51 protein-coding genes and 1 pseudogene (1 of these 52 running past the window's edge) are annotated in these 57671 nt (G+C 60.6%); 30 read left to right on the plus strand and 22 right to left on the minus strand.

The window, feature by feature from the left end:
- Positions 1–77: 77 nt before the first annotated feature.
- Positions 78–1229 carry an acyl-CoA dehydrogenase family protein gene (locus tag KGA81_RS20580; RefSeq protein WP_223547925.1) on the plus strand — a complete coding sequence of 384 codons (1152 nt, stop codon included), beginning with the start codon at positions 78–80 and terminating at the stop codon, positions 1227–1229.
- Positions 1230–1352: 123 nt separating this feature from the next.
- Here the strand turns inward: KGA81_RS20580 and KGA81_RS20585 are convergent, their stop codons facing one another.
- From KGA81_RS20585 to KGA81_RS20610, 6 genes are all read right to left on the minus strand, one after another.
- Complete coding sequence (locus KGA81_RS20585; RefSeq protein WP_223547926.1) at positions 1353–2126, minus strand: enoyl-CoA hydratase; 774 nt, start codon at positions 2124–2126, stop codon at positions 1353–1355.
- Positions 2127–2251: 125 nt separating this feature from the next.
- Positions 2252–3379 carry an acyl-CoA dehydrogenase gene (locus KGA81_RS20590; RefSeq protein ID WP_223547927.1) on the minus strand — a complete coding sequence of 376 codons (1128 nt, stop codon included), beginning with the start codon at positions 3377–3379 and terminating at the stop codon, positions 2252–2254.
- A gap of 144 nt (positions 3380–3523) precedes the next feature.
- Positions 3524–4717 (minus strand): acetyl-CoA C-acyltransferase, encoded by a 1194-nt coding sequence (locus KGA81_RS20595; protein ID WP_223547928.1) that lies wholly within the window; start codon positions 4715–4717, stop codon positions 3524–3526.
- A 12-nt stretch (positions 4718–4729) separates the two neighbouring features.
- On the minus strand, positions 4730–5491 hold the full coding sequence (locus KGA81_RS20600) for an SDR family NAD(P)-dependent oxidoreductase (RefSeq protein ID WP_223547929.1): 762 nt from the start codon (positions 5489–5491) through the stop codon (positions 4730–4732).
- A gap of 16 nt (positions 5492–5507) precedes the next feature.
- A complete protein-coding gene (locus tag KGA81_RS20605) occupies positions 5508–7172 on the minus strand; it encodes an AMP-binding protein (RefSeq protein ID WP_223547930.1) in 1665 nt (554 codons plus the stop codon).
- A gap of 137 nt (positions 7173–7309) precedes the next feature.
- Positions 7310–8233: a carbon-nitrogen hydrolase family protein gene (locus KGA81_RS20610; protein WP_223547931.1), complete on the minus strand. Its 924-nt coding sequence runs from the start codon at positions 8231–8233 to the stop codon at positions 7310–7312.
- Between the two features lie 84 nt (positions 8234–8317).
- On the opposite strand from KGA81_RS20610, the gene KGA81_RS20615 reads away from it, so the two are divergent.
- A complete protein-coding gene (locus KGA81_RS20615; protein ID WP_223547932.1) occupies positions 8318–9226 on the plus strand; it encodes a LysR family transcriptional regulator in 909 nt (302 codons plus the stop codon).
- A 69-nt stretch (positions 9227–9295) separates the two neighbouring features.
- Here the strand turns inward: KGA81_RS20615 and KGA81_RS20620 are convergent, their stop codons facing one another.
- Positions 9296–9547 (minus strand): hypothetical protein, encoded by a 252-nt coding sequence (locus KGA81_RS20620; RefSeq protein WP_007983592.1) that lies wholly within the window; start codon positions 9545–9547, stop codon positions 9296–9298.
- Between the two features lie 112 nt (positions 9548–9659).
- Here KGA81_RS20620 and KGA81_RS20625 point away from each other — a divergent pair.
- Positions 9660–9782: pseudogene (locus tag KGA81_RS20625) on the plus strand (DUF883 domain-containing protein); the annotation flags it as partial.
- A gap of 118 nt (positions 9783–9900) precedes the next feature.
- On the opposite strand, the gene KGA81_RS20630 reads toward KGA81_RS20625, so the two are convergent.
- The gene (locus KGA81_RS20630) at positions 9901–10941 is read right to left on the minus strand and encodes an Ldh family oxidoreductase (protein WP_223547933.1); all 1041 of its coding nucleotides are present in this window, start codon (positions 10939–10941) and stop codon (positions 9901–9903) included.
- Between the two features lie 234 nt (positions 10942–11175).
- Here KGA81_RS20630 and KGA81_RS20635 point away from each other — a divergent pair, with 234 nt between their 5' ends.
- From KGA81_RS20635 to KGA81_RS20645, 3 genes are all read left to right on the plus strand, one after another.
- The gene (locus tag KGA81_RS20635; RefSeq protein ID WP_223547934.1) at positions 11176–15993 is read left to right on the plus strand and encodes a dermonecrotic toxin domain-containing protein; all 4818 of its coding nucleotides are present in this window, start codon (positions 11176–11178) and stop codon (positions 15991–15993) included.
- 216 nt (positions 15994–16209) lie between these two features.
- On the plus strand, positions 16210–17211 hold the full coding sequence (locus KGA81_RS20640) for a FecR family protein (protein ID WP_223547935.1): 1002 nt from the start codon (positions 16210–16212) through the stop codon (positions 17209–17211).
- Positions 17212–17593: 382 nt separating this feature from the next.
- Complete coding sequence (locus KGA81_RS20645) at positions 17594–17962, plus strand: fe2+ zn2+ uptake regulation protein (protein ID WP_223547936.1); 369 nt, start codon at positions 17594–17596, stop codon at positions 17960–17962.
- A gap of 8 nt (positions 17963–17970) precedes the next feature.
- Here the strand turns inward: KGA81_RS20645 and KGA81_RS20650 are convergent, their stop codons facing one another.
- A complete protein-coding gene (locus KGA81_RS20650; protein ID WP_223547937.1) occupies positions 17971–18159 on the minus strand; it encodes a hypothetical protein in 189 nt (62 codons plus the stop codon).
- A 302-nt stretch (positions 18160–18461) separates the two neighbouring features.
- Positions 18462–19385 carry a LysR family transcriptional regulator gene (locus KGA81_RS20655; RefSeq protein ID WP_223547938.1) on the minus strand — a complete coding sequence of 308 codons (924 nt, stop codon included), beginning with the start codon at positions 19383–19385 and terminating at the stop codon, positions 18462–18464.
- A gap of 117 nt (positions 19386–19502) precedes the next feature.
- Here KGA81_RS20655 and KGA81_RS20660 point away from each other — a divergent pair, with 117 nt between their 5' ends.
- The 8 genes from KGA81_RS20660 (at position 19503) to KGA81_RS20695 (ending at position 25649) form a co-directional block, all read left to right on the plus strand.
- Positions 19503–20498: an aldo/keto reductase gene (locus KGA81_RS20660; RefSeq protein ID WP_223547939.1), complete on the plus strand. Its 996-nt coding sequence runs from the start codon at positions 19503–19505 to the stop codon at positions 20496–20498.
- A 198-nt stretch (positions 20499–20696) separates the two neighbouring features.
- Positions 20697–21143 (plus strand): DUF411 domain-containing protein, encoded by a 447-nt coding sequence (locus KGA81_RS20665; RefSeq protein WP_223547940.1) that lies wholly within the window; start codon positions 20697–20699, stop codon positions 21141–21143.
- The gene (locus KGA81_RS20670; protein ID WP_223547941.1) at positions 21143–21577 is read left to right on the plus strand and encodes a YqaA family protein; all 435 of its coding nucleotides are present in this window, start codon (positions 21143–21145) and stop codon (positions 21575–21577) included. The genes KGA81_RS20665 and KGA81_RS20670 overlap by 1 nt, the downstream gene beginning before the upstream one ends.
- 85 nt (positions 21578–21662) lie before the next feature.
- Entirely contained in the window at positions 21663–22688 is a 1026-nt protein-coding gene (locus KGA81_RS20675; RefSeq protein WP_223547942.1) for an alpha/beta fold hydrolase, read from the plus strand.
- A 13-nt stretch (positions 22689–22701) separates the two neighbouring features.
- Positions 22702–23655 (plus strand): D-2-hydroxyacid dehydrogenase family protein, encoded by a 954-nt coding sequence (locus KGA81_RS20680; RefSeq protein ID WP_223547943.1) that lies wholly within the window; start codon positions 22702–22704, stop codon positions 23653–23655.
- Between the two features lie 149 nt (positions 23656–23804).
- Positions 23805–24347: a tetratricopeptide repeat protein gene (locus tag KGA81_RS20685; protein ID WP_223547944.1), complete on the plus strand. Its 543-nt coding sequence runs from the start codon at positions 23805–23807 to the stop codon at positions 24345–24347.
- Positions 24348–24405: 58 nt separating this feature from the next.
- Complete coding sequence (locus KGA81_RS20690) at positions 24406–24888, plus strand: sigma-70 family RNA polymerase sigma factor (RefSeq protein WP_411736568.1); 483 nt, start codon at positions 24406–24408, stop codon at positions 24886–24888.
- Positions 24888–25649: an anti-sigma factor family protein gene (locus tag KGA81_RS20695; RefSeq protein WP_223547945.1), complete on the plus strand. Its 762-nt coding sequence runs from the start codon at positions 24888–24890 to the stop codon at positions 25647–25649. The genes KGA81_RS20690 and KGA81_RS20695 overlap by 1 nt, the downstream gene beginning before the upstream one ends.
- Before the next feature lie 44 nt (positions 25650–25693).
- On the opposite strand, the gene KGA81_RS20700 is transcribed toward KGA81_RS20695, so the two are convergent.
- From KGA81_RS20700 to KGA81_RS20710, 3 genes are all read right to left on the minus strand, one after another.
- Complete coding sequence (locus KGA81_RS20700) at positions 25694–25969, minus strand: hypothetical protein (RefSeq protein WP_223547946.1); 276 nt, start codon at positions 25967–25969, stop codon at positions 25694–25696.
- A 110-nt stretch (positions 25970–26079) separates the two neighbouring features.
- Entirely contained in the window at positions 26080–27381 is a 1302-nt protein-coding gene (locus KGA81_RS20705) for an ATP-binding protein (protein WP_223547947.1), read from the minus strand.
- 4 nt (positions 27382–27385) lie between these two features.
- Positions 27386–28087, minus strand: a complete 702-nt coding sequence (locus KGA81_RS20710; RefSeq protein WP_223547948.1) for a response regulator transcription factor — start codon at positions 28085–28087, stop codon at positions 27386–27388.
- Positions 28088–28353: 266 nt separating this feature from the next.
- Here KGA81_RS20710 and KGA81_RS20715 point away from each other — a divergent pair, with 266 nt between their 5' ends.
- The 8 genes from KGA81_RS20715 to KGA81_RS20750 all read left to right on the plus strand — a co-directional run bounded on the left by KGA81_RS20715 (position 28354) and on the right by KGA81_RS20750 (position 38929).
- Entirely contained in the window at positions 28354–29511 is a 1158-nt protein-coding gene (locus tag KGA81_RS20715; protein WP_223547949.1) for an efflux RND transporter periplasmic adaptor subunit, read from the plus strand.
- Positions 29512–29526: 15 nt separating this feature from the next.
- The gene (locus KGA81_RS20720; RefSeq protein ID WP_223547950.1) at positions 29527–32613 is read left to right on the plus strand and encodes an efflux RND transporter permease subunit; all 3087 of its coding nucleotides are present in this window, start codon (positions 29527–29529) and stop codon (positions 32611–32613) included.
- Between the two features lie 179 nt (positions 32614–32792).
- Positions 32793–33434, plus strand: coding sequence for a DUF1345 domain-containing protein (locus tag KGA81_RS20725; protein ID WP_223547951.1), 642 nt, complete (start codon positions 32793–32795; stop codon positions 33432–33434).
- Positions 33435–33631: 197 nt separating this feature from the next.
- Positions 33632–34657: a LacI family DNA-binding transcriptional regulator gene (locus KGA81_RS20730; protein WP_317850809.1), complete on the plus strand. Its 1026-nt coding sequence runs from the start codon at positions 33632–33634 to the stop codon at positions 34655–34657.
- 109 nt (positions 34658–34766) lie between these two features.
- Complete coding sequence (locus tag KGA81_RS20735) at positions 34767–35549, plus strand: sugar phosphate isomerase/epimerase family protein (RefSeq protein WP_223547952.1); 783 nt, start codon at positions 34767–34769, stop codon at positions 35547–35549.
- On the plus strand, positions 35542–36471 hold the full coding sequence (locus tag KGA81_RS20740; protein WP_223547953.1) for a sugar kinase: 930 nt from the start codon (positions 35542–35544) through the stop codon (positions 36469–36471). Before KGA81_RS20735 ends, KGA81_RS20740 begins: the two co-directional genes overlap by 8 nt.
- Before the next feature lie 160 nt (positions 36472–36631).
- Positions 36632–37930, plus strand: a complete 1299-nt coding sequence (locus KGA81_RS20745) for an MFS transporter (RefSeq protein ID WP_223547954.1) — start codon at positions 36632–36634, stop codon at positions 37928–37930.
- Positions 37931–37951: 21 nt separating this feature from the next.
- Positions 37952–38929 carry a 2-hydroxyacid dehydrogenase gene (locus KGA81_RS20750; protein ID WP_223547955.1) on the plus strand — a complete coding sequence of 326 codons (978 nt, stop codon included), beginning with the start codon at positions 37952–37954 and terminating at the stop codon, positions 38927–38929.
- Between the two features lie 116 nt (positions 38930–39045).
- Here the strand turns inward: KGA81_RS20750 and KGA81_RS20755 are convergent, their stop codons facing one another.
- The 3 genes from KGA81_RS20755 to KGA81_RS20765 all read right to left on the minus strand — a co-directional run bounded on the left by KGA81_RS20755 (position 39046) and on the right by KGA81_RS20765 (position 42825).
- Positions 39046–40233, minus strand: a complete 1188-nt coding sequence (locus KGA81_RS20755) for a pyridoxal phosphate-dependent aminotransferase (RefSeq protein WP_223547956.1) — start codon at positions 40231–40233, stop codon at positions 39046–39048.
- Positions 40234–40352: 119 nt separating this feature from the next.
- Positions 40353–41495, minus strand: coding sequence for a glycerate kinase (locus tag KGA81_RS20760; RefSeq protein ID WP_223547957.1), 1143 nt, complete (start codon positions 41493–41495; stop codon positions 40353–40355).
- A gap of 205 nt (positions 41496–41700) precedes the next feature.
- Positions 41701–42825: a sugar diacid recognition domain-containing protein gene (locus KGA81_RS20765; protein WP_223547958.1), complete on the minus strand. Its 1125-nt coding sequence runs from the start codon at positions 42823–42825 to the stop codon at positions 41701–41703.
- Between the two features lie 170 nt (positions 42826–42995).
- On the opposite strand from KGA81_RS20765, the gene KGA81_RS20770 reads away from it, so the two are divergent.
- From KGA81_RS20770 to rarD, 3 genes are all read left to right on the plus strand, one after another.
- A complete protein-coding gene (locus tag KGA81_RS20770; protein ID WP_223547959.1) occupies positions 42996–44306 on the plus strand; it encodes an MFS transporter in 1311 nt (436 codons plus the stop codon).
- 224 nt (positions 44307–44530) lie between these two features.
- A complete protein-coding gene (locus KGA81_RS20775; protein ID WP_223547961.1) occupies positions 44531–45544 on the plus strand; it encodes an aldo/keto reductase in 1014 nt (337 codons plus the stop codon).
- Between the two features lie 185 nt (positions 45545–45729).
- Complete coding sequence (gene rarD, locus KGA81_RS20780) at positions 45730–46611, plus strand: EamA family transporter RarD (protein WP_223547963.1); 882 nt, start codon at positions 45730–45732, stop codon at positions 46609–46611.
- A gap of 59 nt (positions 46612–46670) precedes the next feature.
- On the opposite strand, the gene hppD is transcribed toward rarD, so the two are convergent.
- On the minus strand, positions 46671–47747 hold the full coding sequence (gene hppD, locus KGA81_RS20785; protein ID WP_223547965.1) for a 4-hydroxyphenylpyruvate dioxygenase: 1077 nt from the start codon (positions 47745–47747) through the stop codon (positions 46671–46673).
- 250 nt (positions 47748–47997) lie between these two features.
- Positions 47998–48954, minus strand: coding sequence for a DMT family transporter (locus KGA81_RS20790; RefSeq protein WP_223547967.1), 957 nt, complete (start codon positions 48952–48954; stop codon positions 47998–48000).
- A 77-nt stretch (positions 48955–49031) separates the two neighbouring features.
- Between KGA81_RS20790 and KGA81_RS20795 the strand changes: the two genes are divergently transcribed.
- From KGA81_RS20795 to KGA81_RS20805, 3 genes are all read left to right on the plus strand, one after another.
- Positions 49032–49904, plus strand: coding sequence for a LysR family transcriptional regulator (locus KGA81_RS20795; protein WP_223547969.1), 873 nt, complete (start codon positions 49032–49034; stop codon positions 49902–49904).
- 112 nt (positions 49905–50016) lie between these two features.
- A complete protein-coding gene (locus KGA81_RS20800; RefSeq protein WP_223547971.1) occupies positions 50017–51549 on the plus strand; it encodes an EAL domain-containing protein in 1533 nt (510 codons plus the stop codon).
- 233 nt (positions 51550–51782) lie between these two features.
- On the plus strand, positions 51783–52148 hold the full coding sequence (locus KGA81_RS20805) for a histone-like nucleoid-structuring protein, MvaT/MvaU family (protein WP_218430717.1): 366 nt from the start codon (positions 51783–51785) through the stop codon (positions 52146–52148).
- A gap of 163 nt (positions 52149–52311) precedes the next feature.
- Here KGA81_RS20805 and KGA81_RS20810 read toward each other — a convergent pair whose 3' ends face one another.
- The gene (locus KGA81_RS20810; protein ID WP_223547973.1) at positions 52312–52830 is read right to left on the minus strand and encodes a DUF4946 domain-containing protein; all 519 of its coding nucleotides are present in this window, start codon (positions 52828–52830) and stop codon (positions 52312–52314) included.
- A 144-nt stretch (positions 52831–52974) separates the two neighbouring features.
- Here KGA81_RS20810 and gloA point away from each other — a divergent pair, with 144 nt between their 5' ends.
- Positions 52975–53496, plus strand: coding sequence for a lactoylglutathione lyase (gloA, locus tag KGA81_RS20815; protein WP_223547975.1), 522 nt, complete (start codon positions 52975–52977; stop codon positions 53494–53496).
- Between the two features lie 168 nt (positions 53497–53664).
- Here the strand turns inward: gloA and ahpF are convergent, their stop codons facing one another.
- From ahpF to KGA81_RS20830, 3 genes are all read right to left on the minus strand, one after another.
- Positions 53665–55227: an alkyl hydroperoxide reductase subunit F gene (gene ahpF / locus KGA81_RS20820; RefSeq protein ID WP_223547977.1), complete on the minus strand. Its 1563-nt coding sequence runs from the start codon at positions 55225–55227 to the stop codon at positions 53665–53667.
- 127 nt (positions 55228–55354) lie between these two features.
- Positions 55355–55918 (minus strand): alkyl hydroperoxide reductase subunit C, encoded by a 564-nt coding sequence (gene ahpC, locus KGA81_RS20825; RefSeq protein WP_007975937.1) that lies wholly within the window; start codon positions 55916–55918, stop codon positions 55355–55357.
- A 198-nt stretch (positions 55919–56116) separates the two neighbouring features.
- Positions 56117–57055 carry a site-specific integrase gene (locus KGA81_RS20830; RefSeq protein ID WP_223547979.1) on the minus strand — a complete coding sequence of 313 codons (939 nt, stop codon included), beginning with the start codon at positions 57053–57055 and terminating at the stop codon, positions 56117–56119.
- A 178-nt stretch (positions 57056–57233) separates the two neighbouring features.
- Here KGA81_RS20830 and KGA81_RS20835 point away from each other — a divergent pair, with 178 nt between their 5' ends.
- Positions 57234–57671, plus strand: partial view of a DNA-binding protein gene (locus KGA81_RS20835; RefSeq protein WP_223547981.1) — the 5' portion only. Its footprint extends 573 nt past the window's final position; only the first 438 of its 1011 coding nucleotides appear in the window; the start codon lies at positions 57234–57236; the stop codon falls past the right edge of the window.

Below are 57671 nucleotides of genomic sequence, written 5' to 3' on the forward strand. Positions count from 1 at the left end.
CGCCCACCCTAGAGGCGCTGGACGCCGAACACGTGGCGAGCTTCTTCAGCGGGTTTGACCGGAGCGAGAGCTGAGCCATGCACGATATCGAATTGAGCGAAGAGCAAGTCATGATCCGCGATATGGCCCGGGATTTTGCTCGTGGCGAAATCGCGCCCCATGCCCAGGCCTGGGAAAAGGCCGGCTGGATCGATGACGGTCTGGTGGCCAAGATGGGCGAACTGGGTTTGCTGGGCATGGTGGTCCCCGAAGAATGGGGCGGTACCTATGTCGACTACGTGGCCTACGCGTTGGCGGTAGAAGAGATTTCCGCCGGCGACGGTGCTACCGGCGCCTTCATGAGCATCCACAACTCCGTCGGTTGCGGACCTGTGATGAACTACGGCAGCGAAGAGCAGAAACAGACCTGGCTGGCGGACCTGGCCAGTGGAAAAGTCATCGGCTGCTTCTGTCTGACCGAGCCCCAGGCCGGTTCCGAGGCACACAACCTGCGCACCCGTGCCGAACTGCGCGACGGCCAGTGGGTGATCAACGGCGCCAAGCAATTCGTCAGCAACGGCAAGCGGGCCAAGCTGGCGATTGTGTTTGCCGTGACCGATCCGGACCTGGGCAAGCGTGGCATCTCGGCGTTCCTGGTACCGACCGATACCGCCGGTTTTATCGTTGACCGCACCGAACACAAGATGGGCATCCGCGCTTCCGACACCTGCGCGGTCACTCTGAACGACTGCACCATCCCCGAGGCCAATTTGCTGGGTGAACGCGGCAAAGGCCTGGCCATCGCCTTGTCCAACCTCGAAGGCGGACGCATCGGCATCGCAGCTCAAGCACTCGGCATCGCTCGCGCGGCGTTCGAAGCGGCGCTGGCCTACTCCCGTGATCGGGTGCAGTTTGGCAAGACGATCAATGAACACCAGAGCATCGCCAATTTGCTGGCCGACATGCACATGCAACTCAACGCGGCGCGACTGATGATCCTGCACGCCGCGCGCCTGCGCACGGCCGGCAAACCCTGCCTGTCAGAGGCCTCACAAGCCAAGCTGTTTGCGTCGGAAATGGCGGAAAAGGTCTGCTCGTCCGCCATTCAGATTCATGGCGGCTACGGGTACCTGGAAGACTATCCGGTGGAAAAATACTACCGGGATGCGCGGATCACGCAGATCTACGAAGGGTCAAGCGAGATTCAGCGGATGGTGATCGCCCGCGAACTGAAGAACTACCTGGTTTGAATCTTTAAAAACTTCGCTGGCAAGCCAGCTCCTACAGTGGGTTCGGTCGTTCACAAATGTCGTGTACACCCAAAAACCCGTAGGAGCTGGCTTGCCAGCGAAAGCGTCAGTCAGACCGCTAATTTACTTGCCTTGGAACTCGGCTTCCCGCTTGGCAATAAACGCCGCCATCCCTTCCTTCTGATCCTGCGTCGCAAATGCCGCATGGAACACCCGACGCTCAAAGCGCACGCCTTCGGCCAGGCTCACTTCAAAGGCGCGGTTGACGCTTTCCTTGACCATCATCGCAATCGGCAGCGACTTCCTGGCGATCAACGCCGCGACTTTCAGCGCTTCTTCCAGCAGCTCATCGCTCGGCACGATGCGCGCGACAATCCCGCAACGCTCCGCTTCCACCGCATCGATCAAACGGCCGCTCAGGCACATTTCCATGGCCTTGGCCTTGCCCACGGCGCGGGTCAGGCGCTGGGTGCCGCCCATGCCCGGCAGCACGCCGAGGTTGATTTCCGGTTGGCCGAATCGGGCGTTGTCGCCGGCCAGGATGAAGTCGCACATCAGCGCCAGCTCACAGCCGCCGCCCAGGGCAAAACCGTTGACTGCCGCGATGATCGGCTTGCGGCGGTTGGCCACACGGTCGCTGTCGCTGAACAGGTCGTCGATGTAGATCTGCGGATAGGTCAGCTCCGCCATTTCCTTGATGTCGGCACCGGCGGCGAAGGCTTTTTTCGAACCGGTCAGGACGATGCAACCGATGTTCGAGTCAGCCTCGAAGCCATCGAGAGCCTGGTTCAGTTCGCTGACGATCTGCGCGTTCAACGCGTTCAGCGCCTGCGGACGATTGAGGGTGATCAGGCCAACGCGGCCGTGGGTTTCCAGCAAAATCGTTTCGTAGCTCATAAACAACTCCTGTTTTACATAAGGCCAGACCCCTAGTAGGCGCTGCCGCGGGCTGCGATCTTTTGACTTTGATTTTCAAGATCAAAAGATCGCAGCCTGCGGCAGCGCCTACAGAGGTCTCCTTTTCAAAGGTTGCGCGAAATGACCATGCGCTGAATGTCGCTGGTGCCTTCGTAGATCTGGCAGACCCGCACATCGCGGTAGATCCGCTCCACCGGGAAGTCATTGAGGTACCCATAACCGCCGAGGGTTTGCAGCGCCGAGGAGCATACCTTCTCGGCCATTTCCGAGGCGAACAACTTCGCCATCGACGCTTCGACCAGGGCCGGCTGGCCGCTGTCCCGCAGGGCGGCGGCGTAGTGCACCATTTGCCGCGCCACGGCGATCTGGGTGGCCATGTCCGCCAGGCGGAACGCCACGGCCTGGTGCTCGATGATCGGCTTGCCGAAGCTCTCGCGCTCACGGGCGTAGTCGCGAGCCGCTTCGAAAGCGGCGCGGGCCATGCCCACCGATTGCGAAGCGATGCCCACGCGACCGCCTTCAAGGTTGGCCAGGGCAATCCTGTAGCCTTCGCCCTCCTCGCCCAAACGGTTGGCCACTGGCACCTTCACGTTTTCGAAGAGAATCTGGCAAGTGTCGGACGCATGCTGACCGAGCTTGTCTTCGACCCGCGCAACGGTGTAGCCCGGCGAATCGGTCGGCACGATAAAGGCACTGATGCCGCGTTTGCCAGCGCTCGGATCGGTCACCGCAAACACGATCACCACCCCGGCATTCTGCCCGGAGGTAATGAATTGCTTGCAGCCGTTGAGCACGTAGTGATCGCCTTCCAGGCGCGCACGGGTTTTCAGGCCGCTGGCGTCGGAACCGGCCTGGGGTTCGGTCAGGGCGAAAGCGCCGAGCATCGCACCGCTGGCCAGCGGTTTGAGGAAGCGCTCCTTCTGATCGTCGTTGCCGTACTTGAGAATCGGCACACACCCCACGGAGTTGTGCACGCTCATGATGGTCGAGCAGGCGCCATCGCCGACGGCGATTTCTTCCAGGGCCATGGCGTAGGCCAGGTAACCGGTGTCGCATCCGCCCCACTGCTCCGGCACCAGCATGCCGAAGAAACCCAGCCCGGCCATCTCACCGATGGCTTCCTTGGGAAAGCGTTGCTCGCGATCCCATTCGGCGGCGAACGGTTTCAGCCGTTCCTGGGCAAAATCCCGGGCCATGTCGCGGATTTGTTGCTGGTCGTCATTGGGGATCATGGTGAATCCTTAAAATTTAATTGCCCCCTGTAGGAGCGAGCTTGCTCGCGAAGAACGTCAGACCACCGCGTTCATCCAGGCAGCTTGCGTTATCGTTCGCGTCCATCGCGAGCAAGCTCGCTCCTACAGGGATTGGCGTGAGCCTTAGTAGAGGCATTCCACGGCCATGGCCGTCGCTTCACCGCCGCCAATGCAAATCGCCGCGACGCCGCGCTTCAAGCCTTTCTGGCGCAGGGCCGAAAGCAGGGTCACCAGAATCCGCGCACCGGACGCGCCGATCGGGTGGCCGAGGGCGCAAGCACCGCCGTGCACGTTGAGTTTCTCGTGGGGGATTTCCAGATGAGTCATTGCGGCCATGCCGACCACGGCGAAGGCTTCGTTGACTTCCACCAGATCGACCTCATTGAGCGACCAGCCGGTTTTCTTCATCAATTTCTTGATCGCGCCGATTGGCGCCACCGGGAACAGGCCCGGGGTGTCGGCGAACGCGGCGTGGCCATGGATCACCGCCAAGGGTTTGAGGCCTTGCTTCAGTGCCTGGGACTGGCGCATCAGCACCAGCGCGGCGGCACCGTCGGAGATCGAACTGGAGTTGGCCGCAGTCACCGTGCCGCCTTCGCGGAATGCCGGCTTCAGCGAAGCGATCTTGTCCAGCCTGGCTTTTGGCGGCTGCTCGTCATTGCTGATCACCACCTGCTCTTTGCCGACTGTCACGGTCAGCGGGACGATTTCATCCTTGAAGCTGCCATCCTTGATCGCCTGCTGCGCGCGGGTGGTCGAGGCGATGGCGAACGCGTCCTGGGCTTCACGGCTGAAGCCGTTGGTTTCGGCGCATTCTTCAGCGAAGGTGCCCATCAGGCGACCCTTGTCGTAGGCGTCTTCGAGGCCGTCGAGGAACATCGAGTCCTGCACCCGGCCGTGGCCCATGCGGTAGCCGGCACGGGCGCGGTCCAGCAGGTAGGGCGCGTTGGACATGCTTTCCATGCCACCGGCGACCACGACGTCGGCGCTGCCGGCGAGCAGCATGTCGTGGGCCAGAATCGTCGCTTCCATGCCCGAACCGCACATCTTGTTCAGCGTGGTGCAGCGGGTCGATTTATCCAGGCCCGCGCCCAGCGCCGCCTGGCGTGCAGGCGCCTGGCCAAGGCCTGCCGGCAGTACGCAGCCGAACAACACTTCATCAACGCTATCGCTGGCAACGCCGGCACGTTCGACGGCGGCCTTGATAGCGGCTGCACCGAGTTGCGGCGCAGTCAGGCTTTTCAGGTCGCCCTGGAAACCACCCATTGGGGTGCGGACGGCGCTGACGATAACGATTGGATCATTGGACATAGTCATGACAAATCCTCCTTACTTGGCGGCCATGCGCAAGGCACCGTCGAGACGGATCACCTCGCCATTGAGCATGCTGTTTTCAATGATATGCCTGACCAGCCCGGCGTACTCGGCCGGTTTGCCCAGGCGTGGCGGGAACGGCACGCCTGCGGCCAGGGAATCGCGAACTTCCTGGGTCATGCCGGCCATCATCGGCGTTTCGAAGATGCCGGGAGCGATCGTCATCACACGGATGCCGAAACGCGCCAGCTCACGTGCCGCAGGCAACGTCAGGCTGACAATCGCGCCCTTGGACGCCGAGTAAGCCGCCTGGCCAATCTGGCCGTCGTAAGCCGCCGCAGACGCGGTGTTGATGATCACGCCGCGCTCGCCGTCGGCGTCAGCTTCGGTTTCGGCAATTACCGCCGCTGCCAAACGCAGCATGTTGAAACTACCGATCAGGTTGACATTGATCACCTGGCTGAAACCGGCCAGCGCATGCGGACCGTTCTTGCCGAGGATCTTCTCGCCACGCACGATGCCGGCGCAGTTGACCAGACCATTGAGGCCGCCAAAGGCCTTGACCGTCGCCTGCACCGCGGCTTCGGCCGCCGCTTCGTTGCTGATGTCCGCCACCACGCTGTGGGCGCCAAGGCGCTGGGCCTGGGCGGCAACGGCTTCGGCGTTCATGTCCACCAGCATCACTTTCGCGCCGGCGGCAACCAGCACCTCGGCGGTGGCGGCACCGAGGCCGGACGCCCCACCGGTGACGATAAAAATCTTGTTCTCGATCTGCATCATTGTTTCCCTGGATTCAAGCTGGAACGTTCTTCGCCGCGGCCTCTTGAGCCTTGGCGATTTCCTGGTTGCGCAAGATAAAGCGCTGCAATTTGCCGCTTGGGGTTTTCGGCAATTCGCCGACAAATTCGATTTCGCGGGGGTACGAGTGCGCCGCCAGACGCTTGCGCACGTGCTGGCGCAACTCTTCGGCCAACTCGGGGGCAGCGCGGTATTGCGGGCTAAGCACGACAAAGGCCTTGACCAGTTCGGTGCGCTCCGGATCGGGTTTGCCGACCACGGCGGCCTCGACTACGGCCGGGTGTTCGATCAGCGCACTTTCCACGTCGAACGGACCGACCCGGTAGCCGGAGGTGGTGATCACGTCATCGCTGCGACCGACGAAGCTGATGCTGCCGTCCGGGTTCCACTCGACGGTGTCGCCACTGAGGTAATAGTTGCCGACAAAGGCCTTGGTCGGCCCGCCTTCGTAGCCGGCGAACCAGCACATCGGCGATTGGCTGCGGTCGATGGCCAGGATGCCCGGCTGACCAACGCCCAGTTCCTGGCAGTCGTCATCCAGCACCACGATACGGTGGCCCGGCGAGGCAAATCCGGCGGCACCCATGTGAATCGGATGTTCCAGACCGTGGTGGTTGCACAGCACCATGCCCAGTTCGGTCTGGCCATAATGGTCGTGGATGACCACGCCGAGGTTGTCGGCGAACCAGCGGATCACTTCCGGGTTCAGCGGCTCGCCGGCGCTGCTGACGATACGCAGCTTGCCCTTGATGGATCTGGCGAACTCATCGCCGCCGGCAATCAGCAAACGGTAGGCCGTCGGCGAACCGGTGAGGTTGGTGATCCCGTATTTGTTGATCACCCGGCAGGTGCTTTCGAGGGTGAACGGGCCATCGTAAAAGGTGATCGGATGCCCCATGGACATCGGCCCGGTGACACCGAAATAAATGCCGTAGGCCCAACCCGGATCGGCGACGTTCCAGAACGCGTCTTCCGGGCGCAAATCCACTGCATCGCGGGTGTAGCTCTGGAACGCAACGATGGCCTTGAGCGGCACCGACAGTGCTTTCGACGGGCCGGTGGTGCCCGAGGTGAACATCAGCAGGAACGGATCTTCCCCGGTCAGCAGCACCGGCTCGCAGTCAGCGGAGTGGTTGGCCAGTTCGGCCCAGAAACTGAAATCGCCGCGAACCAGGCCCTGCCCTTTGGGGCCGGTGACGGTCACCGTGGTCGGGCAATCGGCGACTTCGGCCAGCTTCGGCCGGTTCACCCCGTCGGTGACCACCACTTTGGCGCCAGAGCAGCTCAGACGGTGCTCGATGGCTTTGGGACCGAACGCGGTAAACAGCGGTTGATACACCGCGCCGATGCGCCAGGCGGCGAACACGGTGATCAACAGTTCGATATTACGTGGCAACAGGCCGGCCACCTTGTCGCCTTTCTTCACGCCTTGGGCCAGCAGGAAATTGGCAAAACGCGCGGCCTTGTCCTGCAGTTCGGTAAAGGTGTAAGCCGCGCTGCTGCCGTCGCGGCCTTCCCAGAACAGCGCGATGCGCCCCGGCAAGGCATGCCGGTCACAGCACTCGATACAGGCGTTAAGGGCCGTCAGGTCGCCTGCGAGTGCGGCATCGACGGTGTGCTGATAATTGAACCGAGAAGCAGCAGACAAGTAATCGCGCATTGCCAGAATCCCTCTGTGTTTCTTATTAGGTTGGGGGGAACCGTAATCAACAGCGAAATACTCGCTCTGCGCGGGGGTGCCGGGCAATGGTCAAAGCTATCAAGTTGTCTGACTGCTTTGGCCAAAACCGCAGGGCATCAAGCGATGAAGCGCACCCCGGGTTTGGCGCGTTCGTCCACGGTCAGTTCGAACACATCCGGCCGCGCGTAGTGACCGACCACGTCATAGTCGTAGCGGGCGCGAACCAGGTCGTCAGTATCGATTTGTGCGGTGAGCAGCCCGGCGCTGTCACGCAACGGTCCGGCGAGGATGTCACCCATGGGACCGACGATCACGCTGCCGCCGGCGATCAGCGGCCGCTCCGCCGGCCAGTTGGCGATGTCCGCACCCAGGGCCTGTGGCGATGCCTGGACCTGACAGGCGCTGACCACGAAACAGCGCCCCTCATGGGCGATGTGGCGCATGCTGACCTGCCACATCTCCCGTTCGTCCACGGTCGGCGCGCACCACACCTCCACGCCTTTGGCGTACATCGCCGTGCGCAGCAGCGGCATCATGTTTTCCCAGCACACCAGCGCACCGACGCGCCCGACCTGGCTGTCGATCACCGGCAAGGTCGAGCCATCGCCCTTGCCCCAGATCAGCCGCTCGGTGCCGGTGGGCATCAGCTTGCGGTGTTTGGCCACCAGCCCGGCCTGCGGATCGAAGTACAGCGCGGTGCAGTACAAGGTGCTGCCGGCGCGCTCGATCACGCCGATCACCAGATTGGCCCCAGTACGTGCGGATAGCGCTGCCAGCGCTTCGGTTTCCGCGCCGGGTACGTCAATGGCATTGGCAAAATAGCGGGCAAAGGCTTCGCGACCCTCCGGCAGGCGATAACCCAGTTGCGTGCCAAAGCCCTCACCTTTGGGATAACCACCCAGCAGCGCTTCGGGCATCACCACCAACCCGGCCCCGGATTCGATGATCGCGTTTTCATAGGACAGGATCAGTTCCAGGGTTTGCGCCTTGCCACCGGGCAAGGCGCCGATTTGCAGGGCCGCAACGATTGATTTGGGCATTTCGGACACTCCATTCATATCAGGTGTTGCTCATTCTCCGGCGCCACGTGATCATCAATAAAGACCGATTCACTGCTGAATGATATGAGCCAAATGAATATCACCGACATCGACCTCAACCTGCTCAAGGTCTTCGAAGCGCTGCACGAAGAGTCCAGCGCCAGCCGTGCCGCCTTGCGCCTGGGCGTGACGCAATCGGCGGTCAGCGCGGCCTTGCGTCGGTTGCGCGAGGTGTATGGCGATCAGCTGTTCGTGCGCACCGGACGCGGCCTGGCGCCTTCGCTCAAGGCCAATCAGCTCAAGCCGGTGGTCAGCGATGCCCTGAACAAGTGCCGGCAGAGCCTGGCGATGGTCGATCCGGCCGCGCAACAGTACGAAGGCCGCTCGGTCACTGTGGGAATGTCAGATGATTTCGAGATTGCCTACGGCCGGCGGCTGATCGAAGAAATCACCCGCAGCGCGCCGAAGTTGCGGCTGATTTTCCGCCAGACCCACAGCCAGATCGTCGCCCAGGCGTTGCTGGAGCGCAGCATTGACCTGGCGATTACCGCAGGCGGGTTTGCCGAGCGGCTGCTCAGCCGTCAGGTGCTGGGGGAAGGTGGTTATTTGTGCCTGGCGGACCCGTCGAGCCTGCTCGAGGGCCAGCAATGCATCAGTCTTGAGGAGTTTGTCGCCCGCGAACACATTCTGGTGTCGTCCGGCGGTTTTATCGGGATTACCGATGAAGGATTGGCGGCGCTGGGGCTGAGTCGACGGGTGTGTGCCTCGACCACGCATTTTGCCGCCCTGCCATACTTGCTCAAGGGCACCCGGGCCGTGGCGACCATTCCGGCCCATGCGGCGCAAAGCATCGCAACGCTCAGCGGACTGGCGTTGCTGCCCTGCCCCTTGGCGCTGCCGCGCTACCCGATCGAGCTGGGCTGGCGCACCAGTACCCAGCTTGACCCGATGGTGTTGAAAGTGCGCGAGGCGATTGTCGCGAGTTTCGCGTAGGGGCTGCCGCAGGCTGCGATCTTTCAAAAAAGCAAATCGAGATCAAAAGATCGCAGCTTTCGGCAGCTCCTACTTGGCGGCCATCAAGCGATTGACTTCACTGCGCACCATGTTGGCGAATTCCGGAGGCGACATGCCGTCCAGTTCGGCGCGTACCCATTCGGCCCATTTGCCTTTGCGTTTGGCCCGTTCGCCGAACAACCGTGCGGCCTCGCCCTTGGCTTTGCCCAGGTTGTTTTGCCAGAGTTCGAACAGACGGGATTTTTCGTCTTCAAGCGCAGCGCGCTCGGCAAGGGGTTTGTCGGCCAGATTGAAGCTCATGGGAATTTCCTGCTGCGTAAAATAAGCGACATCTTACACTGTAGGACGAAATGTCCTGCGCCGGTTTTTCAGCAAGATGGCCTCCGCCGGCAAAATAGCTGTAACCCGCATACGCGACCAGACCTTGCCCGCAGGCGAGGCCACCCAAATTTATATCGGCGGGCATCCATGGCTAACCGCGGCGATATCTGCCGGGTTTGGACGGGTGGTGGGATTGCTGCCGGGGCATCGGTAAACATTTCGGCCAAACACCGCAAACCTTGTAGGAGCTGGCTTGCCAGCGAAAGCATTGTGTCAGCCAACATAAAAGTGACCGACACACCGCATTCGCTGGCAAGCCAGCTCCTACAGGATCACTCCCCCGCCAGCTCCCGCAAGTTCGCCAGCGTCTGCGCATCCAGCTCAATGCCATTGACCTGTGATTTGGCGCGTTGATGGTGACGCCGGTCACCGGGCAAACGCTTCAAGCCGACACCGTGCATTTGCCGCACCAGTTCCTGGCTGCGCTCGGCAAAGCTTTGCCCCGCCGCTTTGCTCGGGTCGATCACGATAAGCAACTGGCCAGTCCAGGGCGTCTTGGCGCCGGGATGGTGCTTCCAGTCGAACTCGAACGAAAAATTGCCGCCGGTCAGTGCCGCCGCGAGCAACTCGACCATCATCGACAATGCCGAGCCCTTGTGCCCGCCAAAAGGCAGCAATGCGCCGCCCTCAAGAATCGCTTGCGGGTCTGTGGTCGGCTGGCCGAGGCTGTCCACACCCATCCCTGCCGGCAAGCGTTTGCCCTCGCGTGCGGCAATTTGCACATCGCCATGGGCAATGGCACTGGTGGCCAGGTCGAAGACAATCGGCGCGTCATCGGCCCGCGGTGCAGCGAAGGCAATCGGGTTGGTGCCGAACAGCGGCCGGTCGGCGCCGTGTGGCACCACGCAGGTCATGCTGTTGACCACGCTCAAGGCCACGAGGCCTTCTTCGGCGAAGGGCTCGACATCCGGCCACAAGGCAGCGAAATGGTGCGAGTTACGGATTGCCAGCACCGCGATGCCGGCACTTCGGGCCTTCTGCACCAGTAGTCCACGTGCAGCCGCCAGGGCCGGTTGCGCAAAACCGTTAGCGGCATCGACCCGCACAAACCCTGAAGCCACATCTTCGACCACCGGAACGGCCTGGCCATTGACCCAGCCGCTTTGCAGCGTCGACACATAACCCGGAATCCGGAATACCCCGTGACTGTGCGCACCGTCGCGCTCGGCACCGGCGCAGTTTTGCGCAAGCACCCGGGCAACGTCGGCCGACGTGCCGTGACGCAGAAAAATCTTCTCGAGCAAAGCGCTCAGCGCTTCGAATGACAGGTGTGACGAGGTCGCAGTAGAGGTGTGATCGTGTGGCGCAGACATCTGAAGCTCCAGACTGATTATTGGAGGGAACAACAGCGTACAAAGACCCGCCGATTAACAACGCGCAGCGAGCGACCTGTCAACCTTTCGCTCAGGGCCGATGAGGCATATCCGTGTCACGAATGCCCACGGCCCGTGCGTTATCTATTTACCACCTGCATCATCGCGCCGGTTTTTAGTCTCGACACTCAATCCACAGGCGCCTTTGAATGGCACCTTGAACGAGACTCGACGATGCCTACACCTGTAACTCCACTGTTTTTCCCCGAAGCACTGTCGTCGCCCGGCCTCTGGAGAGAACTGGGCAAAACCCACGGGCTGACGCAAAAGGACTTCGAATGGTTCAGCCATATCCAACTGGCGAGCCAGGCCCTGCGCGATGAGCAGACACCACCCATGCTGGCGAAAAGAATCCTGCTGAAAATACCGGGACCGAAACATTTGACGCTGGCCGGCAGTTTTTTGCTGACCGCGACACCCGATGACAACGGCGTGATTCTCTACACCCCGTACGCCGGGATACAGAAGTTCACTGACCTTTCGGCCCTGACCGAACAGCTGGTCAAACAACTCAAAGCGGCCGACGAAGACGATGATCTGCTGGCCTTCATGGCGCTGTCTCAACGCAGGGCGGTGGTGGAAGCCGTGACCATCGCGCTGGACTTTCAAACCATCGAAGGCGACGTGTTCGAGGACCAACGCAACACCCTCTCCAGCCAGCAGCGACTCAATGACCAGGCCCTGCTCGATGAGCTCAAAGCGCTGCCGTCCCTGACGTCGCTGCTTGAGGCATCGCTCAGTGAACAGCTGGCTACAGCTTTTCCCGGTCTGGACCAGCGCCAGACCCAGGTGAATTTCCATCAGGCAACGATTGACGAGAACACAACCCGACGCTGGGTCAATTCCCTGTCCCTGAGCGACGCGGTACTCCTGCACTATCGCCATCAGCGTTGGCCGTCCGGACAGTCCCATGAGTTTTCCCATCCGAAAAAAACCTCGGTAAAAGCCGACCAGCCACTCTGGGAAGCCGCCGTCACCACGATCTCGCGCAAACTCGTCAGCCTGCTGGTCAGGCAGCTCGAAGGTTTCTGGGCTGCGGCGAGTGCCGATGGCCCATCGCGTCGCGCATTCTTTGGCCGGGCCATTGCCGATCAGGCGCGAGTGCAACTGCTGCTCAAGCGCGAAGCCGGGATCATCACCCCGGAGCAAAGCCAGGATTTGCATGCGTTGATCGCGACCGCGAGCCGGGCGAACGCATCAATGACAGTCGAAACCGTGCGCCTGTGGGAGCACCGGGCCAACTATGTCGAGTTGGCCGGCTCACTGATGGTCAGCGCCAGCGGTGCGTTCCTGTACACGCCCACTGAAGGCCTGCAGGTGCTCAAGGACTATCAGGACTTGCGCGATACAGTGCTCGGCAAATTCAGCGCGGCCGGGCACGAGGATGAGCTCTATGGCCTGCTGAGCCTGGACGAACGCCAGCGTTTCATCGGTTTTGACCGGCCGAATGTGACCGGGGAAGTGATGTCCGGCGCGATCTTCCACAAGCTCTTCGACGCGATTGTCACCAAGCAACTGCAGAACATGGAATATGCCCTGCAGGTGTTCCGTCACAGTGACGGCAACGTGAACATCCACGCCCTGTTGGACAAGGCGCTGGATATCCGCTCGATGATCAGCGAACGGCTGCTGACACTGGAGACCGACGGACGCTGGAGCACACGGCCCGTGTTAGTCGGCGATCAGAATCCCTCCATGGTGCTGGCGGATACCGCGGCAGCTTTCGTCAAGACCTTCAGCGACATCCAAACACTGATAAACGCAGATTTTGCGGCGCAACCGGTCGCTTCGCTCGCCTTGCAACGGGTTTATCTGGAAAACATGAAACCCCGTCTGGGCCATGCGCTATCCGTCGGCATCCGGGGCGAGGCCAGTCTGCGCAGGCTCAGCACATCACTGCGGGATGCGGACCGGGCCATTGTCGAAACCGTATTCAACCCGGATCACGCAGACCGGCAGAGTCGTCTGTCGCTCAAGGGCTTCCGGCCCGATGCCTACTCATTGACGCTGGAGTGCTCCGCTCAGGACGATGTCCTGCCCCTGGCCCATTGCCTGCTCTTGACCGAGCGCGGCGGGCTCGACGCCTTGCATTCCGGCAGGTCGATCCTGTGGACACCTGCCGAGGGCCTGGAAGTCTTTGACACCATCAGTCGTGCACGGCTGGAACTGAACCGCCGCCTGCTCGACCCACGACAACGCCTGGCGCTGCTGGACAACCTCACCCCGGCCCAGCGCGTCTTTCACCAACGCTACTCACTGGGACCGCTGCGACTGATTGAAGGATCTGTATTGGAGCGGGTCGCGCAATCGTCCTTCGAACACTTTCTGGCTCGCTGCGAACACGTACGCACCTTCGATCTGAGCGCAACGAAGCAGAAAGAAGCCCTGAAAACCCTGACCACGACGGCCTTCAACGCCAACCTGACAAGAGCCACCTCGATTGCCCGGGCGATCAGCCAGCAGCAGTCCCTGCCCGCCTGGCTTGGAATGGCTCCGCTGGAAGACCAGCGTCAGCACCTTGAATTGCTGGAGCAATACCGCAACAGCGTTGATGAGGACAAAGACTATTTGCACGGGATCAAACCCCTCAAGTCGTACGTGCATGAGACGTTGACGTCATTGCTCGCCAGCCGCTTCCCTGCAAAACCGCTGGACCCCGACAACATCGAAATCACCCCCGACCTGGCCCTGGTCGGCCCCGCCAGGAGCCTCACCGAGTTCGCCCTGAACCATGTCAACATCGCACAGGGCACCGGGTTCAAAGTCAGCTCGGCAACCCTTCAAGCCCTGCCCGCCGGGCTGGACCAGGCGGCAGTCCGTCAATTGTTGCTGTCATTGAACATCGCGCAAGACTACGCCAGACAGGTCACCGACAACTTGTCGAGTCAAGCAGCCGACGTCGAAAACCGAATGCTGCGGTTCGTCAAACAACTGCCCTGGCAACTGCTGCAACACGCCCACGAACTCAAGCTGCGGCAACGGCTGTCCGGTAGTGCATTCGATTTGCTTCACCAGGTACTGGACATGCCGGACGCCATCGCCCGGACTACCGTTCAGGGGGCACATGCGATTGTCCGGCCACTGGAACTGATCAAGACAACCGGCGCCGCCGCCGTCAAAGCGCTGGGCCTTTACCTGATCGGCCCTGGCGGTGGCAACACAGGCCCACAAATTCTCTATGCCCCCTACCATCCCTCAGGCTCACCGTTTGTAGAGTTTGAAAATGAGGCCAGCGTTGTCTCGGCGCTCAACACGCCGGGAGTCTTGCAGGAAATGTTGATACGTCGCCTGCCAGACAGTGAGCAGGCAGTGTTACGCAACCTGTTCGAATCCACCATTGGCCAGTTGAGCGAAATGACTCTTGCGTCCAACCCCATCGGCGGCAACGTACTCAGCCGTTTTTTCCATGACAACACCCAACTGCTGACACGATTGCTCGGCAGCCAGTCGCATGTTTCAGGCCAGTCGGACTGGGAGGTTGTCAAACACCTGTTCAGCTCCGGAATCAAACTCTTCTCGGGGCTGTTACCGGGCAAACTCGCGTATCTCCAGTTTCTGTGGAATGCCTACAAGGACGCGAAAAACTCGGCCGAAGCCCTGCAGGAGCATCACTGGAAAACTGCATTGCTGGAGTTTATTGCCGGTGCGGTGCAAATCTTGACGTTGGGCCGGTTATCGCTTGAAGGATGGGTCGACAGCGCCCAGGCAACCGGTGACGCCATCGCTCAACCGGCTGCCACCCCCGTGATTGCGCAACCCTGGTCGCAGGTCCGTTCGACAGCACCGTTGCGTACACGACTGCAACCGTTCGAAACCACCGTCGAGCTGAAGAACCTGACGAAAAACCGCACGGATGGCACCTACCTCGAAGCGGCCAGCCGGAAAACTTTCGCCGCCATTGCCGGCAAAGTGTACGGCGTGAACAAGACCGGAGCGGTATGGCGAATGGTCAAAGGCCAGGAAGAAGGCCCTGTGTTACTGACGACGCCTGACAAGCAACTGGTGATCGACCCGGACACCCACACCGTCCATTTCGGCAAAGCCCTCTCGAAAATGCACAATCAGTTCGCTTATGCCCATGCTGCCCGGGAGGTGCTGAACATCGAGGCCCGGGGGATGAAGGAAATCCACGCAAAACATCCCGAAAAAGCCCGCATGATCGTGCAGGCCATCGACATGGCTCGCTATTACGCGTTCAACAGCCTGCACAACCTGGTGCAACTGCGCAAACTCGTCCCGGGCACACGGCTTGATACCTTCCTCAAACAGTTCTTTGATGTCGGGCAGGTCGACAACGCACTGATCGACAAAATCCAACAGGCTATCGTTCCCATCTGTAACGCGCTGGTCGACCCTGATGAAGACTGGATGAACTCGCAACGTTTTATCGTGGGTTCAAACCGGAACCCGAAGGACAGCCTCGTCGCGTTTGTCCTGGACAAGGATAAACAGCGCCATGTGCATTTCACGGAACGATTCTTCGATCAACAACTGGATTGGTACAAATCCTGTTTGACACAACCCTTCGACGTCGACGGCCACAGCCAGGCCGCCACGCTGATACACGAGTTCGCTCATCTGTTTTCCGGGGCTGTGGACATTGCATACCTTGAGGCCAGGCGGCCGTTCAGCGATCTGGTGGCATCGATCACCGCCTATGGCGCAGCCATGAAACAGAATCAGATGGACTTCCAGCGAGTAGCCCTGTCGATGGAAACACCCAAGGAAGAATTGTTCGCACGCTGGAACAGTGGGCAGCAAACGTGGATCGACCTGGATTCGATTCCGGGTTCTTATCACGTCGGCAAGGCCATCCTGCGGCTGACTGGCAGCAAGACCATGGAGAAGGCACGGGAAGCTTTTTTGAACGGGCAGGATTCGGAGATCCGAACCGACGTCATTTTGCACAATGCCGACTCCATCGCCTTTTTGATCTGCGAAATGGGCCGGCAACTGGACCCGGTGCCAGACACTTCGACCTCTGAAACCTGATTTCGACGTAATAACGCGCAGATCTGCGGATCTGCGCGGCACAGCGGTATTTGTCCTGATCTTGTTTCATGCGCTCTGTGGATACGGCTACCCCCGACAGCAGGTGTTCCAGAGGCGAGGCGTTAAAAAAAACTACACACTGATGGTTAAATGCCATGACTGATGTTCTCGCAGACTTCCCCCCAAGGTTAGAATGCACGAAATCAGGATGAGCCAATGACCGACCACATGCTCTCGCAAGCCGAATACGACGCCATCACCGATGCCGCCGCGCATTGGTGCATGCGTCTGCACGCCAACGACTGCGCCGAGCAAGAGCGCCAGACGTTCGAGCATTGGCGTAATGCGCATCCGCTCCACGCCTTCGAGTACGAAGCGATGCTGGAGATCCGGGATGTCGCCGGCGACTTGCCCCATCCCGCACCCGTCGTGCCGCTGGTTCGCACTCAACGGCAAACCCTGTGGCGACGCCTGGGTATTGCCGCAGCGGTGTGTGCCCTGGTGCTGCCTTTGGCGGGTTATTGCGGCTGGCACCTGGGCTGGGTACCGAACGTGTACCAGCATTTCGATGCGACCGACAATGTTCGCACGGTCACCTTGAAGGACGGCAGCCAGGTGGAACTGAACCTGGGCAGCGAGCTGACCTACAGCAACTACAAGGATCAACGGCAAGTCACGCTGAAAAAAGGCGAAGCCTTCTTCAGTGTCAGCCATGACACCCGTCACCCGTTTGTGGTCAAGGCCGCCGAAGGGCGGATTCGCGTGACCGGTACCCGATTCAACGTCTGGATGTATGAAGACCAGGTCAAGGTCAATCTGTGCGAAGGCTGGGTACTGGTCAGCAGCAACGCCGACCGGCCCGGCGAGGGCTTGCACCTCGACCCGGCGATGCAGGCCGTTTATCGCCACGGCGACTTCATTCCCCGCATCAGCCAGACCCATGACAATGACCGTTCGCTGGCCTGGCGCCAGGGCAAACTGGTACTCGACGATCTGGCACTGAGCGACGCACTGCCCTTGATCAATCGCTACCTGGAAAAACCCTTGATGCTCGCTGACAACAGCACCGGTTCGATCCATATCGACGGTATCTACAACATCAAAGAGATCGACGGCCTGGTGAAATCCTTGCCGCGAGTGCTGCCGGTGTACCTGACCCGCAGCCAGAACGGCAATCTGGTGGTCAACGCGATTCCGCAAAAGACCCCGAAAAGCTGAAAAAGCCGCCACCTTTGCCGGGTGCAGCCTTCAACGTTCATGCAACGCTCCAGGCCCCGCGCTTGCCCCAAGGCTCAACCCCAGAGTCACACCCACCAGGCTCAACCTGGTGAACCGGCTGAAAATAATCACGCTCGCTCCTGATCGAAAAACGATGGCTACAGCTGCGGATGCCCACGCGCACCGCGCCTCCCCGCAGGGACGAAGCTCGCATCAGAAATTCAGGTTTTTTACCGTGCATCGGCCCGTGGACTGACAGGTTGATCACACGATGGCGACAAATTTTCTACATTTGAGCCTTCATGATTTGCACGGCTCATGCGTCTAGTCTTTCAAGAGCGCCCACTTTTTCCTGATCAGGCTCTGAAAAGGAGTTTTTGCAATGTACAACTCGCAACTGCCAACGGACGGTAGCAATGCGCCAAAGGGTACTTCCATGGTAGTCGGCGTATTCGAGCGTACCGATCGTCACAGCAACGAACGGATCAGAATCCTGCTCAAAAGCTTTGGCCTGCGAACCAGCCTGATCCGCCTGAAAGTCATCGATACCCTGCTGACGGCCGCCGAAAACGACCGCAGCCTGGGCGTGCGTGGCGTGCACAGCCAATTGCTGGAGCTGGATATTCCGTTGTCATTTCTGAGCGTGCGTGAAGTGCTCAAGCGCTTGTGCAGCGAAGGCGTGATTGTCCTCAACCCCGACAAAAGCTACGGCCTGCATCCCCAGGCTGCTGCCATTTTGCGCAACCAATGATCGAATGATCAGGGCTTGACCTTGCGGCGCATCACACCATTGATGACCACCACGATCACCGCCACGCCTATGGCGATGTACTGGAACACTTTTTCACTGATGACGCCGGTGTTCTGCAACCAGGAAAGGCCAAACATGATCCCCAGTACCACCAGGGAGATCAGAATCGAGTATTTCAAACGTTGCGACTGAGTCATTGCAGGTTCCTGAATCTTGAAATGTATCCGGTTTGTATCGATACGCATGCCAAGTGCCTACCCTGTTTCGGGGATAAACAACTGCAAGCGGGGGTCTCATGTTACAGCCGATGAAGAGTTTTAGCTTCATAACGGCGATAACCATGAGGACTTTCACATGTTGCGTCGAATCACATTGCTGATGCCTCTGCTGGCCATCCTGACCTTGGGCGGTTGCATTGTTTACCCTTACGGGGGCTGGCACCACCATCACCACTACGATCATCGCGGACCAGGTTATTACCAACATCGTTAACAGCTGTTCAACCTCCTGAGTCCTTTCGATAGAAGTCATTGCCAGGCTGGGCACACAACTCAACCAGCCAATCGACAAACACACGCACCCGCCGGGATAACTGGCGGTGCGGCGGATAAAGCGCCGTCATCGGCATGCCCGGTGGCGGCACCTCCTTCAGCACTTCACACAATCGCCCCTCCTGCAGTTGCCGGGCGACGTGATAGTACGGCGTCTGCACCAGGCCATATCCGGCCTCGCACGCCGCCAGATAACCATCGGCACTGTTGACCGCCACCTGCTTGGGCAGATCGACCGGCTGCACCTGGCCATCCACGACAAACTCCAGCCCATAGCGTTTCGCGTTGCTGGAGATGTACTCGACCATCCGGTGCCCGGCCAGGTGGTCCAGGGTATGGGGCGTTCCGTGCCGCTGCAGGTAGTCAGGGCTGGCACAGGTCACCTGGTCCATCATCACCAACGGCCGTGCCACCAGCGAATCGTCCAGCAGCGAGCCTCCACGCAAGACACAATCGACACCTTCGCGAATCAGGTCCACCGGCCGGTCATTCAGGCCGATTTCCAGCTCGATCAAGGGATAGCGGGCGGTGAATTGCGGCAACGCCGGAATCACCACCAAGCGCCCCACTCCCGCCGGCATGTCCACCCGCAACAAGCCCTTGGGATTGTGGCGCGCCGCGCTGAACACCGCTTCGGTCTCTTCAAGATCCGCCAGCAAGCGCACGCAACGCGGGTAATAGGCCGCACCGTCGAGCGTCAGGCTGATCTGCCGCGTGGTGCGTTGCAGCAGTTGCACCCCCAAGTGCGCCTCCAGTTGCTTGATCAGGATGGTCACCGAGGCCCGGGGCAATTGCAGGCTGTCGGCGGCCCTGGCAAAGCCACCGAGTTCGACGATTCGGGTAAAGACGCGCATGGCGTTAAAACGGTCCATTGCTGGTTCCACCGGCTGATTGTTTAGATTTAACGAATAGTGATAGCCGTTTTAGCCGGTTTATCTTGTTTCTGTCGAGGCGAACAATAGCGACTCACTTCACAGGGAGCTGATTTCATGCACACACGTCAATTGGGAAAAAATGGTCCGCAGGTGTCGGCCATCGGCCTGGGCTGCATGGGCATGACCGACTTTTACACCACCGGCACGGACACCCGCGAAGCCACAGCCACCCTGCACCGCGCGCTGGAGCTGGGTGTCAATCTGCTCGATACCGCCGATATGTACGGCCCGCACACCAACGAAGAACTGATCGGCAAGGCCATTGCCGGCAAGCGCGATCAAGTGTTCCTGGCCAGCAAATTCGGGATCGTCCGCGACCCGGCCAACCCCACGGCCCGGGGCGTCAACGGTCGGCCGGAGTACATTCGCCAAGCCATCGATGGCAGCTTGAAACGCCTCGGCGTGGACACTCTGGACCTGTATTACCAGCACCGAATCGACCCACAGGTGGCTATCGAGGAAACCGTCGGCGCCATGGCCGAACTGGTCAGTGCCGGCAAGGTGCGTTACCTGGGATTGAGCGAGGCATCGGTGGCGACCCTGGAACGGGCGCACAAGGTTCATCCGATCAGTGCGTTGCAAAGTGAATATTCATTGTGGAGCCGTGACCAGGAAGAAAACGGTTGCCTGGCGGCCTGCCAGCGTCTGGGCGTCGCCTTTGTGCCTTATAGCCCGTTGGGCCGAGGCTTTCTGACCGGCGCATTGAAAAGCCCGGATGATTTCGCGGCGGATGACTACCGCCGCTTCAGCCCGCGCTTCCAGGGCGAAAACTTCGCGAAAAACCTGCTACTGGTGCAACAGGTACAAGCGCTGGCGGCAGAGAAAGGCGTAACGGCGGGCCAACTGGCGCTGGCGTGGGTGCTGGCCCAGGGCGATTACCTGATACCGATTCCGGGCACCAAGCAACGTAGATATCTGGAAGAAAACGTGGCCGCTCTGGAGGTGGCGCTGAACGCCGAAGAACTGCACGCGCTGGAAGCGATCTTTCCGGCAAATGCCACCGCGGGCCTACGCTATCCGGAAGAAGTCATGAAACTGCTCGACCGATAACCGTCACCCTTGAGCGTCGCCAGCGGCGCTCAAGGTCCGACCTGACAATTTTGTAATGCCCCCCTCATCTGCCTGACAGCGTTGATCTACGATGATGAAGCTGTCGAGCTCTGTAGTAATTCGAAACACTCCATGAATACCTGACCCGGAAAAGTGGTCAGAATGCGTTTTTGCCCGTGAACCGAGACGAGTTTCCCCATGCGACCCCACTTGCGACTGATCGCCCTGAGCGCCCTGTTCATGTCCTCCCTGACCCAGGCCGCCGACCTCATCCCGATCGAGGTTCATCGCGACGCCAATTGTGGTTGCTGCAAAAAATGGATCAGCCATTTGCAAGCAAACGGCTTCAAGGTCGAAGACCATGTCGAAGCCAACATGAGTGAATTCAAGCAACAGCACGGTGTGCCGCCGCGTCTGGCTTCGTGCCACACCGCACTGATCAACGGCAAATTCGTTGAAGGTCATGTCCCGGCCGACCAGGTCCTGGCCCTGAGCAAGCGCGACGATCTGTTGGGCGTCGCGGCCCCCGGCATGCCCATGGGGTCGCCCGGCATGGAAATGGACGGCATGAGCGATGCCTATCAGGTCATTGGCCTGAAAAAGGATGGCACTGACGTGGTGGTTGCGGATTACCCCGCCCATTGATGTCCGGCGCGTACCTCGGGCTGTTTTTCGCGGCATTCGGTGCCGCCACGCTGCTGCCGTTGCAATCCGAAGCCGTGCTGGTGGGCCTGTTGCTCAGCGATCGGTATTGGCTCTGGGCACTGCTGGCAGTGGCAACGTTCGGCAACGTTCTGGGGTCGCTGCTTAACTGGTGGCTGGGGCGCGGGATCGAGCGGTTCCGCGGCCGGCGCTGGTTTCCGGTAGGCCCCCGACACCTGGAAAAAGCCCGGCTGCATTACCAACGCTACGGCCATTGGTCATTGCTGCTCAGCTGGCTGCCGGTGATCGGCGATCCGCTGACGCTGGTCGCCGGGGTCATGCGCGAACCGCTGGGGCGTTTTCTGCTGATCGTCACCCTGGCCAAAGGCGCCCGCTACGGTGTGCTGGTCGTGGCGACCCAGGGCTGGATGGGGTGAACCATCGAGGGCGGCGATTGCCTGTGTTTAATAGCGCCCTAATCGAGCCGGTCCAGCATCGGCGGCTATCATATGGAGCTCTCCCATGTCGCGTCCCCTCACCCTCTGGTTATCCGGCCTGCTGCTGACCGCCGCCCTGCCCGCCATTGCCTACGCCGAAGGACCGGCATACGGCCCCCAATTGCAAGGTTTCGACTACCCCTACACCCTCAAGCATTTCGCCTTTGAATCCCAGGGCCAATCCCTGCAAATGGGTTACATGGACGTCGCCGCCCACGGCAAGGCCAATGGTCGCAGCGTGGTGTTGATGCACGGCAAGAACTTCTGCGGCGCCACCTGGGAGGCCTCGATCAAAGCCCTCAGCGACGCCGGCTATCGGGTCATCGCCCCGGACCAGATCGGTTTTTGCACCTCCAGCAAACCGGCGCACTATCAGTACAGCTTCCAGCAACTGGCGACCAACACCCAACAATTGCTCAAGGCGCTGGGCATCCAGAAAGCCACCCTGCTGGGGCACTCCACCGGCGGCATGCTCGCCACCCGCTACGCCTTGCTATACCCCGAACAGGTCGAACAACTGGCGCTGGTCAACCCCATTGGCCTGGAAGACTGGAAAGCCCTCGGTGTGCCCTATCGCACCGTTGACCAATGGTACGAACGCGAACTCAAACTCAATGCCGACGGGATCCGCACCTACGAGCGCAACACCTATTACGGCGGCCGCTGGAAGCCGGAATTCGATCGCTGGGTCGACATGCTCGCCGGCTTGAACAAAGGCCCGGGGCATACGCAAGTCGCGTGGAACTCGGCGCTGATCTACGACATGATCTTCACCCAACCGGTGTACTACGAATTCCAGAACCTGAAGATGCCGACCCTGCTGTTGATTGGTACGTCCGACACCACCGCCATCGGCAGTGACATCGCCTCACCCGAGGTCAAGGCCAGGCTCGGGCACTATGACGTCCTCGGCAAACAGGTGGCCAGGCTGATTCCCCAGTCCACGCTGGTCGAATTCCCTGGCATGGGCCACGCGCCACAGATGGAAGAACCGGCAGAATTCCACCAGGCCCTGCTGGCCTGGCTGAACAAGACCAACCCCGTGCGTTGAAGAGGAAAGGCTGATGCCCGTGCAGATTGCAGTGCTCGATGATTGGCAGGATGTGGCGCGGAACGTGGTGGACTGGTCGGCGCTGGACAGCGTCGGCCAGGTGAGTTTTCTCCATGACTACCCAACCGATAACCCATCCCTGGCCGAGCGCTTGGCGGGGTTCGAGGTGATCTGCGTGATGCGCGAGCGCACCCGTTTCGATGAAGACCTGCTGCGCCGCCTGCCGAAGCTCAAACTGCTGGTGACCGGCGGCATGCGCAACGCCGCCCTGGACCTGAAAACCGCCGCTGCGCTGGGCATTCAGGTCTGCGGCACCGACAGCTACAAACACGCCGCACCGGAACTGACCTGGGCGCTGATCATGGCCGCTACCCGCAATCTGGTGCTCGAAGCCAATGCCCTGCGTGCTGGCCAATGGCAACAAGGTCTGGGTGGCGACCTGCATGGCAAGACGCTGGCCATCCTCGGCCTGGGCAGCATCGGCCAGCGCGTCGCGCAGTTCGGTCAGGTGTTCGGCATGCGCGTGATCGCCTGGAGTGAAAACCTCACCGCGGAGCGCGCGGCCCAAGTCGGTGTGACCCATGTCAGCAAGCAGGAACTGTTCGAACAGGCCGACGTGCTGTCGGTGCACCTGGTGCTCAGCGAGCGCAGTCGGGGGCTGGTGGACGCGCAAGCATTGGGCTGGATGAAACCCACGGCGCTGCTGGTGAACACCGCCCGCGGACCGATTGTCGATGAAGCGGCGCTGATCAAGGCACTGCAGAAACAACGGCTGGCCGGTGCCGCACTGGACGTCTTCGAGCAGGAGCCGCTGCCTGCGCACCATCCGTTCCGGACCCTGGATAACGTGCTGGCGACACCCCATGTCGGGTACGTGAGCCAACAGAACTACCAGCTGTTTTTCTCGCAAATGATCGAGGATATCCAGGCCTGGGCGGCAGGGGCTCCGATTCGTCTGCTGGGTTGATACTCCAATGTGGGAGCCCCCTTGCCACAAAAGCTCGCTCCCACAACGAATAATTGTTCATGCTGCAGTGTTCTCATCACATCGACCTTGCACTGCGTCTGAAAGGACGCGACCTGATCTGAAACGCATGAACCTCTGGAGCAAAGCCCATGAATATTCGTGTTGCCGTTCTGATGACCCCGCTGTTGCTGACCGTCGCGTTGTCCGGCTCCCTCGCCCTGGCCAACGGTGGTGGTGGCGGTGACGACATGCCCAGCCGGCCCAGCTGCCCGAAAGGTCAGGTGCTGGATACCCGATCACATCGGTGCGTCAGGCAGGCCAGCAACCTGGTGCCGGACGAAGACCGTACCAACTATGCCTGGCAACTGGCCAAGGACGGTCGATACGAAGAAGCCCTGGCCCTGCTCGACACGCTTAAACAGCCAAACACGGCAAAAGCACTGAACTATCGCGGCTACGCTACGCGTAAACTGGGGCGTACCGACGAAGGCATCGGCTATTACCTGCAATCGGTGAAACTCGACCCGCAGTACGCGCAAGTCCGCGAATACCTCGGCGAGGCTTATGTAATCAAAGGCCGGCTGGACCTCGCGCAGGAACAACTGCAGCAGATCAGATCCATCTGCGGCAATACCCAGTGCGAGGAGTACCAGGACCTGGCCGAAGCCATCAACGACTCATCGAAAACCTGAGTGGACGGAGGTCGCCATCGCCAGCGATCAGACAATACGAACGGAACTGAACCAGCATCTGGCGCGTTTATGGCGCTACGGCCTGCTGTTGTCCCGTCAACGGCATGTTGCCGATGACCTGGTGCAAGCCACCTGCGTGCGGGCACTGGAGCGGGCCGGGCAATTCGTGACGGGAACGCGCATGGACCGCTGGCTGCTGAGCATTCTGCATTCGATCTGGCTCAACGAAATCCGCTCCCGGCGGGTGCGTCAGGGCCAGGGCCAGGTGGATGCCGATGACGCCTTGTCATTCGATGGTGAATCCGTGGCGCAGACCCATGTATTGGCGGCGCAGGTCATCCGCCGCGTCGATGCGTTACCCGAGACCCAGCGCGAAACAGTTTTTCTCGCCTACGTCGAAGGCTTGTCCTACCGCGAAGTCGCCGACGTGTTGCAAGTGCCCATCGGCACGGTGATGAGTCGCCTGGCCGCCGCTCGGGCGAAACTGGCCGAATATCCGCCGTTGCATACGGTGCCACATCCTTACCGAGGAGAACATTGATGAGCGCAAGAACCTCGGACGAACAACTGGTGGCTTACCTCGACAACCAACTCGATGCCGAGCAGCGCTCGCGCATCGACGCGGCGATCAGCGCCGACCCGATGCTCGGCCTGCGCCTGCAATGGTTGGGTCGCAGCAGCCTGCCGTTCAAGGAAGCCTACGATGAATTGACCCGGCAGGCGCCGGTGGATCGTCTGCAAGCCATGCTCGCGACGCTGCCCTCGCCCGTGCGCCCCGGGCTCAACCGGCGCTGGTTCCTTGCCGCCGCGGCCGCACTGTTGGCCGGCGGCGTGCTGGCCGACCGGTTGTTTCTCGGCTGGCAAGCGAGTCGGCTGACACACAACTGGCGCGGTGAGGTGGCCGATTACATGGCGCTCTACGTACCGCAAACCCTTGATCATTTACCCGGTGATGAAGCCTCGCAACGGGCACAACTGCGGACCATCGATGAGCGTCTGGGCCTGGACCTCGCGCTGGCAAAACTGAGCCTGCCCCGTGCCGAGTTCAAGCGCGCGCAAATCCTTGAGTACGACGGTGTGCCCATCGCCCAGATCACCTACCTCGATCCGGCGCACGGCCCCATGGCGCTGTGCGTCACCCGCTCCAACAGCGGCAGCCGCCATTTCGCCCGGGAACAGCGGCGCGAGCTGAACATCGTGTATTGGTCCGACATGGAACACGCCTGGATGCTCATCGGGCATCAGCCGATGACGGATCTGGAGGAGATGGCGAAGCTGTTGCGCAGTCGGCTGAGCGCCTGAAGCACAGACAATGGCTTGCGGGATCGAAAAAGCCCCCCAGGCCATCACGTTGTCCAGAAATCGACGCTCACCCTCTCCAGGTCGTGCGCCCTCGGCAGCTCTCCGTCAGCCCCCTTCGTCATCGTATATTTCACTGCATCGCCAACAAGAAAACAGGCGCGCCCCTCTGCGGTGATGTTGGGTCCGATCCTGATCGCCAATTTGCTATGGCCGCCATCGGGCAGGACCATCGCGAATTTTGTCGACACACTCTCGACTTTGACGTCCCGGATTGCACTGATCGTGCCTCGCCCGCTGATTCTTATTGTTGGCGCGCTCATTCTTTTCCTCCAGCCTACCGCTTTCTCTTGAGGTCGCAGACCAATGAAACGCGCAAGCGCAGCGTCTTGCTACTGTCAAAGTTGACAGAAGAAGCTGCCGCTTGTCGCAATCAGGCCGAAGCCGGCAACCACAAGCGAAACCGCGCCCCGCCCAGCGGCGAGGCTTGCACCGTCAGCGTGCCACCCTGGGCCTCCAGCGCGCGGCGGCTGATCGCCAGCCCCAGTCCGAAACCACCCGTGGCGCGGTCGCGGCTGCGGTCGAGGCGGTAGAAGGGTTCGAAAATCCGCTCGCGCTCGTCATCCGGAATGCCGATGCCGTCATCGTCGACCCAGATCTCACAGCCGTCGGCGTAGACCTGCACACCGATCTGGATTCTTTTATCGCAATAGCGCATGGCGTTGCGCAGCAGGTTTTGCAGGGCACGGGCAGTCAGGCGCGGGTCCAGGCTGAAGCGCTCGAGCTGGCCGTGGAGCAGCACGTCGATGACGATTTCCGGAGATTCCAGCTCTTCATCGACGCTACCAAGGATGCTGTCGATGAACTCATCCAGCGACACCTCGACCTGCTCCGACAATTGCGCCGGGTTTTGCAAGCGACTGTAGGACAGCAACTCCAGCACCAGTTCATCGAGTTCCCGAATGTGTGCCACCAGGCTTTGCAGGCGCTCTCGGCTGGCCGCCGGCAAGTCGTCGGACAGAGCCAGCGCCAGGCCGAAATCCAGGCGTGTCAGCGGGGTGCGCAACTCGTGGGACACCGCATTGAGCAAGTCCCGCTGCTGATTGAGCAGGTTCTCGATGTCGCCGGCCATGGTGTCGAAAACGCTGGCCAGGCTGCCGATGTTGGAACTCGGGGAAATTTGCGTGCGCTCGCTCAAGTGGCCCTTGCCAAAGCGTTCGGCCACGCCCTTGAGGCGTTCCAGGTCACGCCAGTGCGGGCGCAGCCACAGCAACAGACACGCGAGCATGGTCGCGCCGATCAGCACGTTGATGCTCCAGTACAGCAGGTTGACGTCCAGCGGATCGGGTGGCACGACCATTTGCACCACAGTGCGCTCATTCAGCGGTGCGACCGCCAGTGTGCGCCAACCCCAATCGCCGACGCGCACGACGTTCTCGCCGCGGCGCAAGCGCTGCTGTTCATCAGGCGTCAGACTGCTGTCGTCATTGCCACTGAGCACGATGTGCAGTGGATTGAAGTCCTCGTCCATTTCTGCCGCCAGGGCCGGCCACTGCTCGGCCGGGGCCGCGTGAAACTGTTTGACGATCAGCGTTTGCAACCCGCGGGAGTAATCGAGGTTGTAGGTGACAAAGCGCTCGTGGAACACCTTGATCACCAGATCCGGCACCAGGTAAATCGCGGCGCTGAACGAGACGATGGTCACCAGGTACAAACGAAAGAGGATTCTGAACATCGGCTCAGCATTCCCACTCGGAACGACTGAACAGGTACCCCTTGCCCCACACGGTCTTGATCTTGCGCGCCTCGCCGGCGTGGTCGTCGAACTTGCGCCGCAATTTGGAAATCGCCACGTCCACTGAGCGGTCAGTGCCATTGAATTCGATGCCGCGCAGGCGTTGCAGGATCTGGTCGCGGCTCAACACTTCACCGGCGTGCCGGGCCAGCACCACCAGCAGGTTGTACTCACCGCTGGACAGGTCCACCAATTGCTCGCGCCAGGTCACGGTACGTTCGGACAAGTCGATGCACAGGTTGCCCATCAGAATGCGGTCATTGGCGGTCTGCGGCTCGCCCAGGCTGCTGCGGCGCAACAGGGTCCGCACCCGGGCCAGCAGTACCCGCGGCTCACAGGGCTTGGTGACGTAGTCGTCGGCACCCATTTCCAGGCCCAGGACCTGGTCGTGGCTGTCGTCGCGGGCGGTAAGCATCAGGATCGGCAAGGTCGCCGAATCGGCGCGCAGCAAACGGCAGACTTGCAAGCCGTCGAGACCGGGCAGCATCAGGTCGAGGATCACCAGGTCCGGCGGGTTGAGCCGCGCGCGTTCGCGCACATGGTCACCACGACCGATCACGCTGACGGAATAACCGTTGCGCTCCAGGTAGCTGGCAATCAGTTCGGCGAGGGCGGTGTCGTCTTCGACCAGGAGGATGTTGGGCATGGGGTGTTCCAGCAAATGCGGTGGTGACCATCAGCTCGCTTTCGCTGGCAGGCCAGCTCTTACAGGGGATCGCATTTCAACTGTAGGAGCTGGCTTGCCAGCGAAGACGGCCTGTCAGGCGCTATAAAATTCAAGGACTGAAGGATATACGCCCTCACGCACACCTGAGTAAAACCCTTACACAATTTCACACAGCACCAACAAAGCTTCACCGCTACTCTCGCCTGCGCCCAGTAGGATGCTGGGAGTCTTTATTGGGGTATTACATGTCGAAGAATCTGCTTGCCAGGCTCAGCCTGATTGCACTGGCGTTGACACTGGGTGCGTGTGACAAGGCCTCGAACGCCGAGGAACAGGCGCCGCTGGCCACGGTGCGCATCGAGACCATCGAAGCGCGGCCACTGACCATCAGCAGCGAACTGAGCGGGCGAATTGCCGCACCGCGCATGGCCGAAGTGCGTGCCCGTGTGGCCGGCGTGGTGTTGCAGCGAACCTTCCGTGAAGGCGGCGATGTGAAACAGGGCGATGTGCTGTTCCGCATCGACCCGGCGCCGTTCAAGGCTGACCTGGACAGCGCCGAAGCAGCGTTGCGCAAGGCCGAGGCCAACGCGTTCCAGGCCAGATTGCAGGAACAGCGCTACGCCCGGTTGATCGACGACAAGGCCATCAGCGGCCAGGACTACGACAATGCCCGGGCCAACGCCCGGCAGGCCGCCGCCGACGTTGCCGGCAACAAGGCGGCGGTGGAACGCGCCCGGTTGAACCTCGGTTACGCCACCGTCACCGCGCCGATTTCCGGGCGCATCGGCCGGGCGCTGGTCACCGAAGGCGCACTGGTCGGGCAGAACGAAACCACACCGCTGGCGCTGATTCAGCAACTGAACCCGATTCACGCCGACCTGACCCAGTCCACCCGTGAACTCAACGAGCTGCGTCGCGCCTTCCGTTCCGGCCAGTTGCAGCAGGTCGGCCAGGACCAGGCCAGGGCCACGCTGATTCAGGATGACGGCAGCCTCTACCCGCTGCCGGGCAAAATGCTGTTCAGCGACATCACCGTCGACCCGGGCACCGGCCAGATCATCCTGCGCAGCGAGTTCCCCAACCCCGACCTCGACTTGCTGCCCGGCAGTTTCGTGCGCGTGCGCCTGGAACAAGCGGTCAACCAGCAGGGCATCAGCGTGCCGCAACGGGCCATCCAGCGTGACAGCGCCGGCATCGCCCAGGTGCTGCTGCTCGACACCGAACAGCGGGTCGGCCAGCAACCGGTCGAACTGGGCGCCGTGCAGGACGATCGCTGGATCGTCACCGGCGGCCTGAAAGCTGGCGACCGCATCGTCATCGAGGGTCTGCAGCACGCTCGCGTCGGCGAGAAAGTGCAGATCGACGACACCCATCTTCCACTTGCCCAGGTGACTGGCCAGTAAGCAGGACGCTTTTTTATGCCGCAGTTCTTTATCGACCGTCCGGTGTTCGCCTGGGTGGTTGCCCTGTTCATCCTGCTGGCCGGTGCGCTGGCCATTACGCAACTGCCGGTGGCGCAATACCCCGATGTAGCGCCACCGCAAATCGAAATCTACGCCGTGTACCCGGGCGCTTCGGCGCAGACCGTGGACGAGAGCGTGGTCAGCCTGATCGAGGAAGAGCTCAACGGCGCCGATCACCTGTTGTATTTCGAATCCCAGAGCAGCCTGGGCAGCGCGACCATCAAGGCCACCTTCCAGCCGGGCACCAACCCGGAACTGGCCCAGGTCGATGTGCAGAACCGCCTCAAAGCCGTGGAGTCGCGCCTGCCACAAGCTGTGATCCAGCAAGGCTTGCAGGTGGAGAAAGTCTCCTCCGGTTTCCTGCTGTTGATCAGCCTCACCTCCAGCGACGGCAAACTCGACGACGTAGCGCTCAGCGATTACCTGGCGCGCAATGTGATGAACGAAATCAAGCGTCTGGACGGCGTCGGCAAGGCACAGCTGTACGGCGCCGAGCGGGCGATGCGGATCTGGATCGACCCGCAGAAACTGCTCGCCTTCAACCTGACACCGGCAGACGTCAATGCCGCCATCGTCGCGCAAAACGCCCAGGTTTCGGCGGGCAGCATCGGCGATCTGCCGACCCGCACCACCCAGGAAATCACCGCGACCATTCTGGTCAAGGGTCAGTTGTCGGCCCCCGATGAGTTTGCCGACATCGTCCTCAAGGCCAATCCGGACGGTTCGACCGTGCGCATCGGCGATGTGGCGCGGGTCGAGATCGGTAGCCAGGAATATCAGTTTTCCACGCGCCTGAACGGCAAGCCGTCCACCGCCGTCGCCGTCCAGTTGTCGCCCGGTGCCAACGCCCTGAACACCGCGACCCTGGTGCGGGCGAAGATGGATGAGCTGTCGCGCTACTTCCCGGCGAACGTCGAATACAAGATCCCGTACGACACCTCGCCCTTCGTCAAAGTCTCGATCACCAAGGTCGTCTACACCCTGGGCGAGGCTATGTTGCTGGTGTTCGCGGTGATGTTCCTGTTCCTGCAAAACATCCGCTACACGCTGATTCCGACGCTGGTAGTGCCGGTGGCGCTGATGGGCACCTTTGCGACGATGCTGGCGCTGGGTTTTTCGATCAACGTGCTGACCATGTTCGGCATGGTACTGGCCATCGGCATTCTGGTGGACGACGCCATCGTAGTGGTGGAGAACGTCGAGCGGATCATGGCCACCGAGGGCTTGTCCCCCAAGGAAGCCACGCGCAAGGCCATGCGGCAGATCACCGGGGCCATCATCGGCATCACCCTGGTCCTGGTCGCGGTGTTCATTCCGATGGCGTTCATGCAGGGCTCGGTCGGGGTGATCTACCAGCAGTTCTCGCTGTCGATGGCCACGTCCATCCTGTTCTCGGCGTTCCTCGCTCTGAGCTTGACCCCGGCCTTGTGCGCGACGCTGCTCAAGCCGATTGCCAAGGGTGAACACCACGAAAAGACCGGCTTCTTTGGCTGGTTCAACCGTCGCTTCGAGCAACTGACCGAACGCTATCAAGGCTGGGTTGCCTATGCACTGAAACGCAGCGGGCGCTTCCTGCTGATCTACGGTGTGCTGCTGGTGGGTCTGGGCGTGTGCTTCAGCCGCCTGCCCTCCTCGTTTCTGCCGGTGGAAGACCAGGGTTACACCATCACCGACATCCAGCTGCCACCAGGCGCGAGCAAGAACCGCACGGTGCAGGTGGCCGAGCAGGTTGAAGCGCACAACGCCGGGGAACCGGGCATTCGTGACAGCGTGGTGATTCTCGGATTCAGCTTCTCCGGCAGCGGGCAGAATGCGGCGCTGGCGTTCAGCACGCTCAAAGACTGGTCCGAGCGTGGCAGCGACGATTCGGCCAGCTCGATTGCCGACCGGGCCAACGTTGCCCTCAGCCAGATCAAGGACGCAGTGACATTTGCCGTACTGCCACCACCCGTGGATGGCCTGGGTACGTCCAGCGGATTCGAGTTCCGCCTGCAGGATCGCGGTGGTCTCGGTCATGCGAAGTTGATGGAGGCTCGCACCGACCTGCTCGCGGCGGCCGAAAAAAGCCCGATCCTGATGAACGTGCGCGAAAGCGCCCTGGCCGAGGCACCGCAGGTGCAACTGGTCGTCGACCGCAAGCAGGCCAACGCGCTGGGGGTGTCCTTTGCCGACGTCGGCAACGTGTTGTCCACGGCCGTGGGCTCGGCCTACATCAACGACTTTCCCAATCAGGGGCGGATGCAGCGCGTCGTGGTGCAGGCCGAGGGCGACCAGCGCAGTCAGGTGGCCGACCTGCTGAAGATCCACGTGCGCAACACCCACGAAAAAATGGTGCCGTTATCAGCCTTCGTGCAGGCCAGGTGGACCCAGGGCCCGACGCAGTTGACCCGCTACAACGGCTACCCGGCCATCAGCATTTCCGGTGAACCGACGCCGGGCCACAGCACCGGCGAAGCCATGGCCGAGATCGAGCGGCTGGTGGCGCAAGGTCCGGCAGGCCTGGGCCAGGAATGGACCGGGTTGTCGTTGCAGGAGCGGTTGTCCGGCAGCCAGGCACCGATCCTGCTGGGGTTGTCGCTGTTGATCGTGTTCCTGTGCCTGGCGGCGTTGTACGAGAGCTGGTCGATCCCGACCTCGGTGCTGCTGGTGGTGCCGCTGGGTGTGCTCGGCGCGGTGCTGGCGGTGACCTTGCGCGGGATGCCCAACGATGTGTTCTTCAAGGTCGGGCTGATCACCATCATCGGCCTGTCGGCAAAGAACGCGATCCTGATCATCGAGTTCGCCAAGAGCCTGTACGACGAAGGCCACGACCTGCTCGATGCAACCCTGCAAGCGGCACGCCTGCGGTTGCGGCCGATTGTCATGACCTCAATGGCGTTCATTCTTGGCGTGGTGCCGCTGGCGTTGGCTACCGGCGCCAGTTCGGCGAGCCAGCAAGCCATCGGCACCGGGGTGATCGGCGGGATGATCACGGCGACCCTGGCCGTGGTGTTCGTGCCGGTGTTTTTTGTGGTGGTGATGAAGCTGGTGCGCAAGCGCTAACCCACACACCCGCATTGTAGGAGCTGGCTTGCCAGCGAAGAGGCCATCTCATTCAACATCCCTGTTGACTGACACACCGTCTTCGCTGGCAAGCCAGCTCCTACGAGGGGCTTCGTTGACTTCAAGATTGGGGACACCTGGGCTAAGGTGATTGCACAGCCCCAACCCAGCGAGCCTCCATGATCTTTCTCGCACGCACCCACCCTCGCCTGTCCGCCGCCATCCTGCTGGGCATCGCGGTGGGCATTCTGGCTCCGGCCGATTCGCCGATCAGCAAGATCCTCATCGGCTGGAATGCCGGCGTCTGGACCTACCTGTTGCTGATGTTCTGGCTCACCGTGCGTTCGAAAGCGACCGACGTGAAACGCATCGCCGAAATCGAAGACGAAAACGCCGGCTTGGTGCTGGCTCTCGTGTGCATCGCGGCACTGGCCAGCCTGGCGGCCATCACCTTCGAACTGGCCGGCAGCAAAGACCTGGAAACCACCCGCAAACTGATGCGTTACGGCTTCACCGCGCTGACCGTCATCGGCTCATGGCTGCTGATCGGCGTCATCTTCAGCCTGCATTACGCGCGGCTGTATTACATCTGGAATGGCAAGGAGCCGGCGCTGCGCTTTGCCGAAGGCCTGACGACGCCCGACTACTGGGACTTCCTGTACTTCTCGTTCACCATCGGCGTGGCGGTGCAGACCTCGGATGTCGGCGTGGCCACCCGGGGCATGCGCAAGATCGTGCTCGCGCAGTCGCTGATCGGTTTTTTGTTCAACACCGCCATTCTCGGGTTCTCGATCAACATCGCGGCCGGCCTGTTCGGCTGAAGCCTGTACAAACGTTCCAATGGACCTGTTATTGCCTGGCTAAGCGTGTTGGCCTGAACGCCGCTTGTCGGTCATTGTTCGACAATCAATCATCCGGGGCTTGACGGCGAATTGACTTTTGGTGTCTTCTGAAACCGGTTTCAGTGCTATCTCACGAAGCACTTGACCTTATAAATCCAATAAGAAGGTTTCAGACCGTGAACGATTTCTCCGCCGCCCAGCGCAGCCGCGTGACCATGCTCGACGTGGCCGAACACGCCAAGGTCTCCAAAGCCAGCGTTTCGCGGTTCATTGGCGATGATCGTGCTCTGCTCTCCGATGCCACTGCCCAGCGCATCGAACAGGCCATTGCCGAACTCGGCTATCGCCCGAACCAGATGGCCCGTGGCCTGAAACGCGGGCGCACTCGCCTGATCGGCATGCTGGTGGCCGATATCCGCAACCCTTATTCAATTGCCGTGATGCACGGGGTGGAAACCGCCTGCCGTCAGCACGGCTATAGCCTGGTGGTGTGCAACACCGACCGCGACGACGAGCAAGAGCGCCAGCACCTGGCCCTGCTGCGCTCGTACAACATCGAAGGCCTGATCGTGAACACCCTCGGTCATCACCGTGACCAATTGCACGAACTGCACCGGGAAATGCCCCTGGTACTGGTGGATCGCAAGGTGGAACACCTTGAAAGCGATATGGTCGGGCTGAACAACCCGCAGGCGGTCGAGATGGCCCTCGCCCATCTTGAAGAGCGCGGTTATCGCGATGTGTTGCTGGTCACCGAGCCGTTTGACGGCACCAGTTCACGAATCGAGCGGGTCAGCAGCTTCAAGGCGCAAATCGGGCAATGCCCGGCACTTCGCGGCACGCACATCGAAACCGGCAGCGAGCTGACCGCACAGTTGAAATCTTTCCTCGACACGCCTGGCCCTGGCCCGAAGGCGGTATTTTGCGCGAACGGGGTTGCGGCGCTGGCCAGCACCCATGCGTTGCGTGAACTCCAGTGCAACCTGTTCGATGACGTGGGCTTGATCGCCCTCGATGACCTGGATTGGTACCCGCTGGTAGGCAGCGGCATTACCGCCCTCGCGCAGCCGACCACCGAGATGGGCGCCAGCGCGTTTGAGTGTCTGCTCAAGCGGCTGCGCGGGGATGACGGACCGGTAAAGACCCTGGATTTTTCGGCTCGGTTAATTGTGCGGGGGTCTACCTGTGGGAATTTGGGTTGACTGTTATGGCCTCTTCGCTGGCAAGCCAGCTCCTACAGGTGATTCGTGCCAACCACCTTACGATATTTTTTTGAACAAAAATGAAACCGGTTTCAGAGGTACAAAAACAATGAACAGACCAGCCGTTTCCATCAGCCTTTCCAGCTACGGCGCCGACCTTGTGCGTCAACGCGGCCAGGGCAGCTTCATCGAGATTCTCGCCGCCGCCGGCGCCACGCGCATTGAGTGGCGTGAAGAACTACTGACCATCGAGGACCCCGCTCAACTGGCCGATGCCACTCAAGCGGAAGGCCTGCAGAGCGTGTATTCATCACCCATGGAGCTCTGGCTGGCCGGGCAATCCAGACCCAACCCCGAACTGATCACAGCCCTGCAACGCGCCCAGGCGTTCGGCGCCAAATGGCTGAAAGTGTCGTTGGGCTATTTCACCGACAACAGCGATCTGCAGACCCTCGCCCGAGTGCTGGGCGAAAGCGCCGTGCAGTTGCTGGTGGAAAACGACCAGACCCTGCACGGCGGCCGCATTGAACCCTTCCAGCGCTTTTTCGCGGACGTCGAGCGGCACGAGCTGCCGATCAAAATGACCTTCGATATCGGCAATTGGCACTGGCAGGACCAGTGCGCCGCCAGCGCCGCGCGGTTGCTCGGTCGTCACGTCGGTTATGTGCACTGTAAAGCGGTCACGCGCCGTGCCGACGGCAAGCTGGTCGCCATCCCGCCCGCCGTCAGTGACCTGCAACAGTGGGAACACCTGCTGCAGCACATGGCCCAGGGCGTCATGCGGGCCGCGGAATATCCGCTGCAAGGCGATGACCTGGTGCAACTGACCACCGAGCACGTCGCCGCACTCGCCCACCTCGGCCAATCACATCGGGAGAGTACTCATGTCTGAGATCGATATTCTGTCCTTCGGCGAGACCATGGCGATGTTCGTCGCCGAGCAGTCGGGTGATCTGGCCAGCGTCGGCGCTTTTCACAAACGCATTGCCGGAGCTGACAGCAACGTCGCCATTGGCCTTTCCCGACTGGGCTTCAACGTGGCATGGCTGAGCCGTGTCGGTGCCGATTCGCTGGGCCGGTTCGTGGTCGACACCCTGGAAAAAGAAGGTCTGGATTGCCGCCACGTCGGCATCGACACAGCCCACCCGACCGGTTTTCAACTCAAGTCCCGCACCGACGATGGCAGCGATCCGGTGGTCGAGTACTTCCGCCGTGGCTCGGCGGCCAGTCACCTGTCGCCGCACTCGATCGAGCCCCAATTGCTCAAGGCCCGACACCTGCACGCCACCGGCATTCCTCCGGCGCTGTCGGAGTCGGCGCGGCAGATGTCATTCGAATTGATGACCCGCATGCGCGAGGCCGGGCGCAGTGTATCTTTCGACCCGAACCTGCGCCCGAGCCTGTGGGCCAGCGAGCAACAAATGATCACCGAGATCAACCGCCTCGCCGCCCTCGCCCATTGGGTGCTGCCGGGGTTGAGCGAAGGTCGCTTGCTGAGCGGTTTTGAAGACCCGGCCGACATCGCCGCCTTCTACCTCGACCAGGGCGCCGAAGCCGTGGCGATCAAGCTTGGCCCGCACGGGGCTTACTACCGCACACATGTTGATCAGGGTTTCGTGGCTGGCGTGCCGGTGGAATCGGTGGTCGATACGGTGGGTGCCGGCGATGGTTTTGCCGTCGGCATGATCAGCGCGCTGTTGGAAAACCAAAGCGTTGTCGAGGCCGTGAAACGCGCCAACTGGATTGGCAGCCGGGCGGTGCAAAGCCGGGGGGATATGGAGGGGTTGCCGACCCGATCCGAAATGGTCAGCTAATTTGAGGCCGCCATCGCGGGCAAGCTCGCGCCAACAGGGGACATGTGTCGAACGTAGATCCAATGTAGGAGCGAGCTTGCTCGCGATGAGGCCAGTAAAGGCACCGAAGATTCAAACCGTTACCTGCTGCGACAAAAACAACAAGCTCAGGAGCACCACCATGAAAACCGCAACGCTCGCCACCCGCCGCTGGTGGTACATCATGCCCATCGTGTTCATCACCTATAGCCTGGCGTATCTGGATCGCGCCAACTATGGGTTCGCCGCCGCGTCGGGCATGGCGGCGGACCTGATGATCACACCAGGCCTGTCGTCGATGCTCGGCGCGCTGTTCTTCCTCGGCTACTTTTTCTTCCAGGTACCCGGCGCGATCTACGCGCAGAAACACAGTGTGAAGAAGCTGATTTTCGTCAGCCTGATCCTCTGGGGCAGCCTGGCGACGTTGACCGGGATTGTCTCCAATGCCTACTGGCTGATCGTCATCCGCTTCATGCTCGGCGTGGTCGAAGCGGCCGTGATGCCAGCGATGCTGATCTACCTGTGCCACTGGTTCACCCGTGCCGAACGCTCCCGGGCCAATACGTTCCTGATCCTCGGCAACCCGGTGACCATGCTCTGGATGTCGGTGGTCTCGGGCTATCTGGTGCAGCACTTCAGCTGGCGCTGGATGTTCATCGTCGAAGGTTTGCCAGCGGTGCTGTGGGCATTCATCTGGTGGCGCCTGGCCGATGATCGCCCGTCACAAGCCAAGTGGCTCAACGACCAGCAAAAGCAAGACCTGGAAAGCGCACTGGCCGCCGAGCAGGTCGGCATCAAGGCCGTGAAGAACTACGCCGAAGCGTTCCGCTCACCCAAAGTGATCATCCTGGCCCTGCAGTTTTTCTGCTGGAGCATTGGCGTGTACGGCTTCGTGTTGTGGCTGCCGTCGATCCTCAAGGCTGGCGCGCAGATGGACATGATTCAGGCCGGGTGGCTGTCGGCGCTGCCGTACCTGGCGGCGGTGATCGGCATGCTGCTGGTGTCCTGGGGTTCGGACAAGCTGCAAAAACGTAAACGCTTCGTCTGGCCGCCACTGCTGATCGCCTCGATCGCCTTCTATGGTTCCTACGCCTTGGGTGCCGAACACTTCTGGTGGTCCTACACCCTGCTGGTGATAGCCGGCGCCTGCATGTACGCGCCTTACGGACCGTTCTTCGCAATCATTCCGGAGATCCTCCCGGCCAACGTCGCGGGCGGCGCCATGGCGCTGATCAACAGCATGGGCGCTCTCGGTTCCTTTGGCGGTTCCTGGCTGGTCGGTTACCTGAACAGCGCCACCGGCTCGCCCGGCGCCTCGTACCTGTTGATGAGCGGCGCGCTGATGTTCTCGGTGCTGCTGACCATTTGCCTCAAGCCCGGCGCCAGCGATCGGGAGCGGCCCACGGCCACAGTAACGCGCACCGCCACGGCACATTCCTGAATTGAAGTTGAGATCCCGAAGATGAAAAAGCAGGTCGTCCTGTACAAAAAACTCTCGCCGTTGCTGATGGCTCGCCTGCACGAGCAGACCGAAGTGACGCTGATCGAAAGCCTTGATGCCGAGGGCCTGGGCAAACTGCGCGATGCCCTGCCCCGCGCCCACGGGTTACTGGGTGCCAGCCTGAAACTGGATGCCGAACTGCTCGATCTGGCACCCAACCTTCAAGCCATTGCCAGCGTCTCGGTGGGTGTCGATAACTACGACATCGACTACCTGACCGAGCGGCGCATCCTGCTCAGCAACACGCCGGATGTATTGACAGAAACCACCGCGGACACGGGTTTCGCGCTGATCCTGGCAACGGCCCGGCGCGTAGTGGAATTGGCAAACATGATTCGCGAAGGCAATTGGACCCGCAATATCGGCCCCGCGCATTTCGGCAGCGACGTGCACGGCAAAACCCTGGGCATCATTGGCATGGGTCGCATTGGCGAGGCGCTCGCGCAGCGCGGGCATTTCGGGTTTGGCATGCCGGTGATTTATCACAGCCATTCGCCGAAACCGGCGGTGGAACAGCGGTTCAACGCGCAGTACCGCAGTCTGACCGCGCTGTTGCAGCAGGCTGACTTCATATGCCTGACGTTGCCGCTGACCGCTGAAACCGAAGGGCTGATCGGTGCAGAGGAGTTTGCGCTGATGCGGCCCGAAAGCATCTTCATCAACATTTCCCGGGGCAAGGTGGTCGACGAAATGGCAATGATAGAAGCCTTGCGCACGGGCCAGATTCGCGCAGCGGGGCTGGACGTATTCGAACGCGAACCATTGAATCAGGACTCGCCGTTGTTGCAGTTGAACAACGTGGTGGCGACACCGCACATTGGCTCGGCCACCCATGAAACACGGGAGGCAATGGCCCGGTGTGCGGTGGACAACCTGTTGGCGGCGCTGGCGGGTGAGCGGCCTGTGAACTTGGTGAATCCTGGGGTTTGGAAAGGCTGAAGATCAAAAGATCGCAGCCTGCGGCAGCTCCTGCATGGACCGGGTTCACCGCAGTTTTGTGGATGGACATCAATCCTGTAGGAGCTGCCGCAGGCTGCGATCTTTTGCTGTGGCGATCAGGCCCGTCGCGCCTCCAGCAAATTCGTCGCACACAAGGCAATCCGCCGACAGGCATCAGCCAGCTTCATCTGATCCACCACCAGACCAATGCGGATATGCCCCGCCGCGCTCGGCCCGAACGCTTCGCCGGCCAGCACCGAGACGCCATAGCCCTCCAGCAGCCGTTCGGCGAAGCGCTGGGCCGACAACCCGGTCTGGCGTACATCGACCATCACGAACATTCCGCCATCCGGGCGAATCGGCCTGAGGCCCGGACATTGGCCCAGACTTGCACACACCAGGTCTCGGCGCTGGCGATACTCTTCGCGCATCGAGGCCACCTCCGGCAGGTCACGATCCAACGCCAACTGCGCGGCGTTCTGCACGAAATCCGGGATACCGAACAACATGCTCAGCGACAGATTGACCAGGTGCCCGGCCATGGGTTTGGGCCCGATCACCCAGCCCACCCGCCAACCGCTCATGGCGTGGGACTTGGACAGGCTGTTGATCGTCGCCGTCCGTTCGGCCATGCCCGGCAGGCTCGCCGGGCTGATGTGCTCGCCCTCGTACAGCAGATCGCTGTAGACCTCATCGCTGATCAGCCACAAATCGTGACGAATGCACAGCGCCGCCAGCTCCTGCCAGATCGCCAGTGACAAACTGGCGCCGGATGGATTGTTCGGACTATTGAGCAGGATGGCGCGAGTCTTCGGCGTGATCCGTGCTGCGACATCCGCCGGGTCGACGCGAAACCCGTTCTGCGGACGCACTGGCACCGGGACCACTGTGGCCGCACACGCGCCGATCACGCCTTCATAGGTCACGTACATTGGTTCGGCGACGATCACTTCATCGCCCGGATCGAGCAGGCATTGCGCCACCGAATACACCGCGCACTGCGCGCCTGGAAAGACAATCACATGCCCGGCATCCACCGCCTGACCGCTGCGTTGGCGCTGCCGGCGGGCAATGCTGTCGCGCAGCCCCCGACTGCCGCGCACTTCAGGATAATGAGTATCTCCGGCCAACAGGCTGGCGATAGCCGCCTGGACAATCGGTTGCGGCGTATCGAAGTCGGGATCGCCAATTGACAGCAGCAGGACGTCGACACCCTGTTCGCGCAATTGCAGCGCTCGATCGTGAATCTGCCAAGCCGCCGCTCCGTCACCGGCGATTCGTTGGGTCAAGGCTGAATAGCGCATGTTTGTCTCCTGTCGCGCGGGTGCTCCAAGCCTCAACCCTATCTCAAATCGCGAAACACGCCACCATGGCGTGCAAATCCACCGCCAAAACTGCCTTCGGGGGCTTTTGTGAAAAAACCTCAGCCGCAGCGAACGGCCGTCCGCCAGACGCGAGCGATGTCGGTCGCCCGCTCACGCAGCAGGCGCGGCGCCTCGGCACAGGCTTGCTCCAGGGTCATCGGCCCGCTCGCCAGGGCAAACGCAGCATCGATGCCGTGCTCATAGAGCGCCTGATAACCGTCACCCAGGGTGCCGGCGATGACGATGACCGGCACGCCTTGCTGGCTGGCGACACGTGCCACACCAAACGGCGTCTTGCCGCGCAGGGTCTGCGCATCGAAACGCCCTTCCCCGGTGATCACCAGGTCGGCACCAGCTACGGCGTCGGCCAGGCCCACGAGTTCGGCCACCACCTCGACTCCGGCCTTGAACTGCGCCCCCAGGAACGCCTTGGCGGCAAACCCCAGGCCGCCCGCCGCGCCGCTGCCCGGCTCGTCCCGAACGTCCTTGCCCAAGGCTGTTGCGCAATGGTCAGCAAAGTGCCCCAGGGCGCGGTCCAGTTGTTCGACCTGCGCGGGCGAGGCACCTTTTTGCGGGCCGAAAATCGCCGAGGCGCCGTGGGGGCCGCACAACGGGTTGTTGACGTCGGCGGCGATGTCAAAGCGCACTTGTGCCAGACGCGGATCAATGCCGCTCAGATCGATGCGGGCCAACTGCGCAAGGGCGAGGCCACCCGGTGACAGCGTCTGCCCCCGGGCGTCCAGCAGTTTCACGCCCAGGGCCTGCATGGCACCGGCGCCGGCGTCATTGGTCGCACTGCCGCCAATCGCCAGGATCACCCGTTGTGCACCGGCATCCAGCGCGGCGCGGATCAATTGCCCGGTACCGAAAGTGCTGCTGATGCACGCATCCCGTTGCGCCACCGGGACCAACTGTAATCCGCTGGCCTCGGCCATTTCGATGATCGCGGTGTGGCTCTGCGGCAACCAGCCCCAGGCCGCTTCCACCGCTGTTCCCAGCGGCCCGCGAACCGTGGTGCGACGCAGTTCGCCTTCGCAGGCGGCAAGTATCGACTCGACAGTCCCTTCCCCGCCGTCGGCCATCGGGCATTTGATCAGCTGCGCATCTGGCCAGACTTGCGCCAATCCCAATGCAATGGCGTCGGCCACGCCTTGAGCGCTGAGGCTGTCCTTGAACGAATCGGGGGCGATCACGATTTTCATGGGAATTCTCCAGTTCCAATGCCCACATGCTGCCAGCCGCCTTGAACAATAACGCCGGTCCGCTGCACAAGCGCCGATGAGGATTATTGTTCATTTCCACAAAACCCGATGATTCACGCTGACCTCCGTAGGAGCTGGCTTGCCAGCGAAGGCGTCCTCAAGGTCAACGCAAAATCCGCTGGCCTCTTCGCTGGCAAGCCAGCTCCTACAGGGGGTTGGCGTCTGGCTCGGGCAACAGTTGCACGCCCAGGTACAACGCGAGCATGCCGTCCAGTCTTAGTGGATCAACCCCGCTCAGTTCGGCAATGCGCTCCATCCGATAACGCAGGCTGTTGCGATGAATGCCCAGTGCCTCGGCGCAAGCCTGGCTCTGGCCGTCGTGTTCACACCAACTGCGCAGGGTCGCCAGCAACTGGCCGTTGCTGTCCCTGGCAATGACCTTGCGCAGCGGGTTGAGCAATTCGTCGAGGGCGTCGTCGTTGCGGTGGCGCCAGAGCATCACCGGCAGCCGATAACGGTTCAGCGTCAGCAATCGGGAGCGCGGCAGCACCTCGCGCCCGTAGGCCAGCAAGTCACCGACCCGCCGATAGCAGCGGCGCAATCCCGCCAGCCCGTCGGCTTGCCCACCCACGGCGATACGCAGGATGTTCCAGCCAAGGCCATCGAGCTTGTCCAGCAAGCGCTCGTTATCGACCGACTGGCTGGCCGGCCGGCACCAGAGCAATGAAGTCTTGGCCGAGCTCACGCACCAACTGTCGGGGTGACGGCTGGTCAACCAGGCACTGAGTGCCTCGACGGTTTGCCCTGGAGCGTGTTCCAGGCCCAGCTCGAACAAATACGGCACCCGGGTCATGTGTGGCTTGAGGCCCAACTGCTGCGCTTCATCGACCAGTCGCGGAGCATCCCCGGCTTCGCTGAGCAGCAGCGCCAGCAAGTCATCGCAGCGCTGGCGCCGCCATTGCTGTTCGGCCTGCTGGTTGCGCTGGCCCACCAGCATTTCGGCGGTCATGCGCACCAGTTCGGCGTAGGTGCGCAATTGCTCGGGTTCACCGGTGATGCCCAGGACGCCGATCAGGCGCTGGTCGAGCATCAGCGGCAGGTTGATGCCCGGCTGCACACCCTTGAGATGAATCGCCGTCTGCGCATCGATCTCCACCACACGGCCGTTGGCCAGGACCAGTTGCGCGCCTTCATGCCGGGTGTTGACCCGCCCCGGTTCGCCGCTGCCCAGAATCAGGCCCTGGCTGTCCATGACGTTGACGTTGTACGGCAGAATGGCCATCGCCCGGTCGACGATGTCCTGGGCCAGGTCGTGATCGAGTTCGAACATGCAAGTGATCCTTGAAGACAGTGATGGAACGGGTTGTTCACCCGCACAGGCCTTGGTTGCAAACCCTGTGCTCAGGCACAAAGACAGCCACCCTGAGGGTGGTCGAGACTCTCTTGGCGATCAACGTTACCCTTTGCATCGCAAAAAATCATAATAAAGAGAGAGCCGCCATGACACAGAGCGCCGTAGCGTCCGACGCCATCGCTGACGACAAAAACGCCGTCTACAAGCGCATCACCCTGCGTTTGATCCCCTTCATTTTCATCTGCTACCTGTTCAACTACCTCGACCGGGTCAACGTCGGATTTGCCAAACTGCAGATGCTCGACGCGCTGAAGTTCAGCGAAACCGTGTACGGCCTCGGTGCCGGCATCTTCTTTATCGGTTACGTGCTGTGCGGTGTGCCAAGCAACCTGGCGTTGACCAGATTCGGCCCGCGACGCTGGATCGCGCTGATGATGATCACCTGGGGCACGCTGTCGACCTGCCTGCTGTTCGTTACCACACCGACCGGGTTCTACACATTGCGCCTGTTCACCGGCGCTGCCGAAGCCGGCTTCTTCCCGGGCGTGGTGCTGTATCTCTCGCAGTGGTTCCCGACCTTCCGCCGCGGCCGCATCATGGCGCTGTTCATGTCGGCGATCCCGGTATCCGGTCTGCTCGGCAGCCCGTTCTCCGGCTGGATTCTCAATCACTTCGGCGCAGGCCAGGGCGGTCTCGCCGGCTGGCAGTGGATGTTCCTGATGCAAGGCATTCCAACCGTGATCCTCGGTGCGCTGGCTTATTTCCTGCTCAGCGACAGTTACGCCAACGCCAAGTGGCTGACCCCGTTCGAGCGCTCGGTGCTGGAAGCCGACCACGCTATCGATCTGGCCAACAAACCGAAAACCACGTCCGATTCGCTGCTGGCGGTATTCAAGAACCCGGCGATCTGGGCCTTCGGCCTGATCTACTTCTGCATCCAGAGCGGCGTGTACGCGATCAACTTCTGGTTGCCGTCGATCATCAAGAACCTGGGTTTCAGCGATAACCTGGTGATCGGCTGGTTGAGCGCGATTCCGTACCTGCTGGCCGCCGTTTTCATGCTGATGGTCGGGCGTTCGGCGGACCTGCGCAAAGAACGTCGCTGGCATTTGGTGGTACCGATGTTGATGGGCGCGCTGGGGTTGTTGATCGCCGTGAACTTTGCCGCCAACCCGGCCATTGCGATTCTCGGCCTGAGCATCGCCACCATGGGCGCCCTCACCGGCCTGCCGATGTTCTGGCCGGTGCCGACGGCCCTGCTCAGTGCCGGCGCGGCTGCGGGTGGCCTGGCGCTGATCAACTCGATGGGGCAGATGGCCGGTTTCCTCAGCCCGTACCTGGTGGGTTGGGTCAAGGACAGCACCGGTTCGACCGATGCGGCGCTGTACCTGCTGGCGGGTGTGATTGTCTGCGGCAGTCTGCTGGCGTTGCGCATGACCCGCACGCTGCGCGCCTGATCCCCCTGCCCCCTGTAGGAGCTGGCTTGCCAGCGAAGAGGCCAATGGATCTTGCGTTGATCTTGAGGACGCCTTCGCTGGCAAGCCAGCTCCTACGGTTTGTTTCGGGGCGTTTGATAAACCGGTTTGTTCCGTTTGTTCCGGGGTGTTCGATATTTCTGTTTGATCCATGCGTCTGTTCTGGTATCTGATTGAGCCTTTCCCACTGGTAAAAGGATTTGCTCATGAGCTATCGCACACTGGGTCATTCGGGTCTGCAGGTGTCTACCCTGACCCTGGGCACCATGATGTTCGGCGAACAAACCAGCACCGAAGATTCCCTGCGGATCATCGACAAGGCCTGGGACCAGGGCATCAATTTCATCGACACCGCCGACGTCTACACCAATGGCCGTTCCGAGGAGATCGTCGGCGAAGCCATCGCCAGCCGCCGTCATGAATGGGTGCTGGCGACCAAGGTCGGCTTCGGCCCTGTGGACGGCGTCCCCAACCGCAGCGGTCTGAGCCGCAAGCACCTGTTCAACGGCATCGATGCCAGCCTGACGCGCCTGGGCACCGACTACCTCGACATCTATTACCTGCACCGCGAAGACCACAACACGCCGCTGGAAGTGACGGTGTCAGCCATTGGCGATCTGATTCGCCAGGGCAAGATCCGCTATTGGGGCCTGTCGAACTACCGTGGCTGGCGCATCGCCGAAGTCATTCGCGTGGCCGACAAACTTGGCGTTGACCGGCCGGTGATCAGCCAGCCGCTGTACAACATCGTCAACCGCCAGGCTGAATCCGAGCAGATCACGGCGGCGCAAAACTACGGTCTGGGCGTGGTGCCTTACAGCCCGCTGGCGCGCGGGGTGCTCAGCGGCAAATACGCACCGGATGTGACACCGGACGCCAACAGCCGTGCCGGACGCCAGGACAAACGCATCCTGGAAACCGAATGGCGCGTCGAGTCTCTGCGCATCGCCCAGCAAATCCAGCAGTACACCCAGGGCCGCGGCGTCGGCATCGTCGAGTTCGCGATTGCCTGGGTGCTGAACAACGGCGCCGTTACCTCGGCCATTGTCGGGCCGCGTACCGAAGCGCAGTGGGACGCCTACACTAAGGCGCAGACGGTGAAGATCACGGCCGAGGACGAGGCGTTCATCGATTCGCTGGTAACGCCGGGGCATGCGTCGACACCGGGGTTCAATGATGTGAGCCATTTTGTGTCGGGGCGTACACCGCGCAGTGCCTGACAAAACCGCACTCTCCGTAGGAGCTGGCTTGCCAGCGAAGGCGTCATCTCAGACAACTCTTCGTTGCCTGGAAGACCGCTTTCGCTGGCAAGCCAGCTCCTACGGAGGCGAGTGTTGGTCAGTAATCACCGCTAAAACCACGTATCCTGCGCCCCCTGTTTCACCTTCAACCTCGCGAGGACAGCTTGTCTAAAGGTATCGCTCTATCGGTTTCAGCCTCGGTGCTGTTTGCCGTCATGTATTACTACACGTCGCTGCTCACCCCCTTGAGCGGCGTGGAAATCTTCGGGTGGCGCATGCTGCTGACCGTGCCGTGCATGACCGTGTTCATGGTGGCGTCCGGCGAATGGAAGCGCGTGCTGGAGATCGTTCGGCGCGCCATGGCCAATCCGAAACTGATGGGTGCACTGATCGCCTCCTCTGCCCTGCTCGGCGTGCAACTGTGGCTGTTCATGTGGGCGCCGCTCAATGGCTACAGCCTCGACGTTTCACTCGGCTATTTCCTGCTGCCGCTGACCATGGTCCTGACCGGCCGCCTGGCCTACGGCGAACGCCTGTCCTACCTGCAAAAAGTTGCCGTGGTATTCGCCTGCCTGGGCGTGATCAACGAGCTATATCGGGTCGGTGGTTTTTCCTGGGCGACCTTGCTGGTCTGCATTGGCTATCCGACCTACTTCATCCTGCGCAAACGGCTGGCGGCGGACAATCTCGGCGGCTTGTGGCTGGACATGGCATTGACGCTGCCGGTGGCGTTCTGGTTCGTTCAGAGCGGCGCGCAAGGTTTCGCTGTGTTTGACCAGCATCCATGGTTGTCGCTGCTGATCCCGCTGCTCGGCGTGATCAGTGCTTCGGCGCTGGTGGTCTACATCATTGCCAGCCGCCTGCTGCCGTTCAGCCTGTTCGGCCTGTTGAGCTACGTCGAACCGGTGTTGCTGCTGGGGGTGGCATTGCTGTTGGGAGAGAGCATCAAGGCCGGCGAATGGCTGACCTACATCCCGATCTGGATGGCCGTGCTGGTGCTGATGTTCGAAGGGTTCAAGCATCTGGTGCGGCAGCGCAGACCTTAAGCACACACAAAACAAATGTGGGAGCAAGCTCGCTCCCACATGTTTAGCGTTTAGATCAGTTAGTCCGTGGACAACACACCACGACGCACCTGGTCACGCTCGATGGATTCGAACAGTGCCTTGAAGTTGCCTTCGCCGAAACCATCATCGCCCTTGCGCTGGATGAATTCGAAGAACACCGGCCCCATCAGGGTTTCCGAGAAGATCTGCAGCAGCAGGCGCTTGTCGCCCGACTCGGACGAACCGTCCAGCAGAATGCCCCGTGCCTGCAGTTGGTCCACCGGCTCGCCGTGGTTTGGCAAACGACCTTCGAGCATTTCGTAATAGGTATCCGGCGGCGCGGTCATGAAGCGCATGCCGATGCTTTTCAGGTGGTCCCAGGTCTTGATCAGGTCATCGGACAGGAACGCAACGTGCTGGATGCCCTCGCCGTTGAACTGCATCAGGAACTCTTCGATCTGCCCGGCGCCCTTGGACGATTCTTCGTTCAACGGAATGCGGATCATGCCATCCGGCGCGGTCATCGCCTTGGAGGTCAGGCCGGTGTACTCGCCCTTGATGTCGAAGTAACGGATCTCGCGGAAATTGAACAGCTTCTCGTAGAAGTTGGCCCAGTAGGCCATGCGACCGCGATACACGTTGTGGGTCAGGTGATCGATGATCTTCAGGCCGGCGCCAACCGGGTGACGGTCCACGCCTTCGATGAACACGAAGTCGATGTCATAGATCGAACTGCCCTCGCCGAAACGGTCGATCAGGTACAGCGGCGCGCCACCGATGCCTTTGATGGCCGGCAGGTTCAGCTCCATCGGGCCGGTTTCGATGTGGATCGGCTGGGCGCCGAGTTCCAGGGCGCGCTTGTAGGCTTTTTGCGAATCCTTGACGCGAAACGCCATGCCGCATACCGACGGGCCGTGCTCGGCCGCAAAGTACGAGGCCACGCTGTGGGGTTCGTTATTGAGGATCAGGTTGATCGCGCCCTGGCGATACAGGTGCACGTCCTTGGAACGGTGGGTCGCCACCTTGGTGAAGCCCATGATCTGGAAGATCGGCTCCAGGGTGTTCGGGGTTGGCGATGCGAGCTCGATGAATTCAAAGCCCATCAGGCCCATTGGGTTTTCGTATAAATCTGCCATGGTCGGCGCCTCATCATTCTTTATCAATTAACAAAGGTTAGTTGCAAGCAATGCTGAGACCGGTGGGTGGCGCACAGGAGATGCCCCGCACGCTGCGGGCGAGAAAGTCACCGTAGATCAGTTGAAACCCGAATATCTTCATTGTCGACCCAAGGCTCTTGCGGGCGAGGCTTCTGCTGCCAGAAGACGATTATTATTGTATGCGTAAACCGATTCTACACAGCGTAAATCAATTTGTCCGCCTTCTGTATCAAATCCCCTTTCTCCCTGCTCGTGCAAGGGGTTTATTGCACAGGAAAATCCCCGCCAGAATCAGCCCGCCACCCAGACACATGGTCAGCGTCAGCGGCTCATCCAGCAGCAGCGCGCCAAGGATCACCGCCGTCAACGGGTTCAGGGCAATGAACACCCCGGAACGGGTCGCGCCGATTCTGCGGATGCCGTCGTAGTAGGCGATGTAAGCCAGCGCCGACCCCAGCACGCCCAGGTACAAAAGGCTCATCCATTGCTGCGCACCGAGTTGAGCGATCGCCGCGACACTCACCTCGCCGCGCACGGTGCAGGTGATCCAGAGCATGGCGGTGCCCAGCAGGATCGACCAGGTCACGGTTTGCACCGGTCCCAGGCTGTGGTTCAGTTCCCTGGAAAACAGCGAGTAGACACCCCAACCGAGGACGCAACCAAAAATCAGCAAGTCGCCGAGCCAGGCCCCCGCACCCGCACCGACACCGCCGGCCAGTAGTTGCGGGTCACGACTGACGATCACCATGCTCGCGCCCGCCATGCAGATCGCAATGCCGACGACCTTGGCCCGGGTCAACCGCTCCTTGAACAGCAGCCAGGAAGCCAGGCCGATCACCGCCGGATTCAGCGCCACGATCAAGGACGCCCGTGAGGCGTTGATGTAATGCAGACCGTAAAAGAAGCACACGTTGTAGAAAAAGATCCCGAAAAAGCCAAGCAACAACAATTGCAGCCATTGCCGGAGGCTGGGCCGGACCAGTGGCGTGCGTGCCATGCGTATAAATAGCAGCAACGCCACGCTGGCCAGCAGAAACCGCAGGCTGGCCGCCAATAACGGACTGAGGCCGCCGGCCAGATAGCGCCCGGCGACGAAAGTGCCACCCCACACCATGGTCACCGCCGCCAGTTTCAAATACACCGGCAGATCCGAGGGTTTTGCCAGACTTTGCTCACAGATTGTCATGGATTACAGGACCGGATGTTGGAGAGATGCCGTATCATTGGGCTAATACCCAGTCATCGTAAAATGAGCAAACACTCATGACCCTCACTCAACTGGAGATTTTCTCCCTTGTGGCCGAACTCCAAGGCTTCACGGCAGCAGCCAATCGCCTGGGAATTTCCCAATCAGCCGTGTCCCATGCCTTGAAGTCCCTGGAACTGGAGCTGGGTGTCGAGCTGTTGCGCCGCCATCAATCCAGGGTCGAGTTGAGCGACATTGGCCAGCAGTTGTTGCTGCGCGCCCGAGCGATGCTCGGCCTGGCCAATACCCTGCGCCAGGAAGCGGCCGATGCGAGGGGCATGAAACGCGGCACGCTGCGCATCGGCTCCTTCGGCCCGACCTCATCGATCAAATTGCTGCCGTTGATTCTGCAGCAGTACCACGCCGCCCATCCCGGCATAGAAGTGCATATCGACGAAGGCCCTGACCGCCAGGTGCTCCAGTGGCTGGAGGAACGACGGATCGACATCGGCTTTGTGGTGTTGCCCGAGGAGCGCTTCGACACGGTCGCGTTGATCGAAGACCAGATGGTCGCGCTGCTGCCCGTCGACCACCCGCTGGCGGTTCTCGACAGCCTGAGCCTGAAGGACCTGTGCGATTTCCCGTTTGTGCTGACCGAAGCCGGTTCTTCAGAGCTGGTTTCACGCCTGTTCACCGCGGCTCGACTGACACCCAACATCCGTTATCGCTGCTCACAGTTGATGAGTACCCTGGATGTCGTCGCACGTGGCGACGGGGTGACGGTGGTTGCCGAAGGTTCATTGCCCAATCGAATTGACGACCGCTGCGTGAAAAAACCGCTGTCGCCGGCAGTGTTGCGCCAGGTCGGCCTGGCGGTGCTCGATCGACGCCAGGCGTCACCTGCGACGCTGGCCTTTATCAACCTGGCCGCAAGCCTTGACTGGCGTTGAGCGGCATAACCGCCAAGGGCCAACTATCATGGCCCGTACCCGGACTCTTCATGGGAGGCGTTTTGCCCTGCCAGCCTTTGAGAGCCTTACTTCTTCGTGACAGGATTCGCGAATGCCGCTAAAAGCCAAAACCCGCAGTCGCAGCGCAAGAATGGCTGTCACCCTGATCAGTGGATTGCTCCCGGTGCTGCTGGGGGCCGCCATTCTTTACATGCAAGCAGGGCGTGCGCTCAAACAAGACGCAGAACAAACCGCCGAAGAAGCGATTCGCCAGTTCGACTTGATGCTCGACAACACTGCCCAGGCCGCTCGCGAACTACTGCCGCTGGCGGGCAAAAGTTGCAGTGATGTCAATCTGGCCCTGCGCGAGCAGGTCACTCGCGGCCCATTCGTGCGATCAACCAGTCTGGTGTGGGACAACAACCTCTATTGCAGTTCTTTGTTCGGCGACTACCAGGAGAAGGTCAACCCCGGTGACTTCACCCAGGGCGCCTTATGGCTCATGAACGGCAATCAGGTGACGCCCAACTCCGCCTTGCTGGTGTACCGCCTGAGCGAAGGAAAAAAAGGTGCGCTGACGACTCTCGATGGTCATCACTTGAGCAATATTCTGCGTTTGATCGGCCGCAAGACCTTGCTCTTTCTGCAAGTGGGCCAGGACTGGATAGCCGCCGACGGCAAGGTTCACAGGGGCGCCGCGCCGGACCTGCCCGTTGCGCAAAGTCGATTGGCCTCCCGGCACTATGCGTTTGCCGTGGAAGCCGGCTTTCCCGAAGGTGAAACCTGGCGATACATGAGCAACGAATATCCACCATTGTTCAGCTTGCTGATTTTCTTCGGCGTGATTGCCGGGTCAATCGGTCACTTCCTGCAAAAACGCTCATCGGCACCGACCCAGGAAATGCAACGGGCACTGGAAGCTCAAGAGTTCATTCCGTATTTCCAGCCAGTGGTGCATGGCGACAGCAAAAACTGGTCCGGCGCGGAAGTGCTGATGCGCTGGAAACATCCGAAGGAAGGCCTGGTGCGTCCGGATCTGTTCATCCCGTTTGCCGAGCACTGCGGGTTGATCGTACCGATGACCCGCTCGCTCATGCGCCAGACCGCTGCCCTGCTTGCGCCGCAATCCGCCGGATTCGACAAGCCGTTCCACATCGGCATCAACATCACCGCCAGCCATTGTCAGGACCTGGAGCTGGTCAAAGACTGTCGCGAATTTCTCGATGCGTTCGAGCCGGGCTCGATCCATCTGGTGCTGGAACTGACCGAACGTGAACTGATCGTGCCCACGGCCATCACCCTGCAACTATTGGAGCAACTTCGCGAACTGGGCGTGAAAATCGCCATCGACGACTTCGGCACGGGCCACTCGAGCCTTGGCTACCTGCGGCAGTTCAATGTGGACTTCCTGAAAATCGACCAGAGTTTTGTCGCCATGATCGGCATCGACACGCTCTCCAGCCACATCCTCGACAGCATCATCGAACTGGCGGTCAAGCTCGACCTTGCCCTGGTGGCCGAAGGCGTCGAAACCCGTGAACAGAGTGATTACCTGAGCGCGCATCAGGTCAACTTCCTGCAAGGTTATCTGTACGGCAAACCCATGCCCGGCGCGGAATTCATTAGTGCATTAAGCGACCGTTAACTCGCGAATTTAACCGGCAAAACAACGATTGCACGCACCAATTTGAATCAAAACACTACTGCCGTTACATGAAAAAAAAGACAGGATTTACTCTTGGCCAATTAACTACTACAATTTTACATGCCTGCGATAAATTGACAGGTGAGCCACTATCACCGAGTCGCTACAAGGCTCTTGGCTTATAGCTTTGTTTGCGGTTGGTATCAGCCAAACACACTATTGGAGTAAAGATATTGTCCAGACTCGCTGAATTTCGTGCAGCCGAAAAGGCCCTTCAAGAACAGCTCAAGCAGCTGGAATCCCTGAAGAACGATGCCGGGCTCAAGAAAGAAATCGAATTCGAAGAGAAGCTCCAGGGCTTGATGAAAACCTATGGCAAGAGCCTGCGCGACATCATCGCCATTCTCGATCCCAACCCGGCAAAATCCGGCCTGCTGCACGCCGCAACACCTAAAACCCGCCGCGCCCGTGTGGTCAAGGTTTATCAGAACCCGCACACCGGCGAGCTGATTGAAACCAAGGGCGGCAACCACCGCGGCCTGAAGGCATGGAAAGAACAGTACGGTGCAGCCACCGTTGATTCCTGGTTGCGCGGCTAACTCTCGCGACGACAAAAAAGCCCTGCTTATGCAGGGCTTTTTCGTGAGCTATCTAAATGCCCGGGGCGGACACCAGACAACTACCTGACTGCCAACAACTTTATGCTTAATCCATTTGGGTATCTAAAATTTTCTTCATGCATCGAAAAAGCACTGTCGCTTACTATAGTTTCAAGCTGTTACGGGCAACGCCTATTTCATCCTGGCTCGCCTTATAAGCCTCGGCTTGCCCGGCGTAGGAAAGAACATAGGCCTTATCGACATCCACCGCGGCCACCAATGTTTGAGAAAGCACATGCCTGCCGTTTTGCGTGACGGTACAGGTTGTTTCCAGCGCAGCCAATCGACTCAACGTAGTCGCATGAATTCGCGTGCAGACACTTTGATAGCCACCCTGAAAGAAGTCTTTTTGTACTGACTTGCGCATCTCCAGCAATACGCCTTCAAGGTTAACCTGATGATCGCTTTGCACCGGGCTCATGGTCAGTTCCATCACCATGAGCGGCGATCCATTCTGGTCATTTTTCACCGCCCGCTGGCGACTGCCCCCCGACGCCGATTCAGGCGCGACTTCGATCTGCCAGCCTTCCGGCCAAGTCATTACTGGCGCATCGGCACGTGCAGCGCCAACCACCGAAAGCACGCTTAATAGAATAAACAGCAGTTTATGGAATCTAATCATTGCACCGGGCACTCACGGATCAAGCCGTAAAGTCTGGGCCCAGGCCGGCCGTCAGGCAATAGCCGACTGTTCGGGTTTGGTGATGTCCGAGCCCTTGCGTATCATTGTCACCATTCGTTAGCCCACATATTTCCCGGAGGGCCCATGAGCCTGCACGAATTGAACACTTTCCCCGGCGTCACCGCCCAACCGGACGCCGCTACACAGAAGTTCGTCTTCAACCACACCATGCTGCGGGTCAAGGACATCACCAAGTCCCTGGATTTCTACACACGCATTCTGGGTTTTACGCTGGTGGAAAAACGCGACTTCCCGGAAGCCGAGTTCAGCCTGTATTTCCTGGCGCTGGTGGACAAGAACCAGATCCCGGCCGATGCCGCCGCGCGCACCGAGTGGATGAAATCGATCCCCGGCATTCTGGAGCTGACCCACAACCACGGCACCGAGAACGACCCGGATTTCGCCTACCACAATGGCAACTCCGACCCCCGCGGTTTCGGCCACATCTGCATCTCGGTACCGGACATCGTCGCCGCCTGCGAGCGCTTTGAAGCACTGGGCTGCGATTTCCAGAAACGCTTGAGCGATGGTCGCATGAAGAGCCTTGCGTTCATCAAGGACCCGGACGCCTACTGGGTCGAGATCATTCAGCCGGCACCGCTGTAACGCCTGACATGAATCCTTGTAGGAGCGGGCTTGCCCGCGAAGGCGGCGGCACATTCAGCATCGTTGGTGACTGGAACACCGCTTTCGCCGGCAAGCCGGCTCCTACACTGATTACAAACACAAAACCCCACGATCAATCATGGGGTTTTGCGTTTTCAGCGCCGGGGTTTATGCCGGGGCAGAAGTGCGGATCAAGTGATCGAAGGCACTCAGGGAAGCCTTGGCGCCCTCGCCCACTGCGATCACGATCTGCTTGTACGGCACGGTGGTCACATCGCCGGCGGCGAACACACCCGGCACCGAGGTTTCACCGCGGGCATCGACGATGATCTCGCCGCGGGGCGACAACTCGATGGTGCCTTTGAGCCAATCAGTGTTGGGCAACAGACCGATCTGCACAAAGATCCCTTCCAGCTCCACACTGCGCAATTCGTCGCTCTGACGATCCTTGTAGCGCAGGCCGTTAACCTTCTGACCGTCGCCGGTGACTTCAGTGGTTTGAGCACTGGTGATCACGGTGACGTTCGGCAAGCTGTGCAACTTGCGCTGCAATACCGCATCGGCACGCAACTGCACATCGAACTCCAGCAACGTGACGTGGGACACGATACCGGCCAGGTCGATGGCCGCTTCGACGCCGGAGTTACCGCCGCCAATCACCGCCACACGCTTGCCCTTGAACAGCGGACCGTCGCAGTGCGGGCAGTACGCCACGCCTTTGTTGCGGTATTGCTGCTCGCCCGGCACGTTCATTTCGCGCCACCGCGCACCGGTCGCCAGAATCAAGGTTTTGGCCTTCAACTTCGCACCACTGGCGAAGTGGACTTCATGCAGCTCGCCCAATTTGCCCGGCACCAATTTATCGGCACGCTGCAAGTTCATGATGTCCACGTCGTACTGCTTGACGTGCTCTTCCAGGGCCACGGCCAGTTTCGGCCCTTCGGTTTCCTGCACCGAGATAAAGTTCTCGATGGCCATGGTGTCCAGCACCTGCCCACCAAAACGTTCGGCCGCGACACCGGTGCGAATGCCTTTACGGGCCGCATAAATTGCCGCCGAAGCACCGGCCGGGCCACCGCCGACTACCAGCACATCAAAGGCTTGCCTGGCGCTGATTTTCTCGGCCTGGCGTTCGATGCCGCTGGTGTCGATTTTGGCGAGGATTTCTTCCAGGCCCATGCGGCCCTGGCCGAAGTTAACGCCGTTCAGGTAGATGCTTGGCACGGCCATGATCTGGCGCTCGTCGACTTCGGCCTGGAACAGCGCGCCGTCGATAGCGACATGGCGAATGTTCGGGTTCAGTACCGCCATCAGGTTCAGTGCCTGGACCACGTCCGGGCAGTTCTGGCACGACAGCGAGAAGTAAGTCTCGAAGCTGAATTCGCCTTTGAGCGAGCGGATCTGTTCGATCACTTCGACACTGGCCTTGGACGGGTGACCGCCAACTTGCAGCAAAGCCAGTACCAAGGACGTGAATTCATGGCCCATCGGAATGCCGGCGAAACGCAGGCTGATATCGGCCCCGGGGCGATTGATCGAGAACGACGGCTTGCGAGCATCATCGCCGTTGTCGAGCAAGGTAATCTGGGTGGAAAGACTGGCAACGTCTTTCAACAGCTCGAGCATTTCCCGGGATTTCGCACCGTCGTCGAGGGATGCAACGATCTCGATCGGCTGGGTGACCCGCTCCAGGTACGATTTCAACTGGGCTTTAAGATTGGTGTCCAACATACGGGCGATTTCCTTGAATTCTTGAGACAAAAAAACGCCCGAGCGAATCTCGCCCGGGCGTTTTTATTGGGCGGTGCAGCTTGCTTAGAAGGTGCGCAAGTGCGCCCTGATGAAACGCATCACAGACTTAGATCTTGCCGACCAGGTCCAGAGACGGCGCCAGAGTGGCCTCGCCTTCTTTCCACTTGGCCGGGCAAACCTGGCCTGGGTGAGCAGCGACGTACTGGGCCGCCTTGATCTTGCGCAGCAGCTCGGAAGCGTCACGGCCTACACCGCCGTCGTTCAGTTCAACGATCTTGATCTGGCCTTCAGGGTTGATCACGAAGGTGCCACGGTCAGCCAGACCGGCTTCTTCGATCAGCACGTCGAAGTTGCGGGAGATGGCGTGGGTCGGGTCGCCGATCATGGTGTACTGGATCTTGCCGATGGCTGGCGAAGTGTTGTGCCAGGCAGCGTGGGCAAAGTGGGTGTCGGTGGAAACGCTGTAGATCTCGACACCCAGCTTCTGGAACGCGTCGTAGTTGTCGGCCAGGTCTTCCAACTCAGTCGGGCACACGAAGGTGAAGTCGGCCGGGTAGAAGAACACTACAGACCACTTGCCTTTGAGGTCAGCGTCCGAGACTTTTACGAAGTCGCCATTTTTGAATGCGTCAGCTTTGAACGGTTTAACTTGGCTGTTGATAATAGGCATCGTTGACTCTCCGTCAGGGGTTAAGAAGTTGATGGAGAGAACTTTACTCACTCGACGAACGGAAGGCTCATTGGCAAACCTGATGCCGATGATTGGCTTTCGCTATTAGCCAGCTGTATTAATAGAAGAAAACGGTATCTAGGGGGTGTTCTCAATTAGTTTCCCCGGCGCGGTGGGGAAACTAATTGAGAACACCCCCTAGGGTGAGACGGGCTTTTCCGTGATGCGCGCCATGCCGAGGAACGGACTGGCTTCGATGTAACGCATGGCCGACTTCATGTCCTTCCAGCCCACATAACTCATCAGCGATTTCAGATCCCAGCCACTCTGATGCGCCCAGGTCGCAAAACCGCGACGCAAGGAATGACTGGTGTAAAGCTCGCCGGCGACACCTGCTCGCGCCAACGCCTGACGCAATAACGGAATCACGCTGTTGGCGTGCAACCCCTCCTCGCCCAGATGCCCCCAGCGGTCGATGCCACGAAACACCGGCCCACGCACCAGTGCCGCCTCGGTAATCCAGTCGATATAAGCTTGCACCGGACACAAGCGTTGCAAGGCCGGCGTGTGATAGGTCTTGCCGAGGTTATCGCGATCACTCTTGCTGCGCGGCAAATAGACGCTGATGCCGGAACCGGTACTGGCCTGCACGTGCTCCACCTGGAGCCGGCACAACTCGTCACTGCGAAAGCCGCGCCAGAAGCCCAGCAGGATCAACGCCATGTCGCGCCTGGCCCGTAGTAAACCCGCTCGGTCGCCTTCGGCCCTGGCGGTTTGCACTTCCAGCTCCAGGCGACTGACCACCTGCTCCAAATGCTGGAGCTGCAAGGGCTCAGCTTGTTTTTCCTGGGCCGGGTGCAGCGCGCGGATGCCCTTGAACACCTTGCGCACCACCGGTGCCTTGGTGGGATCGGCAAAACCCTGGCTGTTGTGCCACTGCGCCAATGCCGACAAACGCAGTTTCAACGTATTGATCGACAACACCCCGGCATGGGCCACCAGATAACGCGCCACGCTGTCGCCGGTGGCTGGCAGAAAACCGCCCCATGTGACTTCGAAGTGTTCGATGGCCGCGCGATAGCTGCGACGGGTGTTGTCGCGTGTCGCGGCCTGCAGGTAACGATCCAGCTCGGTCATGGGGTCAACTCTTGAATTCATACCGCTTTGACGGGTCAAAAACCGGGACTTGGCGTATCACACGGGGTAATACCAGTATATCCCGTGTTAATAGCATTCAGTATCTAACTTTACCAATTGAATGGTACAATGTGTATTTACGTGGTACGTACCACATCATCAAAACCCGGGAGATCTCATGGCACGCGGCGGTGTAAATAAAGCGGTGGTTCAAGCCGCTCGGTTGGCGATCCTCGCCCGCGGCGAAAACCCCAGCATCGATGCCGTACGGATCGAGATGGGTAATACCGGCTCGAAAACCACGATCCATCGCTATCTCAAGGAGCTCGATGACAGGGTCGAACCTGTTGAAACGCCGACAGAGCCGATCGACGACGAACTGATGGCGCTGGTGGCGCGGCTCGCACAACGGCTCAAGGAACAGGCGCAAGAGCCTATCGATCAGGCGCGCACGCAGTACGAAGAACAACGCAAGGCGCTGGAACACCAGCTCGGCGAAGCGCAAGAGGCCAACAGCGAACTGCACCAGCAATACGAATTTCAGAGCCTGGCGCTGACGCAGGAATCCGAGGCTCTGCATGAAACCCGCGCCATGCTGCAAACGGAGCAAACCCGC

Source organism: Pseudomonas sp. A-B-19, assembly GCF_019947515.1.
Classification (GTDB): Bacteria; Pseudomonadota; Gammaproteobacteria; order Pseudomonadales; family Pseudomonadaceae; genus Aquipseudomonas.

What these genes read in the sequence shown, in the direction of transcription:
- KGA81_RS20635 (WP_223547934.1), top strand. Translation starts at nt 11,176, where the DNA reads ATGCCTACACCTGTAACTCCACTGTTTTTCCCCGAAGCACTGTCGTCG.
- KGA81_RS20630 (WP_223547933.1), bottom strand. Translation starts at nt 10,941, where the DNA reads ATGTCTGCGCCACACGATCACACCTCTACTGCGACCTCGTCACACCTG.
- KGA81_RS20810 (WP_223547973.1), bottom strand. Translation starts at nt 52,830, where the DNA reads ATGATTAGATTCCATAAACTGCTGTTTATTCTATTAAGCGTGCTTTCG.
- KGA81_RS20700 (WP_223547946.1), bottom strand. Translation starts at nt 25,969, where the DNA reads ATGAGCGCGCCAACAATAAGAATCAGCGGGCGAGGCACGATCAGTGCA.
- KGA81_RS20765 (WP_223547958.1), bottom strand. Translation starts at nt 42,825, where the DNA reads ATGTTCGAACTCGATCACGACCTGGCCCAGGACATCGTCGACCGGGCG.
- KGA81_RS20695 (WP_223547945.1), top strand. Translation starts at nt 24,888, where the DNA reads ATGAGCGCAAGAACCTCGGACGAACAACTGGTGGCTTACCTCGACAAC.
- gloA (WP_223547975.1), top strand. Translation starts at nt 52,975, where the DNA reads ATGAGCCTGCACGAATTGAACACTTTCCCCGGCGTCACCGCCCAACCG.
- KGA81_RS20645 (WP_223547936.1), top strand. Translation starts at nt 17,594, where the DNA reads ATGTACAACTCGCAACTGCCAACGGACGGTAGCAATGCGCCAAAGGGT.
- KGA81_RS20775 (WP_223547961.1), top strand. Translation starts at nt 44,531, where the DNA reads ATGAGCTATCGCACACTGGGTCATTCGGGTCTGCAGGTGTCTACCCTG.
- KGA81_RS20740 (WP_223547953.1), top strand. Translation starts at nt 35,542, where the DNA reads ATGTCTGAGATCGATATTCTGTCCTTCGGCGAGACCATGGCGATGTTC.
- KGA81_RS20670 (WP_223547941.1), top strand. Translation starts at nt 21,143, where the DNA reads ATGTCCGGCGCGTACCTCGGGCTGTTTTTCGCGGCATTCGGTGCCGCC.
- KGA81_RS20755 (WP_223547956.1), bottom strand. Translation starts at nt 40,233, where the DNA reads ATGCGCTATTCAGCCTTGACCCAACGAATCGCCGGTGACGGAGCGGCG.
- ahpF (WP_223547977.1), bottom strand. Translation starts at nt 55,227, where the DNA reads ATGTTGGACACCAATCTTAAAGCCCAGTTGAAATCGTACCTGGAGCGG.
- KGA81_RS20720 (WP_223547950.1), top strand. Translation starts at nt 29,527, where the DNA reads ATGCCGCAGTTCTTTATCGACCGTCCGGTGTTCGCCTGGGTGGTTGCC.
- KGA81_RS20760 (WP_223547957.1), bottom strand. Translation starts at nt 41,495, where the DNA reads ATGAAAATCGTGATCGCCCCCGATTCGTTCAAGGACAGCCTCAGCGCT.
- KGA81_RS20580 (WP_223547925.1), top strand. Translation starts at nt 78, where the DNA reads ATGCACGATATCGAATTGAGCGAAGAGCAAGTCATGATCCGCGATATG.
- KGA81_RS20715 (WP_223547949.1), top strand. Translation starts at nt 28,354, where the DNA reads ATGTCGAAGAATCTGCTTGCCAGGCTCAGCCTGATTGCACTGGCGTTG.
- KGA81_RS20800 (WP_223547971.1), top strand. Translation starts at nt 50,017, where the DNA reads ATGCCGCTAAAAGCCAAAACCCGCAGTCGCAGCGCAAGAATGGCTGTC.
- KGA81_RS20725 (WP_223547951.1), top strand. Translation starts at nt 32,793, where the DNA reads ATGATCTTTCTCGCACGCACCCACCCTCGCCTGTCCGCCGCCATCCTG.
- KGA81_RS20590 (WP_223547927.1), bottom strand. Translation starts at nt 3,379, where the DNA reads ATGATCCCCAATGACGACCAGCAACAAATCCGCGACATGGCCCGGGAT.
- KGA81_RS20770 (WP_223547959.1), top strand. Translation starts at nt 42,996, where the DNA reads ATGACACAGAGCGCCGTAGCGTCCGACGCCATCGCTGACGACAAAAAC.
- ahpC (WP_007975937.1), bottom strand. Translation starts at nt 55,918, where the DNA reads ATGCCTATTATCAACAGCCAAGTTAAACCGTTCAAAGCTGACGCATTC.
- KGA81_RS20640 (WP_223547935.1), top strand. Translation starts at nt 16,210, where the DNA reads ATGACCGACCACATGCTCTCGCAAGCCGAATACGACGCCATCACCGAT.
- KGA81_RS20660 (WP_223547939.1), top strand. Translation starts at nt 19,503, where the DNA reads ATGCACACACGTCAATTGGGAAAAAATGGTCCGCAGGTGTCGGCCATC.
- KGA81_RS20595 (WP_223547928.1), bottom strand. Translation starts at nt 4,717, where the DNA reads ATGACTATGTCCAATGATCCAATCGTTATCGTCAGCGCCGTCCGCACC.
- KGA81_RS20620 (WP_007983592.1), bottom strand. Translation starts at nt 9,547, where the DNA reads ATGAGCTTCAATCTGGCCGACAAACCCCTTGCCGAGCGCGCTGCGCTT.
- KGA81_RS20605 (WP_223547930.1), bottom strand. Translation starts at nt 7,172, where the DNA reads ATGCGCGATTACTTGTCTGCTGCTTCTCGGTTCAATTATCAGCACACC.
- hppD (WP_223547965.1), bottom strand. Translation starts at nt 47,747, where the DNA reads ATGGCAGATTTATACGAAAACCCAATGGGCCTGATGGGCTTTGAATTC.
- KGA81_RS20615 (WP_223547932.1), top strand. Translation starts at nt 8,318, where the DNA reads ATGAGCCAAATGAATATCACCGACATCGACCTCAACCTGCTCAAGGTC.
- KGA81_RS20665 (WP_223547940.1), top strand. Translation starts at nt 20,697, where the DNA reads ATGCGACCCCACTTGCGACTGATCGCCCTGAGCGCCCTGTTCATGTCC.
- KGA81_RS20745 (WP_223547954.1), top strand. Translation starts at nt 36,632, where the DNA reads ATGAAAACCGCAACGCTCGCCACCCGCCGCTGGTGGTACATCATGCCC.
- KGA81_RS20655 (WP_223547938.1), bottom strand. Translation starts at nt 19,385, where the DNA reads ATGGACCGTTTTAACGCCATGCGCGTCTTTACCCGAATCGTCGAACTC.
- KGA81_RS20675 (WP_223547942.1), top strand. Translation starts at nt 21,663, where the DNA reads ATGTCGCGTCCCCTCACCCTCTGGTTATCCGGCCTGCTGCTGACCGCC.
- KGA81_RS20600 (WP_223547929.1), bottom strand. Translation starts at nt 5,491, where the DNA reads ATGCAGATCGAGAACAAGATTTTTATCGTCACCGGTGGGGCGTCCGGC.
- KGA81_RS20735 (WP_223547952.1), top strand. Translation starts at nt 34,767, where the DNA reads ATGAACAGACCAGCCGTTTCCATCAGCCTTTCCAGCTACGGCGCCGAC.
- KGA81_RS20680 (WP_223547943.1), top strand. Translation starts at nt 22,702, where the DNA reads ATGCCCGTGCAGATTGCAGTGCTCGATGATTGGCAGGATGTGGCGCGG.
- KGA81_RS20710 (WP_223547948.1), bottom strand. Translation starts at nt 28,087, where the DNA reads ATGCCCAACATCCTCCTGGTCGAAGACGACACCGCCCTCGCCGAACTG.
- KGA81_RS20585 (WP_223547926.1), bottom strand. Translation starts at nt 2,126, where the DNA reads ATGAGCTACGAAACGATTTTGCTGGAAACCCACGGCCGCGTTGGCCTG.
- KGA81_RS20610 (WP_223547931.1), bottom strand. Translation starts at nt 8,233, where the DNA reads ATGCCCAAATCAATCGTTGCGGCCCTGCAAATCGGCGCCTTGCCCGGT.
- KGA81_RS20795 (WP_223547969.1), top strand. Translation starts at nt 49,032, where the DNA reads ATGACCCTCACTCAACTGGAGATTTTCTCCCTTGTGGCCGAACTCCAA.
- KGA81_RS20705 (WP_223547947.1), bottom strand. Translation starts at nt 27,381, where the DNA reads ATGTTCAGAATCCTCTTTCGTTTGTACCTGGTGACCATCGTCTCGTTC.
- KGA81_RS20685 (WP_223547944.1), top strand. Translation starts at nt 23,805, where the DNA reads ATGAATATTCGTGTTGCCGTTCTGATGACCCCGCTGTTGCTGACCGTC.
- KGA81_RS20830 (WP_223547979.1), bottom strand. Translation starts at nt 57,055, where the DNA reads ATGACCGAGCTGGATCGTTACCTGCAGGCCGCGACACGCGACAACACC.
- KGA81_RS20790 (WP_223547967.1), bottom strand. Translation starts at nt 48,954, where the DNA reads ATGACAATCTGTGAGCAAAGTCTGGCAAAACCCTCGGATCTGCCGGTG.
- KGA81_RS20650 (WP_223547937.1), bottom strand. Translation starts at nt 18,159, where the DNA reads ATGACTCAGTCGCAACGTTTGAAATACTCGATTCTGATCTCCCTGGTG.
- KGA81_RS20750 (WP_223547955.1), top strand. Translation starts at nt 37,952, where the DNA reads ATGAAAAAGCAGGTCGTCCTGTACAAAAAACTCTCGCCGTTGCTGATG.